Origin of the sequence: Peribacillus sp. NPDC094092 (assembly GCF_050279365.1) — a bacterium.
Classification (GTDB): Bacteria; Bacillota; Bacilli; order Bacillales; family DSM-1321; genus Peribacillus.
The window spans coordinates 57,672-102,760 of sequence record NZ_JBNNUC010000009.1 but is presented as its reverse complement, the minus strand read 5'-3'; the positions used below and the strand labels follow the sequence as shown (position 1 = coordinate 102,760).

Here is a 45,089-nt window from a genome sequence, read left to right as displayed (position 1 = left end):
GTCACACCCGTTCCCATTCCGAACACGGCAGTTAAGCTCTTCAGCGCCGATGGTAGTTGGGGGTTTCCCCCTGTGAGAGTAGGACGCCGCCAAGCTATAATCTTTGTATTCTTTTTGAGTGATTGGGAATACTATAATTATAAATGAAGCATTTATACCGTCGCGGGGTGGAGCAGTCCGGTAGCTCGTCGGGCTCATAACCCGAAGGTCGCAGGTTCAAATCCTGTCCCCGCAATCATGAAAAAAACGAAACCTAGGTTTCGTTTTTTTGTTTTATCCGAGATTTGAATAATTATGTCCCTAACTTATTTGTTTCTTCTTTTGAAACAAGGTAAACTACATATAGAATGGTTTATGTTCCATATATTGCGTTTATGGTTTTCAACATGAAATTTAGGACGTTTTCCTAATAATGATAAAGGTGATTGATATATGCAACAGGTTGAATGGATTTCTCAGAATGAGGAAGAAACAGCGCGATTTGCGCATGAATTGGCACAAAAGCTTTCAAGTGGCGATGTGCTGGCTTTAGAAGGCGACTTGGGCGCTGGGAAGACGGCATTCACAAAAGGGCTTGCTAAAGGATTAGGTGTAACCAGAATGGTGAATAGCCCTACCTTTACGATAATAAAGGAATACATGGGCCGATTGCCTTTATATCATATGGATGTATATCGGGTAAGTGAATCTGAAGAAGATTTAGGTTTTGAAGAATATTTTGATGGTGATGGAGTAACTGTCGTTGAATGGGCCCATTTAATAAAGGATCAACTTCCCGAGGAAATCTTGACCATTTATATTTATCGTCTGGGCGATACAAGCCGGCGTTTTGTTCTGAAAGCCAAAGGTGAAAGATATGTAAAGTTATGTAAGGAGATTATTTGATGAAGGTTTTAGCTATAGATACATCGAATTTCACATTAGGGGTTGCCCTGGTAAACGGGAGTCAAGTAATTGGTGAGTACACGACGAACCTAAAGAAAAACCATTCGGTGCGGGTTATGCCAGCAATTGAAACCCTGTTGAGGGATTGTGATACTAAACCGAAGGATTTGACTAAGATAGTGGTCGCTCAAGGCCCAGGATCCTATACAGGCGTCAGGATTGGAGTGACGATTGCAAAAAGCTTGGCATGGACACTTCAGATTCCGTTATCGGGTGTTTCCAGCTTAGAGGTATTAGCAGCTAATGGACGTTATTTTAACGGGTTGATCTCTCCGTTGTTCGATGCAAGAAGAGGGCAGATTTATACTGGATTATATGAAATGGAAAATAACTCTTTAAAGACAGTCATTGAAGATTGTAATATTCTATCCTCTGAGTGGGCGAATCAATTGAAGGAATTAAATCGTCCTGTTTTATTCGTTGGTCAAGACGTGGACATCCACCGGGACGCAATTACGGAAGCATTAGGCGAATTAGCGGTATTTGCTCCGGTTCAGTCATTTAACTCAAGACCAAGCGAACTGGCGTTCATTGGTCTCGATAAGACCGAAGTCGATGTTCACCAGTTTGTACCGAATTATATCCGCATGGCTGAAGCAGAAGCTAAGTGGCTTGAACAGCAGGGGAAATAAACAAGGAAAGCGACCGATAATTATGAGTAAAACATTGACGTTCCGAAAGATGAATACGAAAGATATCGACCAAGTGCTTAATGTGGAAAAGCAGTCCTTTACTTTGCCTTGGAGCCGGGAAGCTTTTTTTAATGAATTGAATCATAATCAATATGCTGTATACATGGTGATAGAGGATGAAGGGAAAATTGCCGGATATTGCGGTGCGTGGATCGTCATTGATGAATCCCACATTACCAATATAGCGATTTTGCCAGAATACCGGGGGCAAAAGCTTGGGGAAGCCTTGCTCAGGAAGATGATTGAAATCTCCATTTCGATGGGTGTTGTGAGGATGACGCTTGAGGTCCGTGTCAGTAATGCAGTAGCCATTTCACTTTATGAAAAACTTGGTTTCCAAAAGGGTGGAATCCGAAAAAATTATTATACAGACAATCAAGAAGATGCTTATGTTATGTGGGTGAATTTTTCATGAAAAAAGATCAATTTATATTAGGTATTGAAACGAGCTGCGATGAAACCGCTGCAGCTGTCATAAAAAATGGGACGGAGATACTGAGTAATGTCGTGGCTTCACAAATCGAAAGCCATAAACGTTTTGGCGGTGTCGTCCCGGAAATAGCTTCCCGTCATCATGTGGAACAAATTACGATCGTTCTTGAAGAAGCACTGCTGCAAGCCGGTGTGACATATGAAGACTTGGATGCCATTGCCGTTACAGAAGGCCCCGGTCTGGTAGGGGCACTATTAATAGGCGTGAATGCAGCGAAGGCTGTAGCTTTCGCACATGGAATACCGATTGTCGGTACGCATCATATCGCGGGCCATATCTATGCAAATCGTCTTATTCAGGAGATCGAATATCCTGCGCTTTCTTTAGTCGTTTCGGGAGGCCATACGGAATTGGTGCTTTTAGAAGAACCGGGCTCGTTCAAGGTGATAGGGGAGACGCGGGATGATGCTGCAGGTGAGGCGTATGATAAAGTGGCCCGAACCTTGGGGCTCCCTTATCCTGGCGGCCCGCATATCGATAGGCTGGCACAAGAAGGATCACCAACTTTGAAACTGCCTCGGGCATGGTTGGATGGCAGCTATGACTTTTCTTTCAGCGGGTTGAAATCAGCGGTAATCAACACTTTGCATAATGCTGAACAGCGCGGGGAACAAATCGAACCTAAAGATCTAGCGGCAAGTTTCCAAGCAAGCGTGATAGAAGTGCTTGTAATGAAAGCTGTAAAGGCTGCAAAGGAATATGATGTGAAGCAGGTATTGCTTGCTGGCGGAGTTGCGGCAAATAAAGGGCTTAGGGAAGCATTAGCTGAAGCTTTTAAGGATTTGCCTATGGATATATCCATTCCGCCCCTGTATCTTTGTACGGACAATGCAGCCATGATCGGTGCTGCTGGCAGTGTCATGTTTGAAAAGGGAAAACGATCCGGTTTGGATTTGAACGGAAATCCTGGATTGGATATCGAAGCATTTTAATGGACGAGAAGACAGGATCCCTCACTTGGGTATCCTGTCTTTTTTATCGTGTTTATAAAAAAATAGAATATTCTGTGGATAAAGTTTTTTTGATAATCTTACTGCATGTGTATAAAGCGGTGTTTTTGTGGATAAGTGGATATGTTTCTGTGGATAATGTGCATAACCTAAATTAATGGCTAGTGAGCGGTAAGTGGTTTGTTAACAATTTTGTGGATAACTTTCCAAGCGACGTTTTGATTGGAAAACAAAAAGACCGAGTCGATTGACTCGGTCTTTTATCATTCTTCCAGTTCAGTCCATTCTTCGAGAAGCTGATCCAACCTTTCCTGTGCATGATCAAGCTTCGTTTGGACCTCCATTACTTTTTCATGGTCCTGAAAAACACTCGGATCACAAAGGAGATCATTATATTCGTTTATTTCGATTTCAAGAAGCTCCATGGCTGCCTCGATTTCCTCAATGCGCCGTTTTCGCTGGCGTTCAGCTTTTTTTGCTTCTTTATCAATCTTGTAATTTGTTTTTTCTACAGCTGCATCTAAAGTTTTAGCCTGTTCCTGCCGTTCAAGTGCTTGGATTTCCGCCTGCTCCTGTTTCTTCTCCAGATAATAATCATAATCACCGAGGAATTCTTCGTTGCCGTCTGTGGAGAGCTCTATCACTTTCGTTGCTATCCGATTTATGAAATAACGGTCATGTGATACGAAAAGAATGGTTCCTGGATAATCGATCAAGGCGTTTTCAAGCACCAATTTACTATCGAGGTCCAAATGGTTCGTTGGTTCATCAAGAATTAAAAAATTCCCCTTTTGCATCATCATTTTGGCTAGAGCAAGCCGGGCCTTTTCGCCCCCGCTTAGTGTGGAAACGGTTTTTAAAACATCATCTCCGCTAAATAGGAAATTACCGAGTACGGTGCGAATGTCCTTTTCCGGTTTAAGGGGATAGTCGTCCCATAATTCATTGAGTACGCGTTTATTGGATACAAGGTTAGCCTGTTCTTGATCGTAGTAGCTGACTTCTACGTTCGTTCCAAAACGGAAACCACCAGAAAGTGCAGGCAACTTAGAAATGATCGTTTTCAATAAAGTGGATTTTCCAACTCCATTTGGGCCGACAAGCGCTATGCTCTCACCTTTAGTCATCCGGGAATTTATATTCTTTGATACCGTTTCCCCATCATATCCAATAGCCAAGTCCTGGAGGTGAAGTACTTCATTTCCGCTTTGCCTTTCAATCTGGAAAGAAAAATTCGCGGATTTTTCATCACCTTGCGGCTTGTCCAATACATCCATCTTTTCGAGCTGTTTTCGTCTGCTTTGTGCTCTTTTCGTGGTGGAAGCCCTGGTGATATTACGTTGGACAAAGTCGCGAAGCTTTTCAATTTCCCCTTGTTGTTTCTCGAACAGTTTCATGTCCCGCTCATAATCTGCCGCTTTTCCCTCTAGATAAGAACTATAATTACCATGGTATTTTTTCATGTTATTCCGGGAAATCTCATATACGAGGTTCACTACTTTATCTAAAAAATACCGGTCATGGGAAACAATAAGGACAGCTCCCTGGTAGCTTTGTAAATATTGTTCAAGCCAAGAGAGGGTTTCGATATCCAAATGGTTCGTCGGCTCATCCAGAATCAATATATCCGGTTTCCTCAAAAGCAGTTTCCCTAATGCGAGCCTTGTTTTTTGTCCACCGCTTAAAGTGGAAATTGGGGTAGAATAGTCAAAGTCAGCAAACTGAAGTCCATGCAATACGGAACGGATATCCGCTTCATACTGATAACCGCCCTTCTCCTTGAATGCCACCATCAAAGTGTCGTATTCATTCAGCACTTTTTGGTAAATTGTTTCGTTTTCAAACATGTCAGGTCTGGCCATATCAGCCTCAAGGCGACGCAGTTCCTTTTCCTGCTCTATAAGGTCCGTGAATACAGTCAGCATTTCATCCCAAATGGTCAGTTCGGATTCCAATCCCGTATCCTGGGCCATATAGCCGATTGTGACGCCTTTTGGTTTGATTATTTCACCGCCATCATGGGAAAGCTGCCCGGCTATTATTTTAAGCAGAGTGGATTTACCGGCGCCATTTCGGCCGACAAGCGCAATTCGATCTTTATTTTGAACTTCGAGCTTCATATTTGATAAAATAAGTTCAGCTCCATAATATTTCGATAGTTGATTGATTTGTAATAAAATCATAGATTTCACCTCAATTGATTACTGTAAGTGTAACGTATTTTAGTTATTATCGGCAACAGCTTGGTTCCAAGCTTAAACAAAAGCTGTTACATAAAGTGGAATAATAGTGTATGATTTAGGAGGGGTTACTTAAATGGGAGACTTAACGCATTTTAATGAACAGGGCAGGGCCAAAATGGTCGATGTGAGTGCTAAGCCTGAAACAACCCGGACGGCAGTAGCTCAATCGAGCATTTTATTGAATGATGAAATATATGAATTGGTCACGAACCATAAAATGAAAAAAGGCGATGTACTGGCTGTTGCGCAAGTTGCAGGAATAATGGCCAGCAAAAATACATCCAATATAATTCCGATGTGCCATCCCATTGCTCTGCAAGGGGTCAATATAGCCTTTGATTGGGAAAAAGAAGAACAAGGATATAGGCTTAGGATTGAAACGGAAGCTAAGACAAAAGGGAGTACAGGTGTGGAAATGGAAGCGTTAACAGCTGCATCCGTGACTGCCTTGACTGTTTATGACATGTGTAAGGCCATTGATAAAGGAATGGTGATCGGGCCTACATTCTTAGTGGAGAAAACGGGCGGAGTGTCCAGTAGCGATTATAAAAGGCAAGTAAATCAAACAGATAGAGATTAAGTTGAAAAGCATGTGTGAAAGCGGGGAAGAACAATGAACCATGACCCAAAGATACCGCAGGCGACAGCCAAAAGGTTGCCATTGTATTATCGATTTTTAAAGAACTTACATTCCTCAGGCAAACAAAGAGTTTCCTCGGCTGAGCTAAGTGAAGCAGTAAAAGTGGATTCCGCCACAATTCGCCGTGATTTTTCCTACTTTGGCGCGCTTGGGAAAAAAGGCTACGGCTACAATGTCAATTATTTATTATCCTTCTTCAGAAAAACACTAGATCAAGATGAATTGACCAAAGTCGCTTTAATCGGGGTAGGAAATTTAGGGACCGCTTTTTTAAATTATAATTTCATGAAAAATAATAATACAAAAATTGAAATGGCTTTCGAAGTTTCTGATGAAAAGGTCGGCAAGCGAATAGCTGATGTGCCCATCTATCATATGGATCAAATCGATACACTATTGCAGGAAAATAATATTACTGCGGCTATTTTGACAGTGCCTGCACAGGTAGCCCAGACGATAACCGATCGCCTAGTCAAGGCCGATATAAAAGGAATATTGAATTTCACACCTGCACGGCTGACAGTGCCACCATCCATAAGGGTTCACCACATTGACCTGGCCGTGGAGCTTCAGTCGCTCATCTACTTCCTGAAACATTATCCTGTAGTGGAAGAAGCCGCATTGGAGGAATGAAAAAAACGCTGCATCATTGCAGCGTTTTTTTATTTTTTCTTATTTTTTTGTGCAGCTTTAATCTTAAAGTGCAGCATGATCATGCGTAATCCCGATCCAAAATCAAGCGTTGCAATAAGGACAAGTATGTAGGCAAAGAGTCCCCACCCGGAAGAATTGACGGTTTGAATTGCGATAGCGGTAAAAAGAGCTCCTAAGCCTGCATAGATGATGCCCATGAATAATGGTGATTGACGTTTCATAATAAACCTCCGATGAAGGCCTGTGCAGTATCTAGCATCTTCTCAATATCCTCCCGATATACCACTTGAAGGATGATAACAAGCGTATTCATCGCAATATGAGCGCTCATGGAAACGAGAATGCGGCCTGTTTTCGCATAAAGGAAAGCAAAGGTGAAGCCCATTGCCGTATATAAAAGAAGATGTTCAAATTCACCGTGCGCCAAGCCGAAAATAACTGAGCTGATTAAAGCTGAAATAAAGAAGTTAAAGCGTTTATGAAGTGATCCGAAAATGATTTTCCGGAAAATTAATTCTTCCAATATAGGTCCAATTACTGAAGTGACGAAAATGACCATGGGGACTTTGTAAATGAGTGAAATAAGTTGCTGCGTATTTTCGGATTCAGACTCCACCCCAAGCATTTGTTCAATGCTGCCGGCAATGCTTTGTGCAAAAAGCGCCATGAACACTCCTGCAATTGCCCATAATATGGACATCGGGACGGAAGTTTGTTTTCTCGTGTCCAACTTTTCCCTCATATCTTTTCTCATTAAAAAAAGAATCAAGAATAAAGCAGCGAGAAAACTGAAAACTATCCAGTATGCTGCAGACTTCACTTCGAGTTCATCTGCCGGCATTCCGGTAGAAGACCCGATCAGCATGAAAATGGGTACACCAACAATACTGGATAATTGCATGGCAATATAAGTGATGATGACGAACCAATATTCTTTTTTCAAAAATGAAAACTCCTTTTATAGTCACCCATCCCGTTCGGAACGTTCCTGATATGGGGACAATCTATAAACGCATACTCCAAAATGGTATCAAATATTGAGGCAGAACACCACTTAAAGGTACCCCTAACACAACATTTCAATTACATTGTTTATGAAATCATTATGCTAAAGTAGTTTACCCGTAATTTATCAGAAATTAATAAAAAATTTTCAATAAGATACTTGCAAAAAAGGCTCGGTTTATTTAATATTATAAATGTGTTAGCACTCGATGATGAAGAGTGCTAATAATCATGAAACAAATTATCAAGAGAATATGAGGAGGTTGTTTCACTTGTTAAAACCATTAGGTGATCGCGTTATTATTGAACTAGTTCAAACTGAAGAAAAAACTGCAAGCGGTATTGTTCTTCCTGATACTGCTAAAGAAAAGCCACAAGAAGGTAAGGTAGTAGCAGTTGGTACTGGCCGTGTCCTTGAAAATGGCGAACGTGTTGCTTTAGAGGTTGCCCAAGGCGATCTAATTATCTTCTCAAAATATGCAGGTACTGAAGTTAAATTCGAAGACACTGAATACTTAATTTTACGTGAAAGCGACATTCTAGCTGTTATCGGCTAATTATACATCATACTTAACTGAACGAAAATTTTCTTAAAATTTTAGGGAGGTACTTATAAATGGCTAAAGAAATTAAATTTAGTGAAGAAGCTCGCCGTTCCATGCTTCGTGGTGTGGACGCACTTGCAGATGCAGTTAAAGTAACGCTTGGACCAAAAGGTCGTAACGTGGTCCTTGAGAAAAAATTCGGTTCACCGCTTATCACAAATGACGGTGTGACGATCGCTAAAGAAATCGAATTGGAAGATGCATTCGAAAACATGGGTGCGAAATTGGTTGCTGAAGTAGCAAGCAAAACAAACGATGTAGCTGGTGACGGTACTACCACTGCAACGGTTCTTGCACAAGCGATGATCCGTGAAGGTCTTAAAAACGTAACAGCTGGTGCTAACCCAATGGGTATCCGTAAAGGAATCGAGAAAGCCGTCAATTCAGCCATTGCAGAATTGAAAGCCATTTCCAAACCTGTTGAAAACAAAGAATCAATCGCACAAGTTGCTGCCATCTCTTCAGCTGATGAAGAAGTGGGCCAACTGATTGCAGAAGCGATGGAGCGCGTTGGTAACGACGGCGTCATCACAATCGAAGAGTCCAAAGGTTTCACAACTGAATTGGACGTAGTAGAAGGTATGCAGTTCGATCGCGGATATGCATCTCCATACATGGTTACTGATTCAGATAAAATGGAAGCTGTCCTTGAGAATCCATATATCTTGATCACAGATAAAAAAATCACGAATATCCAAGAAATCCTTCCTGTCCTTGAGCAAGTCGTTCAACAAGGGAAACCGCTATTATTGATTGCTGAAGATGTAGAAGGCGAAGCGCTTGCAACTCTTGTTGTGAACAAACTTCGTGGAACATTCAACGCTGTTGCGGTTAAAGCTCCTGGATTCGGTGACCGTCGTAAAGCAATGCTTGAAGACATCGCAGCTCTTACAGGCGGCGAAGTGATCACTGAAGAAATCGGACTTGACCTTAAATCTGCAACAATCGATTCATTAGGCCGTGCGTCTAAAGTGGTTGTTACAAAAGAAAATACAACGATCGTTGAAGGTTCTGGAGATACAGCTCAAATTCAAGCTCGTGTAAACCAAATCCGTGTTCAATTAGAAGAAACGACTTCTGAATTCGACCGTGAAAAATTACAAGAACGCCTTGCTAAATTAGCTGGTGGCGTAGCGGTAATCAAGGTTGGTGCAGCTACCGAAACAGAATTGAAAGAACGCAAACTTCGTATTGAAGATGCATTGAACTCCACTCGTGCCGCTGTTGAAGAAGGTATCGTAGCCGGTGGTGGTACAGCACTTCTAAACGTATACAATAAAATCGCTGAAATTCAAGCGGAAGGCGACGTAGCAACAGGCGTGAAAATCGTTCTTCGCGCAATCGAAGAGCCTGTTCGTCAAATCGCTCACAATGCCGGTCTTGAAGGCTCTGTAATCGTAGAGCGCCTTAAAGGCGAAGCAGTAGGCACTGGCTTCAATGCAGCTACTGGACAATGGGTGAACATGATCGAATCCGGTATCGTCGATCCTACTAAAGTAACTCGTTCAGCTCTACAAAACGCTGGTTCTGTAGCAGCTATGTTCTTAACTACAGAAGCTGTCGTTGCTGACAAACCAGAACCTGCAGGCGCTGGCGGCATGGGCATGCCTGACATGGGCGGCATGGGCGGCATGGGCGGCATGATGTAATCATTCGCTAAATCCCTTAGAGGGGGTTTAACGGGGATTCAGAATGAATGCTCACCTAACATGTGAATATCTTTAAAGTTGAAGGCCTCCCACAGTTAACTGTGGGAGGCCTTTTTCTTCTTTGTTGTCAGTCATATTAGCATAGATGTTCTTAGTTGTTTGAATATCTGTATGTCCTAATCGTTGCTGTATCTCCTTAATTCCTACAACTGCCTTTATAGAAGGGCTTTTTATTTTTATTATTCTGTTTAGCAAATGTCCGGTGGGATAAAGATTTTTTTACGGCACTTTAAGGCTAACCCCTTGCAAACCGTTATTTTATTGTAAGCGTTATAGAATTATAGTTTTTCCCATTACCAAGTGGATTGTAGTTTTTCTCAATGTTTCCTGCGGCGTCCACAGTGAAATAATTGATTGTTGTTGTCTTTTCAATTTTTAATGTTTCCGCAAATTCACGGGTGCCGCTTAATTTAATTTTAGCTGATTGGAAGGTAGGGCGGCTGCCGTCAAGCGTATAATAAATGGTGGCTGGCTCACTTGTTTCAATCTTAACATCAACCGGACCTGTGTATTTGCCGTTTCCAGGTGTAGCTTTTGAGGAAGGCGGCTGATGGTCCTTTGCACTGTTGTAGGCTACTTTAATTAAGCCAATCAATCCATTGGCAAATTCCATTGCTTCTTCATGACCTTCTACAAAGGCTGGCTGGAATCCAACTGCCTGCCATCTTTTTGTATCCTTATTCCATAAATCTGCCCCTACTTCGAAGTTCCAGGCATAAATCCCCTTTTCATACCATAGGTAGTCCGCAGAGTTACCTGCAGCAGAGTATAGTACGTCAGGAATTGGACCTGTACGGCTAGGTAGAATGACCGTTCCGCGGTGATCTTGAATATCATTTAAGATGTTATCAGAAGCTGCCCAGTAAAACGCTTCTTCACCAGCTGATGGACGTGGAAGTGTTGTACGTTTTGAATCGTAAGCACCAGGGGACCACATGAAGTAGCCGCCATAACTATGAATATTCATTGCAAACTTAATATTTGGGTTTTTGTCAGCAAGCCAGACAAGGTTTCTTCCTTCAGGCTCAGAGTTTTCAGCTGGTCCAGCGTAAGTTTCTCCCGTGCAACTTGTACCTCCGCCAATATAGCCATCAAATACGGAACCAACAGAATGGTTACGGTTAAGGTCAACTCCCCAATTATTACGGTACCCAGGGTCAGAGGCAGTGGGACCACAGTGATTGGTCATATTCTTACGCTGCATATTGTAATCATTGAAGCTGTAATTGGCACCATCAGGGTTTACTGAAGGTACAAGGAATATATCAAGATTATCGACAAGCTTTCTTGTCTCACTATCTTGACTATAGTTTCGCAGTAGTCTTTCCGCCGTTTCGATTGTTACGAGTGGGGTCACCCATTCACGGGCATGCTCCTGAGCATATCCAAGAACACCTGGTTTAGAACCGTCACGATGCTTGCCGATTCGGATCGCTTTTACTGTAAAAGGATCACGGGAAACGTCTGCCCCAGCTTTCAAGCCGTCAGTTAATAACGCAGCATTCGTAGTTGGTGCGACAACACCAGCACCAGTATTACCGCGGTATGTAGTCGCAGTGACAAGTTGGCTAGCATTCTCATTCAGTGCTTTAACCACTTGTGCGGCCGTACTTGTTGCCTTTCCGGACGAATCGGTAGCTAAATCTACTAAAATCTTGGTACCATCCACAGTCACTTTTAGTGGTGCATTATTGGTTCCTGGATTCTTGAATTCTATCGATACATCATTCCCGCCTTCATGCCCCCATGCTTTTGAGGAAACAACAACTGCGAGATTGGTCGTGCCGCCGATAGTTGCTTGGGCAAGCCGTCTGTAACCATTTGTTTTATTTGGCATATCAATGATTTCTACCAAGTTGGGAAATTCTTTTGCAAGTTTTTCGGCACGTTCATATAATTCATTCGGTGCCATATAGTGGTCAACAAAATCCGTAACATAATCTGTTTTTGGATGTTTCGGCTCTTTCCCTAACCATTCAGTAATGGTGCTCGTAGCTGTTCCTCCAAGATTACTTTCAATTTTAACAGATGAAGGAATGGAGCTAACTGGTAGAAGCAAATAGTGATATAAATATTCACCGTAATCTACCAATCTAGAAAGTGTAGCGGATTTTTCCTCACCGTTCTCGGTCCAAGTTGCTTTAAGTGCTGTGCTAGCAGTCGCACCGGCGCTTGATTTCACTTCGAGATATAGGAAGGTGCCTGATTGATTGGTAAAATGGTTTGCCCTAAGGACTTTAAGTGTATCTTCGGAAGCTGTCAGACTGGCCTGTAACTGGACAGTGGATTGCCGCTCTGCCACGCGTGTGTTCCATTGATTTTCGGTGATCACGGTCTCTTTTACATGGATGCCAAAAGTCTTTAACATGGCAATTTCTGTTGGTGTGACAACGGCATCCACTTCATAGACTCCGTCGTGTTCTTCGATTCTGTGGGTAAGGTCAATTCCAAGCTCAAGAAGCTTGTCCTTTGCCTTATCATTTGGTACTACAAGTTGAACGATTGAGACCGGTTCTTCCTTAGGAATCTGCTGGTCAGGCTGTTCGACCGCTGCAACCGGAATACTTAGGCCAGGATAAAATGTAGAGAACCCTAGTCCGGTTATGGCAGTCATCACCACTAAATTCCTTTTCCATTTCTGCTTTTTCTGTTTTGTCAAAAACTGCACCCCCAAAATTCTGGAAATTTTAATACAAGCTTATTGTAATTTGAATGTACTTAATATCTTGTCGTAAAATCAGGGGCAGTTAAAAATCCGCTCTACAAAAATTTTATTGTGAAATATAATACTTAATTTTAGAAGATTAAATTTTTGGGTTGTTTTTCCTGTTTAAAAAGTACTGTGCCATTTGAAAAATCTAGTAATTTTAGGAGCACAAAATTACTAGATTTTATTCCATTATAATTTCCATAAACTATATATTGATAATCAACTGTTTTTATTGTTTAATATTGTTGCTTTTTGTTTAATTTTGTAAAAGGAAAGTTGTAATATATTTCATGATAATTGTTGAAGTTTGCCTAGAATTGAATAAAGTGCGTGGAAAAAGAAAGTAAAAGGAATTATCTGTTGAAGACAAAAGCCCCACTCAATTGAGAAGGGCTTAATATATACATTAGTAGGCCTCTTTTGTCCTCCAATGTTTTATATCTCATTAAAAACATTCAGTCAAACTGCTTAAGAACACTGATTTAATGCCTTTTTTCAAACACTATTTTTTTCTATTATATATAAAAATGAATGGACGGCATGATGCAATCATTCCCTAAATCCGTTAGAGAGGGTTTATAGGAGGATTCTGAATGAATGCTCACCTAACATGTGAATATCTTTAAAGTTGAAGGCCTCCCACAGATTACTGTGGGGGCTTTTTTCTTTATTTTGTCAGTCTTATGAGCATAGTTATTCATCGTTGTTTGAATATCTGTATGCCCTAATCGTTGGTGAATTTCTTTCAACCACTCCTGCTCGATCAGTAACGATGTGTTCGTATCTATATATCACAATAGGGAATTGTATATAATCCCTGCTTACATTAAAGAGAGTTTAGGGGTAAAGCAAAACAAATTCAATCTGCCTTGTGTTCGGCTACATGGAAAAGAAAAGGTGAAGAACAAATCATCTTTTCTTTTTATGTAAAGTAAAATTTAATCAAAAAATTCGGAAAATATTAAGTTGTTCATCATATCTTGGGGTGATATACTAGGTTCACAAGTAATCATGATTATAAAATTACTGTGATTGTTATGTGATTTCGATTAAAAATTTTATAGAAACCGCTTAAAGTGAGTTAAAAAATAATGATATTGACCACTATTCGGCGGATGAAAAATGACAAAGAGGAGGATGGGAAATGTCAACAAAATATAAAGAAAAAGAAATTATCACTAATTTCCCTTATGCGTTTCAAACCATTGAAAACACTTGGATTGTTTTAAAGGATGGAACTAGACTTTCAAGTCGTATCTGGTTGCCTGAAGGTAGGGAAGGGCAAAAAGTACCTGCCATTTTAGAGTACATTCCTTACAGAAAAACAGACGGTACAAGGGCAAGAGATGAACCGATGCATGGTTATTTTGCCGGGAACGGTTATGCAGTTGTCAGAGTGGATATGAGAGGTTCGGGAGAATCAGATGGTCTGCTAAGGGATGAATACTTACAGCAAGAACAAGATGATGCTCTGGAAGTTATTGATTGGATCTCAAAGCAAAATTGGTGTGATGGAAATATCGGTATGATGGGTAAATCATGGGGGGGGTTTAATTCTCTTCAGGTTGCAGCCAGAAGACCCAAAAATTTAAAAGCATTTATAACACTCGGGTTTACCGATGACCGGTATAACAATGATATCCACTATAAAGGCGGTTGCCTCTTAAATGATAATTTCTGGTGGGGGGCCATTATGCTAGCCTATCAGGTGCGTCCACTTGACCCTCATATTGTTGGGGATAGCTGGCGTGAAAAATGGCTGGAAAGATTAGAGGAAATGCCTTTATGGATGGCGCAATGGATGGAGCACCAAACGAGAGATGCTTATTGGAAGCATGGTTCAGTTTGTGAAAATTATGATGACATTGAAGTTCCGGTTCTAGCCATCGATGGTTGGGAAGATTCTTATACGAATACCGTATTAAGTTTAATGAAAGGGCTTTCAGTTCCTAGGAAGGGGATTATTGGTCCTTGGGCACACGTATACCCTCATGATGGAGTTCCAGGACCGGCAATGGGCTTTTTGCAAGAAGCTGTTAAATGGTGGGACCATTGGCTAAAAGGAAAAGAGAACGATGCGATGGATGGACCGATGGTGAATGTATGGCTTGAGGAAAGTATGCCTCCTTCTTCCATTAAACCAGTAAGTAAAGGAGAGTGGGTTGGACTCGGTTCCTGGCCATCAAATGAAGTACTAACGCAAACTTATCAATTGACTCATGGTAAATTGCTAGAAGAAAGAGATGAAACAGAAGAGCGAGTGTTATTAAAAACACCTTTAAATCACGGCCTTTTATCAGGTGAATGGATGGGTGCCGGAGTACCGGGTGAAAGTCCGTCAGACCAACGATTGGATGATGGTATGGCGATGGTATTTGAAGGGGATGTCTTAGAAAGCCCATTAGAAATAGTTGGTTATCCAAGATTTGAAGTACAAATGACAAGTGACAAACCAAAGGCAATGCTTTTCGCACAACTATCAGATGTGGCACCAGATGGAGCCGTTACCCGTGTTTCTTATGGAGTAATGAATTTAACCCATTTAAATGGACATGATCAAGTAGACTTGTTAACCCCTGGTGAAAAGGTAAATGCATTTGTTAATTTAGACTGTTGCGGGCATAAATTTAAAGCCGGGCACCGGGTACGTTTATCTATTGCAACAACTTTTTGGCCAATGTTTTGGCCAATGCCTGAGGATGCAACACTTACTCTGAATCTTGAGACTGCAAAGTTTTCATTACCAATCTTTAAAGGAAGCCGGGTATCTGGACCGAATATGAGTCCTCAAAGCGCGCCATTAACTCCGACAACTATGCTTTCAGAGGGAAGAGTCGATCGTTCTATTACATACGATATTTTAACGGATACATGGACTTGCATAACCGATGGTGTTGGAGGGGTATTTGGTGAAGGGGTCTATCGCTTTGATGACATCGATGTTACGGTTGAACACAATTTGAGGCGAGAGCTGACATTAAATAATGCTAATCCTCTTTCCGCGAAATATACAATTTGTCAAAAAATGAGAATTGGCCGTGAGGGTTGGTGGATTGACGCTGACATTACCGTTACGCAAACTTCTGATGCAGAAAACTTTATGATTGTTGGGGAAATGGATGTTAAAGAAAACGACCGACCGGCATTTCATAAGAATTGGGATCAAAAGATTGAACGTTTAGGTCTTTAAAAAGCCAGAGATTGGGGAGAAAAGAGATGAAGGGTAAATTAAGGAAAAATATACCTACTCTAGTCATTTTAATCATTGCAGGTGAAATGATTTATACATTGCCTTATTTTCGAAACTATTATTATGATGTATTTTTAAATGCCTTTCACTTAACCAATACACAAATGGGTACGCTTGGCAGTGCATATGGAGTTTGCTGTTTGATTTCCTATATCTTTGGAGGGTATGTGGCTGATCGATGGAGAACGAAGCACTTGTTGTCACTATCCTTACTTGCGACAGGGATTCTAGGCTTTACTTTACTATTGTATCCCCCTTACCCTGTGTTGCTGCTAATCTATGCAGCTTGGGGTATAACATCCATCATGACCTTTTGGGTAGCGTTAATAAAAGCCGTCCGTTCGTTAGCATCTGAAAATGAACAAGGAAAAGCATTCGGCTTTTTTGAAGGCGGACGGGGTGCCGCCAAAGTTATCGAATCTGCTTTAGTATTAGGACTCTTCGCCTTTTTAGCAAAGCAACTGAGTGACAAGCTGGCATTGTCCTCTGTGATTATTTTCTATTCCGTGATGTGTATTCTTTTAGGAATCATGATTATGTTACTTTATAAGGAGCCTGAGGGTAACAACAGTAGTGATGAAATAAAAGAAAAGGCAAATAAAAAATTTGATTGGGCAATACTTTTGAGGATTCTCAAAATGCCAACAACCTGGTTGGCAGCCATTCTTATTTTAACGTCTTATGCGATGATAAATAGTTTCTATTATATTACGCCTTATGCAACGGCCGCCTTTGGTGCTTCAACAATAATAGCCGCTGCTTTGGGTTACTTTTCACAATATTGTCGCCCAATCGGAAGTTTTGGCTCTGGCATTATCGGGGATCGAATTGGTATTTCAAATATGGTCATAATTGGCTATTGTGTCCTGGCAATCGGTTTAGCTTCTCTCATCTTATTACCCGGAAAGCCTTCTTTCATCTTATTACTGTTAGTTTTCATAGCAATTATTTATATATCAATGTATGCATTACAGGCAACGCACTTCGCTATTTTGGTGGAAGGAGACTATCCTGTCGAAACAACAGGAACAGTTGCCATGCCCTTGATGATTATTGGATATAGCGGAGAGATCTTTATGCCGATTGTTGCAGGTGCTTGTTTGGACCACTGGAGTGGTACAGATGGTTATAAGGTATTATTTGCGATTTTATTAGGCTTGACGATTGTTGGGTTGATTACGGCTATAATTTGGCAAAGAGTAACGAAAGAAAAACGAAAAGAAATTGCGCTTCTGAAGAGAGAAATGAAAGCCAGTTAGCAAAAACAAGAGGATTAAAAGGTTGCCAAGTGATAGAATAATGAGATGGGGTTTTCTTAAGATCCCCAAAAATGTAAAGAAGCTGGCGATAAACGTTTTGTTTTTTGCCAGCTTTTTATTTTTATACGTTTCTATTGCACGCTAATGTTCTTTCTGCTTCCATGCCATAGTTTGGTATAATTTATCCATCGGCACTTTATTGATTAGCACGCCACGATAAAATATAGATAAGAAAACAGAAAGATTTGTTTTATAGGGTTCAGTGATTGAAATGGACCTATATCTTTTTAAAAATGTGAGGGGAATGGATATGAAAAAAAAAGAAATACAAATGGGCCGCATGTGGAAATACTTTGTGGACGCAACAGCTGAAATTATCGAAGAAGAAGGTTTAGAGAATGTAACAATAAGGAAAGTTGCGGATAAAGCGGGCTATAATAGCGCAACCATTTATAACTATTTTTCTGAGGTCTCCCATTTGATTTTTTTCGCTTCAATGAAATTCCTGAAATGCTACACTGATGAGGTAGCTGTTTATATTGAAAAAGGAAAAGATCCAATTGAAAAGTACTTATTAGCATGGGAATGTTTTTGTAATCACTCTTTTCAGCAACCACAAATTTTCCATGCGGTTTTTATCATGGACCTAGCTGATCAACCTGAAAAGCTGCTCGAAGACTATTATAAAATCTATCCTTCTGATTTGATTAACATTCCTGAAGAATTAAAGACTATCCTATTCGAACGTAATGTGTCAAAAAGAGGGCGATCCTTTTTAGAAATTGCACTAAGAGAGGGCTACATTAAAGAGGAAAACGTTGATGCGATTAATGAATTGACCATTTTAGTATGGCAGGGAATGTTTACAAATATTTTAAATAATCGCAAAAGTTACGATTTCCAAACGGCTGCAAAAATCACCATGAACTATATAACAGAGATTGTACAAAACGCAAATCTATTTCATTTCAATAAATGGGATCATGCCAATCAGCAGTAGCATTCTCTTGCCATCCTTCAGACACATACAAATTTACGATATATTTGTTTTCGCAGCGACATCGAAAAAAGCACAGAGATTTAGGATTATACAAGATGATTGACCTTTTTAAAAATATCATTTAGGAATCTCTTTAGAGGTTCTTTTTTTGTTCATAATTAAAAATTTTATAGGGCTGACCCTAAAAACGTTTTAGTTTAATAGAATATAATCCATTTGATTATGTAAGAATGGAAATTAAAATGTTAAATATAAAAATTTATATAGGCAAGGCAAAGAACAGGTGGAACAGTTTCACAGTAGGGATAATCGTTGCTACTCTTTTTTTATGAAGCAAAAGTCATGTTAGTTCAGCAATGCTGTTTGATCTTTGTTCAACAATTGGTGCAGCCTAATGATTTTTAGAGAAAAATACCCCATTTTTATTTAATACCTATATAAAATTCAGAATATTTAGTATAATATATTTAAATTGGTACGGACATCATGACGTTATGAAACTTTTTCAACAGCATTTAGGAGGGGGGCTCTTTCAGATTGTTTAAATGAAATATTTCTTAGAACATCATCGGTGTATATGGCATAAATCAAGAGGTGTTATGGATAGGATCTTAAAACAGAAAAGGGGTTTTTTCTTGAAAAGAAATTTTTTAAGTAAAAGAAATTTGTTTATCTTCTCCCTAGTTTTTGTGCTTGCATTAGTAGGCTTTTCTTCAGGTACACTTCCAGGCCACCTTGATTCTCTTGCAGCTGACACTGTTTACTTTAACGGAAAAGTTATCACCATGGACAAAGATGCTACCAATGCCGAAGCCGTAGCAGTCAAGGACGGAAAAATCATTGCCGTTGGTTCAAATAAGGAAATTGGTAAGTTAAAGGGACGGCACACAAAAGTCGTTGATTTAATGAATAAAGTGTTATTGCCGGGATTCTATGATGCCCACAGTCATTTTCCGAGCTCCGGAATGGATGGGACTGTTCAAGTTAATTTAAATAGTCCACCGGTAGGTCCTATTAAAAATATTGATGATCTGATCATTGCCTTGAAAGATCGAGCTATGGAAACCCACGAAGGTGAATGGATACTCGGGCGAGGGTACGATCAGACACTTTTAGCGGAAGGGCGTCACCCGACACGTGAAAATCTGGATAAGGTATCAACGGAGCATCCAATCTATATCGGACATACTTCCGGACATTTGGCAGTTGCTAATAGTGTTGCGCTTAAATTGGCAGGAATTACAAAAGATACTCCTGATCCATCTGGTGGGGTAATCGTAAGAGACCCAAAGACAGGAGAACCGACTGGGGTATTAGAGGAATCTGCTATAGGTCTTGTAAGCAAGCATATTCCTGTTGTTACAGAAGAGGAAAATCTTACAGCGTTTAAAAAGGCAGTCCAGGATTATATTTCAAAAGGTGTAACGACCTCGATTATAGCTGGGGCGAATAAACAGGGTCTTATTGATTTACAAAGATATCAGAAGCAAGGTTTGCTGCCGTTAAGGGTTACAGCCATGGGTGCCGGGTTTGGTGGAGCTATAACCCCTGGTGAATTAGGCGGTATTGTAACAGGTTTCGGCAGTGATATGCTGAAGCTTGGCCCAGTGAAGCTGTCCCATGATGGATCCATTCAAGGGTACACCGGCTATTTAAGTAAACCGTACCACGTGCCTCCGGGAGATGATCCGAATTATCGGGGATATCCGGCGACAAGTCGAGAGGAATTAACGAAGCGAGTAGTGGATTTGCATAGGGCTGGGTACCAAATTGCGATCCATGGTAACGGAGACGCAGCGATTGATGATATTCTTTACGCCTTCCGTACTGCCCAGGAGGAGTATCCGCGTAAGGATGCCCGTCATCGTATTGAGCATGCCCAAATGGCTAGAATAGATCAATTGGATGAAATGAAGAAACTGGGTGTTACACCATCATATTTTGTTTCCCATACCTTCTTTTGGGGCGATCAGCACAGGGATATATTCATGGGGCCTGAGCGGGCCGCTATGATGAGCCCTCTTAAATCTTCCATTGATCGTGGTATTAAATTTAGCATTCATCTTGATTCCCATATTACCCCAATGGACCCGCTGCAGGCAGTATGGTCTGCTGTTAACCGGACTTCAAGAAGCGGCAAGGTGATTGGTCCGGAGCAAAGAATCACGCCATTAGAGGCACTTCGCGCAGTAACAAGTGATGCAGCATGGCAAAACTTCGAAGAAAATGAAAAAGGCTCAATCGAAAAAGGGAAATTTGCGGACTTTGTTGTTCTGGAAGAAAATCCGTTAAAAATTGACCCTATAAAAATCAAAGAAATCAAAGTACTTAAGACAATAGTGAACGATAAGGTTATCTATGAAAATTAAATGAAGGATAGGATGCACGGGACGGTTCTGCTGCTTCATTCACTTGCTGGTGAAGCACAAGAAACCGTCTCTTTGCTTCCTGCTTGCCCAGCAAGCCGTTAATTTGCCAGTGGCGAAAGTACAACCCGAGTAAATGCCAAGACGCTCGCTCGATAATGACAGTCAACTGGTGGAGAAATCCTAAGGTTGAAGCCCTTTGACTGTTGTGTGCTTATTCAAGAAAAGGACGGGATTCTTTAATAGAATCGCTTATCCTAATGAACTTAACGGGTACTTTAGCATAGAATCAGAGCTGTCTTTAAGGCAGCTCTTTCTTTATGCAAATATCGGTGCGGTTTAGTGCAATAAGGACTTTAGATGGCTATATAAAACAAGTGAACCAGGTATTTTTCTAAAAAATCGTGGATTTAAAAGCAAACGATTTTTTTACATAGGCTGCACACCTTTTCCACGATAACCTTGGTTTCCTATCCCCGAATGTAAGGCGTTGTGAATGATAAAAATGAATAAATATATTCCCTTTTTTAAAAAGTGGTTTACAACCATTCGTTTTGTTGGTAAGATTTGTTTTAATAAATAATTTGAAAAATTCAGTTATTTATCGTTTTAAAACAGAAAATTTTAAAACTAAAAGGAGAGGTAAATAAAATGGAGGCAATTGATTACAATTTAAAGCCGAAAGTAAAAAAATTCCTGGAGGGATTTATCGGTCTTTATATTAATGGAGAATACGTACCAGCGGTTAGTGGAGAAACATTCGATGTCATTAACCCTGCTAATGAAGAAGTGATTGCACAAGTTAGCGAAGCACAAACTGAAGATATCGATATTGCCGTACGAGCTGCAAGAAAAGCATTCGATGAAGGTGAATGGTCAGAAATGAAAGCGGCTACACGATCGCATCTTCTTTATAAGTTCGCAGATCTTTTGGAAGAAAACCGTGAAGAGCTTGCGCAACTTGAGTCCCTTGATAACGGTAAGCCATATAAAGTTGCATTAACAGATGATGTTGATGGGTCAATCCAACACTTCAGGTATTACTCTGGTTTCGCAACGAAAATCCAAGGAAAAACGACACAAGTATCGCCGGAATATGTGAATTACACTGTGCATGAACCTGCTGGGGTTGTAGGCCAGATCATTCCTTGGAACTTTCCTCTTTTGATGGCTGCCTGGAAGCTGGGATCTGCTCTGGCAGTTGGCTGTACAGTGGTTATTAAACCAGCAAGTGAAACACCACTTTCTTTACTCTATATAGCAAAACTGTTCAAAGAAGCTGGTTTTCCGGACGGCGTAGTTAACATCACTCCTGGCTCTGGCAGAGTTGCTGGGGAAGCGATTATCACTCATAAAATGGTGGACAAATTGTCGTTCACTGGATCAACAGCCGTCGGAAAAGAAGTCATGAAGAAAGCTGCAGATCAAATCAAAGGAGTCACCCTCGAACTAGGTGGTAAATCACCGGCAATCATCCTGGAGGATGCCAACCTAGAAGAAGCGATTGAAGGGGCATTCAATGGCACGATGTACAACCATGGACAAAACTGTAGTGCTTGCACACGTATCTATGTTCATCGTAAACATTATGAACAGGTTGTGCAGGCATTGGCAGAACGTGTGAACACGTTGAAACTTGGCCCGGGAATGGCTCCGGAAACAGATATGGGTCCCCTCGTATCGGCAAAACAGCAACAAACTGTTCTTGACTACATCGAGCAAGGAAAAAGGGAAGGCGCACGGCTTGTTACGGGAGACAAAAAGGCATTTAATAAAGGCTATTTCGTTCAACCAGCGATTTTTGCGGATGTAGAAGATGACATGGCCATAGCCCGTGAAGAAATCTTTGGTCCAGTAATGTCGGTTTTGGTTTTTGATACTGTTGAAGAAGTTATTAAAAGAGCAAATGATAGTGATTATGGTTTAGCAGCTAGTATTTGGACAGAAAATATCAAAACCGGTCACTATATTTCCCGTAAACTACAAGCCGGTACAGTTTGGATTAATGATGTTGGTCTTGAATGGGAGTCAATGCCGTTCGGCGGTTACAAACAATCTGGCATTGGACGCGAAATGGGCGGAGAGTATGGCTTGGAGAACTACACGGAAGTGAAAAGTGTATATGTGAATATTAAGCAAAAGTAGACGGTGGATTTTTGAATCATGCAAATCCGTGATAGCTACACACCTATATAGATAGATGCAGTTTTTCCAAGTGTTTTATCAAGTATAAGAAATCAATTGATAGGTTTTCTGTTTAATTAACATTTATGAGGAGGATAATTATGTATAAACCTTTTGGAATGATTCCAGCTTTGCCAACACCTATGAATGAGGATAACAGTATTGATTATAAGGGGCTTGAAAAGCTAATAGAACATTTGATAGATGGAGGAATGAACTGTCTTTTAGTGGGAGGAAGTACTGGAGAATACTCACTAATGAGCATGGAAGAACGAAAAGAAGTAATTAAATTTGTGTGTGAAACATCAAACGGCAGATTACCTGTCATGGCGGGTACAGGATGCCATCGAACAGAAGATACAATTGAACTTACTAAATACGCAGCTGAAGTTGGTGCAGATTGTGCCTTGGTCATTAATCCTTATTATATGACAACTAGCAGACAAGGAATCATTGATCATTACAAGGCAGTAGCGGAAAACTCTAGCATTGGAATTGTAATCTATCATTATCCAGATGCTACAGGCGTTGAACTTGATCCGGAATTAATTAATGAAATAAGTCAAATAGATGGAATTGTGGGTATTAAAAATACTGCTGACGGACAGCATACCTCTAAGCTTATTGCATTGACAAAAGACAATCCGAACTTCGCGGTCCTAACTGGATTTGAGCATTTGATCTTACCTACATTGGCACTAGGGGGACATGGTGCTATTGGAGTAGTCCACAACTTGGCTCCGAAAAAAATAGCGAAACTATATGATTTGATCGTAAATGAAAACAATTTAAAAGAAGCGACTAAATTAAATCAGGAATTGCTAGTTTTATATAATGCTATTGAAGAAGAAACGATTCCAGGAACAGTAAAGGCAGGCTTGGAAGCACTAGGATTATCAGGAGGATCAAGCAGATTACCGTTAGTGCCAGCTTCCGAAAAGTTCAAATCAAAAATTGAATCAGTATTAAATGAATTAGGGGAACTAGGAGTGAAACAACATTAAATAAATTAGGAGAATATAAATCCACTAGGGATGGGAGGAAATCCAATGAAAGATGTAATTATAATAGGCGGTGGACTTGCTGGTTTGTCCGCTGCCTGGCGCCTTAAACACCATGATATTTTACTTTTAGAATCAGATGATCGTATTGGTGGGCGTGTACGATCTGAACGCCGGGGGGATTATTGGTTAAATTGGGGCGGACATCTATATGCCGGAGCTGGTTCGGCTACAGATGAATTATTTCAATCTGTAGGAATAACTGCATTACCTGTACCAGGAATTTTAACTGCAATGTCTTTGAATGGGAAATTGCTTTTAGATGGACCAGTTGAACTGTATCCATTTAGGGCCCCTATGGCATGGAAAGCTAGACTTGCCATGATACGTGCAGGTGCCAAAGTGCGTGCAGCTGTTATCAAGTATGGCAAAGTAGCAAAAAAACGTCCGGGAGAGGACTATAGGGTTCGGCAACAAAGAATTTTAGAATTTATGGGTGATCAAACCTTCGCCGAATTTACTGGTAAATTACCACCAGATGCAGATGCAATTTTTAGACCTACAGTTAGCCGTTCGACTGGCAGTCCCGAAACAATGACTGCAGGATCAGGTGTAGGATATTTCCACACTGTATGGAACAAAGATGATGGGTTAGGGAGAAATATTGTCGGGGGAGCATCAACGCTTACGAACACGATTGCAACAACATTAGATGAACGTGCTCAACTGAATGCAAAAGTTTCAGAAGTTCTTCAGAAAGAAGACTCTGTTGTCGTACACTATACTCAAAATGGCGTGAAGTATGTGGTGGAAGCACGTTATGCAGTCCTCGCGACTCCTGCCACAATTACAAAAAATATAGCGAAAAACATTGATCCGGAAATCGCAGACGCTCTTGGCAAGGTTAAATATGGTCCACATGTTAGTGCAGCATTTTTAACAAATGAAACAGGACCTCAAGTTTGGGATAATGTATATTCTTTTGCTACGCCTAAAAGGTCGTTTGACATTATTCTTCATCAATCTAATCTAGTCCGTTCAATAGAAACTGAGAGACAGCCAGGTAGTAGTCTTATGACATTTTCACCGGGGGAAAGTGGGCGGCGGCTAATGGATAAATCTAATGAGGAAATCATTCAAATATATTTGAATGATTTAAATGAAATATTTCCTGGTTTTAGTGATCATGTAGTGGAGGCTCAAGTGGAAAAATTTCCATTCGGATCAGCTTATATTTTTCCAGGTCGTGCAGAAATACAACCAGCTTTAACAAAATCTGCGGGTCGATTGTTCTTAGCAGGTGATTATTTAGGCTCCTATTATACGGAAACAGCTATTCAAACAGGATTCACTGCAGCCCAGAGTATTAATAGCTTCCTGGATTTCGAGCTTCTTGCATCCCAAAAAGAGAAGAAATTCAAGACTGTGGCTTCTAATTAATTACCAGTATTGATGAGAGAATCAATTAAATTACGGCTAAATCTTCGTCCGTTCATTCGCCGGAATTCCTTTTCTTGCTCTTGAGACAGAAAAGGAGTCTTTCCCGGTGCGTATTCCCGGTGAAGCCCCGTTCTGGTTACACTTCTTGGCACACTCGGAAATTGTCAATTGAAGGTATTATAAATATTTAACCATTTTAAATGCATCCACTTCTTTATCCATTCTTTCAGGAGCAGTATGGACTGAAAAAGGTCGTTGTTAAATCCAACGTGACTTCTATTAAATCCAGTCTTACGATATGTCGAAAGTGATGCGCAAAATGCAAGCGCTATCTTTTTGGCAAAGGTATATTTCGCTATTAGGAACAGATGAATCGAAATAAAAACTATTAGTAATAATTGGGAGGGAATTTATGAATAAAGTCCGGACTATGGAAGATCTTCCTTTAAGTGGATTCCATTTTAAAATGTTTGCCTACGCCAGTGGGAGTACTTTCATCGATGGGTATATTATCGGAATTATTGCGGTAGCACTTTCTGCCATGCAGTCCCAATTCGATATGTCTTTAACCATGATGGGGCTGATTGGGATGGCAACTCTTGCGGGGATGTTTGCTGGTGGTGTAATAGGGGGCTATCTAACTGACCTCATTGGCCGGAAGAAGATGTTTCTCATCGATATGCTTATCATGGCTATTGTATCAATCCTTCAGTTTTTTATCAACGATCCCATACAGTTAGTCATTTTACGATTTATTTTAGGTGTTGCAATCGGTGCGGATTACCCTATTGCAGGAGCCTTGATGGCGGAATTTTCTCCGAAAAAAAATCGTGGTTCCTTGCTTGGAGGGCTTAATGGACTTTGGTATGTCGGTTACGCCATTTCCTATTTGGTCGGTTTCTTATTGCTGTCCGTAGGTGACACGAGCTGGAGATGGATGCTTTTAAGCAGTGCTGTTCCAGTAATCCTCATGCTTATCGCACGTTTAAATATGCCAGAATCCCCTCTTTGGCTGGCTAGCAAAGGAAGACAAAAAGAAGCAAACGCTATTGTTCGGAAAATATTCGGGGATCATGTCGTCATGTCAAATGAGCCAGAGACCAAGGAGAAAACCACCTTTCTCGAAATGTTTCGAAATGGTTATGGAAAATGGATATTTTTCGTGTCAGCTTTTTGGTCGCTTCAAGTTATTCCGACATTTGGAATAGGGACCTATATCCCTGAGATCCTTGCACAATTTGGTTTTGCTAATGGAACGAGGGAATATCTGGGGTCGGCAGTCATTAATATCGTCTATCTTGTCGGCTTGATTCCTGCCCTTTATTTAATCGAAAAATTCGGAAGAAGACCTACACTCATTGTTCCGTTTTTTGTATCTGCCATCTCTTTATTCGTACTGGGAGCAACCTCTGGATTGAATACATCGTTTGTTTTTATCCTGGTTCTCTTTATCATATATGGAACGTTCAATACTGCGATGGGAGCTCATGATTGGATCTATCCGAACGAGCTTTTCCCAACCCATATCCGTGGTACGGCAATGGGCTTTATCACGGGAGTAACCCGTATCGCCTCTGCCATTGGTACGTTTTTCTTCCCCTTCATTTTAGAGAATTATGGGTTGGCAGCTACGTTGTATATTTGTGGGGCTTTGTTTTTCATTGGATTCTTAGTCTCCCTCTTCATGGCTCCGGAAACAAAAAATATGAGTTTAACGCAAACCAGCTCCATCAACAAATCGGGAAACAAAAGACAAGACGGCTACGCAACGAAAAAATACATTAATTAGAAAAGGGAAACTTTTTAGAACAGCGAAAACTAGAGTTAGTTTTAAATGATTCGGTTTGACCCGGCTAGTGGTAAAGTGACTGGCCGGACTCATACTATTTATGGGAAAAGATTTACAACTGGAATGTCAGCCAAGCATTGCGGGAAGCTCAGTACAGGGAGGCCTTCCTATTGGATGAATCGTTACGGGGGATACCTAGCTGATTCCTGCTAAATAAAACAAACGAAATCCTAGACTTGGGTTGGTCGGCCGTGAATAATTTTCGAAAAATTGCTATTATTATACTGAATAGTTTTGATTGCACTCAATATGGCACGTTTGATGCTTGTGCAGCGAATCATATCCACCTAATGGGAAAATGTGGGTTGTTGATTTAGCTGTAGCTTATAACATTCTAAATTGGTTTATTGAGTGGACAACATATCCATTATCATGAACAGAAGGAGGAGGGGGATCAGGACTCATCATGACATTTGGCTCTGCTTCCCGTTCAAAAAAATCTCTGCATCTATTAAAACCACCAGTCATCTTCCGCTTAGACGGATAGGTGGCTTTAAATTTGAAGTTCCATTTATGGTGCCGAACTCCAGAAGATGGAGATGTTGTCTTGCTTTAACCTGGTGCATTAATACAAAATGGAAGCTCAACATTATGATGAATAGGAGGTGAATGATATGAAAAAATTGTCGGGCCTGAGAGTTTACTTCATTACAATTGCTGGTGCGGTATGTTGGGGGCTTATTGGTTTATTTATTGCCCCATTGTATGCCCGCGGCTTCACGGCTTGGGACGTAGTAGCCATTCGGGGTGTTTTTACTTTTGTTATCTTAATTCTAATAACGGCAGTTTTTTATCGTGATCAGTTACGTACCAGATTAAAAGATCATATATTTTTCGCTGGTGCAGGAATCTTTAGTATCGCCTTATTTAATTTTTTTTACTTTGAAGTTTTTTCTCAATCGAGTTTATCCCTTGCCGTAACACTTTTATATACGGGTCCCTTGTTTGTAACCGTCCTTTCTCGGATCTTTTTTAAAGAGCCCTTGACCTTTCGTAAAGGCGTGGCACTTGCTCTTGCTATTACAGGTTGCGCATTTGTCGTAGGTCTAGTGCCGGCCGGCCAAGAAAGTATACCTATGAAAACCTTGTTAATGGGGATTCTATCTGGATTTTGTTATGCGTTGTACAGTATTTTCAGTAAACCTGTAACGAAACGGTATTCTGCATTGACAATTACAACGTACACATTTTTTTATACGAGCATTTTCATGTTATTGACAAGTGACATAATAAGAAAGACAGATCAATTTCAATATGCGGATGTTTGGATGTCAGCGTTGTTGTTAGCGTCAGTATCAACGGTTGCAGCTTTTGTTTTGTACACATCAGGACTAAAGTATTTGGAAGCCAGTAAGGCATCCATTTTAGCAACGATAGAACCGATCGTCGCAGTGGTAACCGGAGTACTCTTTCTGGGGGAACATCTGCGGGGATGGCAGGTGTTAGGGATTGCATTGGTTTTGTATTCAGCAATCCTTGTCGCAGGGGGACGGTCTAAAGTTAAGAAAAGCCTTTGATATACAATGAAGGGTTTCAATCTCAATCTTCTTTTAATGATTCTAGGATACATAAATCGTATTTAAAATCTCCATTCTTACATCTTATTTAATCAGGCAGCATTGAAGGCAAGAACCCGTTAATCCACCGGGCTCATGCTTTTTAATTTCTCTTTGATTCGTCTGTGAATTGCAGTTATGAATAGGATCATCGGAGGGTCATTCGATATTGTAAGAACCCAAATTAAAATAGGAGAAAACCAAGAAGAGAATGCATAAATAACAAACACATTTGGTTATTATACTAATCTAATAACCAAATGCCTCCTCGCCAAACTCCCGTAAGAACCACTTTAATTTTTCCATATACATATCCATTCCACTGACTGCCTCACCCTATAAAAAATAGGCTAATCAGGTGAACTGATTAACTTTATATTCGAACCGGCGCCATTCAGAAGTGTCCTTTTTGAATCCGGCCATTTTCTTGAATATAAGATATAATGGACCCAAGGTGGATCAATTTTGACGGATAATCTACATATTGAAGGTGAAAGGGGATTTAAATGAGCTTATACGATCAGACAACAATAATTAATAAAATAGTCGATATTAAAGATTCTTTACCAAAAAAACAAAGACAGTTATGCGATTATATTCTGAAAAATTACCAGTCAATAGGATTGATAACAATTAAAGAGCTTGCCAATAATGCCAATATTGGAATTTCAACTGTTGTGCGTACGATAGAAGCCTTGGGATATGAAAATTTTAATGACTTACGAAAAGATATCTATGATGAAGCGGTGCCTTCCGTCTCAAAGTGGACATTGAAGAAGTCCTTTACAGAAATAAAAAAAGAAGGGGGGAAGGTCCCGACTTTAGTGCAAGTTTGGAAAGAATCAGTTAATTTATTAGACAAATCATTAGATTCTACTTTAATGGAAAATTTCGAAAATGCAGTTGATTGCATTATGAAATCAAGTTATATCAATGTTTTGGGTACCCGGCCGTATAAAGCAACTGCATTATATTTCGAACTGTTGCTTGGGGAGTTCTATCCTAAGATAAGGCAGCTGGGCCATGATACGGAAGTGATTTATGACAGAATCTTGCAATTTGAAAAGGATGAAACTTTAGTGGTTTTTGCATTCGAACCCTACACTAATCGAATTATCGAAGCAGTTAAGCTGACCTATGAACTAGACAATAAAATTATATTGATAACAGATCATATCTCATGTCCAATTATTTCATATGCGTCTGTAACGTTGAAAGTAGAGGTTAGTGAAGAACAATTTTCAGTAATACCTATAATTGCCTTAATAGATGCATTGGTAATTGAAATTGGTAAGCGGTCATCAGAAGAATCGATTAAAAAGCTGAAAAGGCTTGAAAAAACACTTATAGAAAAGAATATAACGTTTACTTATTAAAACTAAGAAAACAATTATTTTATCCAATGTTAGAACGGACTCTCTAAAACGAAAGAATGGTTATCATTCTATTCTATAAGCGGATTAATTTATTAAAGGTGAAGTGATTATGATAGCTAGTCTTATGAAGTCTTGGACAATATGGGTGAAAATTGGAGTAATGTTATTCGGGGTATTTTTATTATCGTGGTTGGGTCCTGACGAAATTGGCCTGACTGATTTGCTTATTTCATTAAGAGAAGATGAAGAATCAGGAAATAAGTTAATGCTTGCCGTTTTTTTGTTAGTGTCGTTAAATACAGTTTTAGCTTTGTTTCATTATATAGGTGCACTGCTATTGGGAGACGAAATCGGTGATCGTTTAAACCGTCCATGGTTGAAAATCATCATTCCTCTTATTGTTATTCCTCTCGATTATATCGTGATAAATGCTTATTATTCATTAACATACTCATTTAGCGCATATGCTCTGTTATTGTTGTTAGCCATCTTATTATTGCAAGCTTTTGAAAAGGATAGGCTAAAGCCAATTATTAAAACGATTATTTGTTCTCAATTAATCTTTGGGATTGAATGGCTGAATGAGATTCCTTCTTTATCCCAATATGGATTTGGCCTAGGATCGCTTTCAAAGGAAATAAAAGATATAGCAGTTCAAATAGGATTTGAGCAATCTTTAACATTGTATAGTATAACGTTGTGTTTAATTTTTGTTATAAATGCTGTTATTTTAGCTGTGTATTTTTCATTGGCTGAACAAAAGTGGCGGATAAAGCAAGAGCTTCATTATGCGCAGTTGGAAGCAATGCAGTCAAGATCAGGACGGGAAGCACTATATCTGGTCCATGATTTAAAAACACCTCTCACAGCAATTGAGGGGCTAAATTCTTTAATTAGTTTGAAAGTGGACGATTCTAAAATTAAAGAATATTGTCAAAAGATTTCATCATCGATTCAATCCGTCAGCGACATGATTTCCGAGATTTTATATGATGATAAAAAACATTGGTGCCGTATAAAAGATTTAGTTGAATACGTCGAAGCAAGCAGACTGAGCGGGACAAATCTTGATCTGAAAGTAGATTTTCAAACAGATCCTGAAATTAAGATTTTCATTAATAAAATCCGAATGACAAGGGCATTGGTGAATTTAATTGACAATGCTTACGATGCAGTGAATGGAATAGAAGATGGCAAGATAATGCTTAAGGTAAAAAACTATGAAAATGAACTTTGGTTGGGCGTATCAGATAATGGGAAAGGGATTTCACCTAAAGAGCAGGAGAAAATATGGAAAGCTGGGTATAGTACTAAATCACATCCAGGGATGGGATTAGCTTTCGTACGACAAGTTGCTAAAGGACACGGTGCATCATTGGGAATTGACAGCAAGCTTGGACACGGGACAATAATTTGGATAAAACTAGCTGAGGGGAGTGTGTCAAGATGAACATTTTAGTTATTGATGATGATGCATCAATTCAATATATGCTAAGTGAAATATGTGAATTTGCCGGCTGGAATGTAGATACGGGTAACAACGGAAAAGAAGGGTTAAATGTGTTTGCAGAAAAAGGGGCAGATGTTGTTTTAGTTGATTATCATATGCCGGAAATGGACGGAATAAAAACAGTGGGTGAACTTCGTAAACTTAATGCTGATGTTCCGATTCTTGTATTAACAGTCGATGAACGACAGGAAATCGCTGATCGCTTTCTTGCAGCGGGCGCAACGGATTTTGCATTAAAGCCCGTAAAAGCGCCTGATCTGATTTCAAGAATTCAACTGCATGCCCGCCTTGCAAAATTAACTCAATCAACTACACAGCAAAAATCCAGTGAAGAAAAGGATGTATTTGTTACAAAGGGAATTAGTAAGAGAACACTAAGTCACGTTAGTGATTTTTTACATTCTAATCGTGAACCTTTTTCTGTTGATACAATTTCTAAAGAAGTCGGTTTGGCTTATCCGACCGTCTATCGCTATATTATGCATTTACTTGAAGAAGGAAAAGTGGAAATTATTGTGAGTTATCAAAAAGTAGGAAGACCGAAAAATTTATATCAATGGATTGTTGACTAAAAAACTGCCTGAATACAAGGCAGTTTTTTTTATTGTAATGGGCGTCTCCGTTGCTGAACAGACCGCTAATGCAACAAGACTTTTTTTCTTTTTTTTCTGTATTTTTATATTTTCTGATAATATAAAATTATTTTACAACACTAAAGATTCTTTAAAATTCAAATGCCTTCATTGAACGTCTTCGAATAAAATGAATGAATTTATAAGTTGATGTTCATTTAGATTTTGCTATCTGATTCTTATTGCATCAGAGCCAAAATAAAAAAATGTAAACGCTTACCGATAGTGGGTTGGATGGCATGCGTGGCCATCATCGTAGTAGACCTGATAAAAAAGGCTATTATTGTGTGAATGTAAACGATTGGTGGATGGTTTGATATTTTACCATATTTAGGAGGGTTTATTATGCAAGCAATGTTAAAAAATGATGTTCAGCAGCCAAACCAATCCAGGAAAAAGCATCCTCCTGGACTGTATATGCTGTTCGCGACTGAGGCATGGGAGCGCTTCAGTTATTACGGAATGAGAGCAATTCTTGTTCTTTACTTAACGGCAACTGCTGTAAACGGCGGTCTTGGCGTCGACAAATCTACGGCTATGGGCATATACGGATTCTTTACTGGTGCCGTTTATATTACGCCAATGATTGGCGGATACTTAACTGACCGTTTCATAGGAAGAAGATTGGCGATCACGATTGGTGGCATTTTAATGGCTCTTGGCAACTTTTCGCTATTCGCAAGTCAGAGTTTGACAGCGCTTTACATTGGTCTTGGTTTGTTGATTATCGGTAATGGTTTCTTCAAGCCAAACATCTCGACAATTGTTGGTGATCTTTATGAAGACAACGATCCGCGTCGTGATGGAGCTTTCACCATCTTTTATATGGGTATTAACGTTGGTGCTTTCTTCGCACCATTGGTAGTTGGACTTATGAGCTATAAATATGGATTCTTGACAGCAGCACTTGGTATGATTGTGGGACAGTTAGTTTTCAACTTATTAGGCAATCGCTATTTAGGTGATATCGGTAAAGAACCTACTGGAAAACCGGAAGTTACAGCTGGTCAAAAATCAGCTGCACCGTTAACGAAAAGGGAACAAAAACGTACAGCGGCTATCGTGATTTTGGCAGTCTTCGTTATTGCATTCTGGGCCGCTTTCGAACAGGCAGGAAGTTCATTGACATTGTATGCTAATGACCAAATTGACCGGAATGTGTTTGGTTTTGAGGTTCCAACTGCCTGGTTCCAATCATTGAACCCATTATTCATCGTGATTTTAGCGCCGATTATGTCTGCTTTATGGTACAAGCTTGGCAGTTCAAAACGCGGTGACTTAAAAACTCCAACGAAAATGGCTCTTGGTTTAGTCACTGTTGGTTTAGGTTTCTTAGTATTGCTTCCTGCTGTTATGTATACAGGAAACGATACAGCGCTGAAAGTAAACATCCTGTTCATGATTGTAACGTATTTCCTTCATACATTAGCCGAATTAATGATTTCACCAGTTGGATTATCAATGGTAAGTAAAATTGCTCCAATCAAGCTTGCCTCACTTCTAATGGGAGTATGGCTTGCAAGTTCCGCGGTGGCTAATATGGTAGCCGGCCAATTAGCTGCATATACGCAGTCTTTAGGCTACCTGGAAATCTTCAGTGTAATTGGTTTTGTAACAATTGGCTTAGGTATTGTATTATTGTTTCTTTCGAAGCCAGTAGCAAAACTGATGAAATAATGAGAAAAGGAGCTGACCCAAAAGGCGCATTATGTGCCTTTTGGGTCGAGCTTTTTTTATTTAGTATAAAAAAATAAAAGAATAGGTGTAAGAGGAATATCCACAACGACCCAAAACCAGAAAGGAATGACTCTTATGAAACATAATCATCTTTCTTTTAAGAGAATGCGATGGATAACCGGTTTCGGTGCAGGAAATCCATCCCCAATACGGACTATGGTAAGTTTCGAAAACAATAGAAGAAACTGAACAAAAAGAAGCCTTTGCTCAACACGAGCAAAGGCTTCTTTTTGCATCAATAAATGAGGGAGCTTTTGTAAAGTATTAGCTCTCTGCACATAATTGTGTGTATTTAAAATGGATGCTAAGGACTTCTATATTTTTTTCAAAAAATCATTTCACTGGCTTTATTTTCACCAGTTTTCACCAAACTCTACTAAACTACAAACATCAAGAACGAAAGGAGAAAAGAACGCGATGACTTCAAACGTGAAAAAAGGTATATTCTGGGCCGGAACTATTGCCTCCATGGTCCTGGTCATCAATGTATTCCACTATCTATTCGGAGGTTTAAATGCTCTTGCTGAAGGTAGGGATGGACATGGGCCAAAAAGGTATGGGACCACATCACATGATGGGCCACCACCATGATGGATTTACATGGCTCTGGTTAGTATTATTCCTTATTCTAGGCATGGCCGCTTTAATTCTGGCAGTCAAGTGGCTAAGAAAAAAATCAAAGACTTCTGCCTTGGAACAATTTATTGATACTTCCTTAGTGAGTTCATACAGACCCTCATCGAACCCAAATACAAATGTTTTAGATCAATGGGAAAAAAATATCGTTAATAAAAAGGAGACAACGTTTTTATCGGGCCGATAAAGCAAGGACAAGGCAAGCCGGCGGGCATGGACTTGGACTCGCCATTGCAAAGTGGATTGTGGAGAGCTATCAGGGAACTATTCTAGTTTCCAGCGAAATAGGTAAGGGAAGTATGTTTATTATTAGAATCCCCATAAAAGATAAATAGCACTCGTAGTTTATAGTTATAGAGCATTTCGCTGTAATGTGGAATGCTTTTTATTTTGTCTGAAATCAAAAGGGAAAAATGTATATTACGAATATGCAGATATGTAGATCAAGAATACATCTGTATCATTTTTTGCTCTGTTATTGTTTTATTATTGTCTTAAAACTATTTTATTTATTTTGAGTTAACACAATATTTTGTTCAAACTGAGAAAAAGGAAGCTCGTGCACCTTATCTTGCAACTGATGGGGAATCAATAGGTGAGATGTCTATTCCGCTGCTTTCACAAGTTTTACAGCGTGAGGTGACATCGGTATCCTTAACAACTTCTTGATAGGCTATACTCATCTAGACAGAAAATTTAAGGTCAGGTAGACTACAGATACAACCAGCTATAGAAAAGAGGTCCGATATGCGACGTGATATAAAACTGAATGAACGAGCTTTCTCATCCAAGGAAGTGGCAGAAGAAGTGGGGATTGCAACTCCCACTGTTCGAAAGTATGGTCAAATCTTAGAGCGGAATGGATATGAGTTTTTGAAAGATGGAGATCGACGTATCTTTGTTCAATCTGACATCGTAGCGCTTGTAGCGCTACGCGATACGGATAAGCCCTTAGACGATACAGCTAAAGACCTTGTATTTGAACAAAAAGAAAGATTAGAAGCATCCAATGAAACACAGATAGCGATACCCGATACATATGAAAATTTACCCCACGACCCCAATCAATTAAACGAGGCCCTAATGTTTTTAGTCAATGAACTCGCAGCCACACGTGAAATGAATGTCCAACTGACAAACGATATGTCAGAGCTTAAAACAAAGGTTTCCCGGCTCCAGCAGGATCATCATATTATAAGTTCTAGTATTGGAAATTCAGCGCAAAGAACTAATGCTAAAATTGAACAATTAACTGAACAACAAAAAACCCATTACGAAACATTGCTGGAACAAGAAAAACAAAAAAGTGAACTCTTACAAAAAGAAATACAAAATATGCGGGACGAACAGAAAAAAGAATGGAGTTCACAAAATGAATTTAATAAACGTTTAGAAGTGACGATACAAAAGCGTTCCGAAAAATGGCGGGTGCTTTTCTCCTTATTCAAAAAATAAGGTGACTGTTTTTTGCCTAGCTGTGTATTGTAGAAACATTTGATAAATATTTTTTAATTAAATAATGATGGATAAAAGCATTGAGATGCGAATCCACAAAACTATAAAAAATCATAGTGCCGTATATGATTCGCGTAGTTAAAACACAGAATTAAGAAAGAATATTTCAAATTCACAGGAATTGGTGCCTGCTATGTAAGAGTTCGGCGGTGCCAATGTATCGGACGTTCTGCCAAAGGGGATTGAAGGCTCAATTGAAATTCATTGGAGATTTGTTATAGCGATATGCATCTAAAACGAACTACACAATTTGTAGCAAGCAAAAAGGCAGTTTGAAAAAATTGGAGTTGAGGCGGCTAAGAACTTGCATTCAAAAACAAGAGTCATCCTTACTAGAGTTGCTCCAGACAGCTTTTTTTGTGTGTTTCGTATCGCTGGGTGATATAGCTTGCAAATAAATTCGAAACATTTAGGTTTAATAGAAATGCGCCGTTCGATATGCAAACATGATATACACCCTAATGAACGGGTATTCTTTTCCGAGGATTGGAAGAAATGGGGATGCAACACCCACTGTTCAACAGTAGGGTCAAAACTTAGTACCAAACGGATATGAGTTTTTAAGATGGCGGTAGCCTATCTTTATTCAATCTGACATCGAATCGCACATAGCGTTACGCGATACGGGCAAGTCTCTAGGGGATACAGCTAAAGACCGTGTGTAGATGAATCTAATAAAACAGAGATAGCGATACCCGATATATATGACAACTTAACCCTTAATTCCAAGCAAATAAAATAGATTTTAATTGTTTTAATCAATGAACTCCAGCTACGCGTAAAATGAACGTCCACAAACAAAGGTTATTTCTCAGCTTAAAACAACGCTTTGGAAGCTCCAGCAAGATCTATGTCCCTAATAGTGTTCCTCAAGAAAGAGGCTTATCGGTTCTTTTGTGTGTTTCGTATCGCTGGGCGATATAACATGAAAATAAATCCATAGGAACTTTATCTTAATAGAAAGGGAGGTCTGATATGCGACAAGATATACTCCGAATGAATGAGCGTTTTCTTCCAAGGAAGTGGCAGATGTAAAATCAATGTTCGAAAGTAAGTTAAATACTCTTAAAACGAAGTGGATATTTATTGTTAAAATATGGAAAAGTGTTCCCTTTCGTTCAATCCGATATTGAAACGCCTAAAGCGATACGCGATACGGGCAACCCCTAAACGATAAAGCAAGAGACACTTATATCAAGAAAAAGAAAGATTGGATGGAACCAATGAAACAGAGATAGCGGTACCCGATACAGTGAAAATTACCCCATGTTCTCATTTAATTAAGAGAGAGCTTAATTTTTTTAACCAATGAACTCGCAGCCGCGCGTGAAAGGAACATCTCACTGAAAAACAAATGTCATAGCTTAAAAATGAACAATAAAAACCCATTACGAAACCTTACTTCAATAAGAAAAAGGTTTCGTAATGGGTTTTTAGTCTCTTTTACGATATTGGGGTGTTAATAACTTTTTAAATCTAATGCAATCAAATCAAAAGTGTAAATTCTTTTGTTCCAACTATTCAGAATCACTATTTTCAAATTTCAACAATTTCCCGAGAAATATCTACAAATTCTGAGTGGATATCGACAAAGTTAGAAGCTTCTAAAAGATGTAGTATAAGTCTCTAGGGTATAGAAGTTTTATTTCCTGCTCCTTTGTTGTTTGAAGGTTTTCTACGCATTTATAATTAGCCCGATAACTTCTAACCATTCCGCAAATCAAATCAGCAAAATCCTGAACTCCTTCGATTTTACCAACCAAGAAAATGGCTGGCCGCAAAGGTTATACAAGCAATAAAGGTAAGTGCTGGAGCAAAATCACCGCAATCTGCCAGTAAGACAATCAAAATCGGTATAATAATTGATGCTGTACCACCAATGAAGGTACCTCCAGCAATCCCAATCAGCCTTTGGGGCAAGCAATGAAACAAACAGAAGTGAAATCGTTTCGAACAGCGAGTATTTTGAGGTATCGAAGCTATGCATTTGGTTGAAAAAACCAACCTCATTAACGTGTAAAGTCTGCCCAAAATGAGGTTGAATTCATTCATAAGTTATTTTTGCATCAGAACCTTGTTAAACCCCAACAAATTTTAACTATATTAACCAGTATCCGGTTACATTCAAAATGCTTGCATTATTCATTATCATTATTATAAAATACTTGTATACAAGTGTACTTGAACTCTATAAGAAGGTGAATATATGGCTGAATCAAAGGAGTTTTTATATCCTGTAAAATGGCTTTCAAAAGCTTCAGCCGGTGATCGCGTAACATCCGAGCTTAGAATGCGTATTATTTCGGGGATGATTGAAAGCGGTGCCATCCTTTCTGAAAATAAAATAGCTGCCGATTTCGGTGTAAGCCGCTCACCAGTTCGTGAAGCGTTAAAAATATTGGCCTCTGAAAATATCATCCGATTGGAAAGAATGGGTGCGGTTGTCATTGGTTTAACAGAAAAGAAATATGCAGAAATTTATGATGTGCGTATACTCATCGAAACGTTTGTATTCGAACGTCTGGTAAGGATGGAAACGAATGAATTAGTGATGGAACTTAGTAAAATATTGGAGATGATGAAAATTTCCATAAAATACAGAGATGCTGATGAGTTTTCCTATCAGGATGTCCTATTCCACGAAACGATCATTCGGTCCATCGATCATTCCTACATCCTGATGATCTGGGATAATTTAAAACCTGTGATGGAAAGTTTGATTCTTCTATCCATGCGCAGTCGTTTTAAAGAAAAGTATGAAGACTTTACACGGATCATTAATAATCATCAACTTTATATTGATGCGATCAGAACAAAAGATCGGGACCTCATGATTAAGTCGTTACATGAAAACTTTGATGATGTTCAAGAGAAAGTTGAAGACTTATGGATGGCCCAACAGATGCTTTCAAAAGGAGTCGAACAAGAAAATGACTAGCTATATGTTAGGTGTAGACATCGGTACAACAAGTACAAAAGCTGTATTATTCACGACAAAAGGCGATGTCATCCAGCAGGAGAATATTGGTTATCCTCTTTACACACCGGATATGACAACAGCGGAACAAGACCCTGAAGAGATTTTTCAGGCCGTTTTGAAAGCCTTTACAAATATAACGAAACAGCATTCAGATAAAAAGATATCATTTATTTCATTTAGCAGTGCGATGCATAGTGTTATAGCCATGGATGAAAATGACCAGCCGCTGACCCGCTGTATCACTTGGGCAGATAATCGCAGTGAAGCTTGGGCCCATAAAATAAAAGATGAATTAGATGGGCATGAAGTTTACAAACGAACCGGAACACCGATACATCCGATGTCACCATTATCCAAAATCGCCTGGATCGTGAATGACCGCCCAGAGATCGCAACCCATGTTAAAAAATATATCGGAATTAAAGAATATATCTTTAAAAAGTTCTTTGATCAATATGTTGTCGATTATTCCCTTGCTTCATCGATGGGCATGATGAATCTCAAAAACTTGGATTGGGATGAGGAAGCTTTAAGAATTGCCGGAATAACGCGTGGACAGTTATCTGAACTCGTACCAACAACTAAGGTATTTATCAACTGTGACCTGGATTTAGCCAAGCAGGTTGGGATTGATCCACAAACGCCCTTTGTCATTGGGGCAAGTGATGGTGTCCTTTCAAATCTAGGTGTAAACGCTATCCGGAAAGGTGAAATCGCTGTAACGATTGGGACAAGCGGTGCGATTCGGACGATTATAGACGAGCCGAAAACAGATGAAAAAGGAAGAATCTTTTGTTATGCCTTGACGGAAAAGCATTGGGTGATTGGCGGGCCCGTGAACAATGGCGGGATGGTCCTTCGCTGGATTCGCGATGAGTTTGCTTCTTCCGAGGTGGAAACGGCTAAAAGGCTCGGAATCGATGCTTATGAAGTCTTGACCAAGATTGCCGAACGTGTAAGACCAGGAGCAGATGGATTGTTATTCCATCCATATCTTGCAGGTGAACGTGCACCATTATGGAATCCGGACGTAAGGGGTTCATTTTTCGGATTAACACTCTCGCATAAGAAAGAACATATGATTCGAGCGGCTCTAGAAGGAGTCATTTACAATTTATATACAGTATTTTTAGCCTTAACCGAATGCATGGACGGTCCCGTGACCCGAATTCAAGCTACGGGAGGCTTTGCAAGGTCGGCTGTTTGGCGGCAAATGATGTCCGATATTTTTGAATCTGAAGTCGTGGTTCCGGAGAGCTACGAAAGTTCATGCCTGGGTGCTTGTATATTGGGGTTATATGCCACCGGGGAAATTGATTCCTTCGAAGTCGTTTCTGAAATGATAGGCAATACCCACAAGCACACACCGAAGGATGATTCTGTAAAAGAATATAGGCAACTACTGCCGATTTTCATTAACCTATCAAGGGGATTGGAATACGAATATAAACAGATTGCGAATTATCAAAGAAACTTAATAAATGCTGCAAAGTAAAGACATGGAGGAATTACAATGCCATTAGTTATTGTCGCTTTAGGAATTGTCGCTTTATTAATTTTAATAATGGGATTAAAATTAAACACCTTTATTTCCTTGATCATTGTATCGTTCGGAGTGGCTTTGGCACTTGGGATGCCACTTGATGGTATTGTCAAAACCATTGAAGCTGGATTAGGCGGAACACTTGGTCACTTAGCATTAATCTTTGGACTTGGAGCGATGTTGGGTAAGTTGATCGCAGATTCAGGCGGCGCGCAGCGCATTGCGATGACCCTTGTTAAAAAATTCGGTGAAAAGAATATTCAATGGGCTGTCGTGGCAGCATCATTTATCATCGGGGTCGCATTATTTTTTGAAGTGGGATTAGTATTATTGATTCCAATCGTATTTGCAATTTCAAGGGAATTGAAAGTTTCGATATTGTATCTTGGTATTCCAATGGTAGCGGCATTATCGGTAACACACGGTTTCTTACCGCCGCACCCAGGGCCAACCGTTATCGCTGGTGAATATGGTGCAGACATTGGTCAGGTTTTACTTTACGGCTTCATTATTGCGGTTCCAACCGTTATTTTAGCTGGTCCGGTATTTACGAAGATAGCTAAAAGATTAGTACCTGAATCATTTACGAAAACAGGCAGCATTGCCTCTTTAGGGGAACAAAAATCATTTAAACTTGAAGAAACACCTGGATTTGGGATCAGTGTATTTACTGCTTTACTTCCGGTTATATTAATGTCAATTGCTACGATTATCACTTTGATGCAAAAAACAATGGGTTTTGAAGATAATGGTCTACTGGCAGCTATCCGTTTTATTGGTGAAGCTGGTACTTCCATGTTGCTTTCCTTATTATTTGCGGTCTATTCGATGGGATTAGCAAGAAAGATTCCAATGAAAGATATTATGGAATCTTGTACATCAGCTATCTTGCATATCGGAATGATGCTTTTAATCATAGGGGGCGGAGGAGCCTTCAAGCAAGTATTGATCGACGGCGGTGTAGGTGACTATGTAGCTGAATTATTCAAAGGAACATCATTATCACCAATCTTGCTTGCCTGGATCATCGCGGCAATCCTGCGTATTTCATTGGGATCTGCTACCGTTGCTGCCTTAACGACAGCTGGTTTGGTAATTCCGATGTTAGGTCAGACGGACGTTAACCTTGCTCTGGTTGTGCTTGCTACAGGCGCGGGAAGTTTAATCGCTTCACACGTTAACGATGCTGGTTTCTGGATGTTTAAAGAGTATTTTGGATTAAGCATGAAAGAAACATTTGCAACGTGGACCTTGCTTGAGACGATCATTTCAGTAGCTGGATTAGGATTCATTCTATTACTAAGCTTATTTGTATAAACCTTTCCCGGCAGTAAATCCCCCACTATGGCAGGGATTTACTGCCTATTATTCTTACATAGAAGGAGCAGAAATAAATGTACAATACAATTGGTGTCATTGGTTTAGGGGTAATGGGCAGTAATATCGCTTTAAATATGGCTAGTAAAGGGGAACAAGTAGCTGTCTATAACTACACAAGAGATTTAACGGATCAGCTTGTTGCTGAATTGAACGGTCAGACGCTTCATCCGTATTACGAAATCCAAGACTTTGTTCAGTCTCTGGAAACTCCAAGAAGGATTTTCCTAATGGTGACTGCAGGTAAGCCGATCGACTCGGTGATCAATTCATTGCTTCCTCATCTTGACTCAGGCGATATTATCATGGATGGCGGTAACTCCCATTACGAAGATACTGAACGCAGATATGATGAATTGAAATCTAAAGGAATCAGGTATTTGGGAATCGGTATTTCTGGTGGGGAAGTCGGGGCATTAAAAGGACCTTCAATCATGCCGGGCGGAGATAAAGAAGCCTATGAAAAAGTAGCTCCGATTCTGACAAAAATCTCAGCACAAGTAAATGATGACCCTTGCTGTACCTATATCGGTCCAAAAGGAGCAGGTCATTTTGTAAAAATGGTACATAACGGGATTGAGTATGCAGATATGCAATTAATCGCCGAAGCCTATACATTTTTAAGAGAAAAGTTGCATTTGGAAGTTCATGAAGTTGCTGACATCTTCGAAACATGGAATCAAGGCGAACTGAAAAGTTATTTAATCGAAATCACTGCTGAAATTTTAAGGAAAAAAGATGAAGTAACGGGCTTGCCCTTGATCGATGTGATTCTTGATAAAGCAGGACAAAAAGGCACAGGCAAATGGACCAGCATGCAAGCTATTGATAACGGAATACCAGCATCGATTATTACAGAGTCTTTATTTGCTCGTTACATTTCCGCTTTAAAAGAAGAACGGGTTCATGCAGAAAATATTCTAACAGGCCCTGAAAACGATCAGCAAAAATTAGATAAAAATGAGTGGATTGACTATATTAGACAAGCATTGTATATGGGGAAAGTTTGTGCATACGCGCAAGGCTTTACTCAATATAAAATGACTTCCGAGCTTTACGGGTGGAATTTGCCTTTAAAGGATATTGCGCTGATTTTCCGCGGTGGCTGCATCATTCGTGCAGAATTTTTAAACGTCATTAGCGAAGCCTATCAAGAGCAGCCGAATCTGACTAATTTATTAATCTCACCATATTTTGCCGAAAAGGTTACGGATTACCAGGTAGGATTGAGAAAAGTTGTCTGTGAGGGAATAAATTCAGGTATCTCGTTTCCATGTTTAAGCGCTTCACTCACTTATTACGATAGTTATCGAAAAGGCATCTCAAATGCTAACCTTTTGCAGGCACAACGTGATTATTTTGGTGCACATACCTATGAACGACGTGATTTGGCAGGAGTCTTTCACACAAACTGGCAGTGATGGAAAGTGACAAAGGAACAGTCATTTTTCAATAACCTTTCATGAATTTGAAAAGATATTTTACTTCAATTGGAGAGTTGCTTCGGCAGCTCTTTTTCTTATGTAACAAAAGGGGGGAAGGATAAGCGATACTCCTGCGGGAAAAGCGTGTCCAGGGGAAAACCCGCAGGCTGTAATTATAGAGGCTGGAAATTTTAGTCATGGCATGTTGATTGGTGCATTTAGTTGATGAAAATCCCTGTATGATCGATAAGATACAATTTTCTTATCGTGATAATGTCCATCCAACTGCAAAATTTTAGATTTATTGGTTTCTAAATAATAATTATACCCTTTTGTTTCTAAACTATAGAAGGCATAGGAAATTCCAAGCATTTGTTTCTTGGTTACTTTAGTATCAGGATGATGCTGTATAAAATCAGCCAATTGTTGTACAGATGTTGATGGATTGTCTGCGGTATTAAATAAAGTTTCCTTAATATTAGTCTTTACTTTATTCAAAGTAGTTTTTGCTTTATGTTTGATTTTGTTGGAACGCCTTTTAATAACCATCACTCCCTACTCTGATTATAGTTAAAAGATTTATTATGTTATTTCCATTCAGCAAACGGAGTAAACACAAATTTGAACCCTGGGAGAATTTCTACTAAAAGGGAAAAAGTCTTGGTAGAAAAATTCATGTTATTGGGAGGTTTAATGTTCACTATAAGTGGTATATAAAGGATATGGTTTTTATAGCAGTTTATTCCCTTGCTACCTTCATTATGTTATGGGTTTTTTACGAAAGAGTATCGTTTCATAATATCGGCAAGTAGCACATATTCTTCTTTTGATTATTACTAACTATTTCTGCATAATAAAGGAGTGATAGATCATGAGGCAAATGTGTATTTACTGTTTTAAATGGGCGGACATAGATACGATGACACCAATTTTTGAACAAGGTAGGGTGTTCGTCAATTATTATTGCGAAGATTGTGTTACGGCTGTTATGGATGATTTGTTTAAGTTCCCATCCAAAGATGGTCTTCCCTATTCCGATGTCTGCGAACAATCAAGAATACACTAGCATCTTTTAAAAGTTATACGATTGCTCATAGGCCATCTCAAACGAGAAGGGCTTTTTTTGTTCGGATTAGTCATTTTCTTAATAATATGGCATGTACTTATTTTATTTGATATAAATGGGAAGCATGGTGTAATCATCAAATCCCTTGATAGAACGGGGACGGGGATTCAGGAATGAGTGCCCACCTAACATGTGAATATGTTTAAAGTTGAAGGCCTCCCACAGTTTATTGATGGGTGGCCTTTTGTTGGATTTCTTTCAATCCTACTCCTGCATTAAAGAACTGCCTGGGTGCAAAGAAATGTTACCGTCACTTTTAAAATCAATGTAACTGTAAGTAATTCCTCACGTAATTTATATTCTGTAATCGGGAGGTTTAACCCTGGTTATTTAACCCACTTAAATAATATGATCATACCGAATAATATTAAGTAGTACTTTATGAGGCAATATATCGGAGTGAGGAAAAATTAAATAGGATGTACATGATTTGGTCCTGCAAATTATTTAATTTGGATTGGATATTGAACAAAACATTCTTGCTTACAACAGATGGGTATCTAAATAAATCTTTAGCTATTTTTTGTAAGAATTTTATCCAAATAAACACAGTTAAGAAACTAAGCATTTAAGGGGAAGATTAACCTGTTAAAGGAATTCTATGTTTGTTATACTCTTGACGCTGATGTTAAGTGGGAGAAAATAAAAAAAGGATTGAGCAGTAAAAAAGAGGATGTTTTTC

At 39.5% G+C, this 45,089-nt stretch carries 33 protein-coding genes, 1 tRNA gene, 1 rRNA gene and 2 pseudogenes; 31 read left to right on the top strand and 6 right to left on the bottom strand.

The window, feature by feature from the left end; all coding sequences use genetic code 11:
- The 6 genes from rrf to tsaD all read left to right on the top strand — a co-directional run.
- Positions 1–95: ribosomal RNA gene (gene rrf, locus ACQKNS_RS25620) — 5S ribosomal RNA — on the top strand; the annotation flags it as partial.
- Between the two features lie 66 nt (positions 96–161).
- Positions 162–235, top strand: a tRNA-Met gene (locus tag ACQKNS_RS25615).
- 197 nt (positions 236–432) lie between these two features.
- On the top strand, positions 433–885 hold the full coding sequence (gene tsaE / locus ACQKNS_RS25610) for a tRNA (adenosine(37)-N6)-threonylcarbamoyltransferase complex ATPase subunit type 1 TsaE (RefSeq protein WP_427646036.1): 453 nt from the start codon (positions 433–435) through the stop codon (positions 883–885).
- Positions 885–1,577, top strand: coding sequence for a tRNA (adenosine(37)-N6)-threonylcarbamoyltransferase complex dimerization subunit type 1 TsaB (gene tsaB, locus ACQKNS_RS25605; protein WP_427646035.1), 693 nt, complete (start codon positions 885–887; stop codon positions 1,575–1,577). The genes tsaE and tsaB overlap by 1 nt, the downstream gene beginning before the upstream one ends.
- Before the next feature lie 22 nt (positions 1,578–1,599).
- Positions 1,600–2,052, top strand: coding sequence for a ribosomal protein S18-alanine N-acetyltransferase (gene rimI / locus ACQKNS_RS25600; RefSeq protein ID WP_427646034.1), 453 nt, complete (start codon positions 1,600–1,602; stop codon positions 2,050–2,052).
- On the top strand, positions 2,049–3,062 hold the full coding sequence (tsaD, locus tag ACQKNS_RS25595; RefSeq protein ID WP_427646033.1) for a tRNA (adenosine(37)-N6)-threonylcarbamoyltransferase complex transferase subunit TsaD: 1,014 nt from the start codon (positions 2,049–2,051) through the stop codon (positions 3,060–3,062). The genes rimI and tsaD overlap by 4 nt, the downstream gene beginning before the upstream one ends.
- Positions 3,063–3,343: 281 nt before the next feature.
- Here the strand turns inward: tsaD and ACQKNS_RS25590 are convergent, their stop codons facing one another.
- Positions 3,344–5,263, bottom strand: a complete 1,920-nt coding sequence (locus ACQKNS_RS25590; protein ID WP_427646032.1) for an ATP-binding cassette domain-containing protein — start codon at positions 5,261–5,263, stop codon at positions 3,344–3,346.
- Positions 5,264–5,396: 133 nt separating this feature from the next.
- On the opposite strand from ACQKNS_RS25590, the gene moaC reads away from it, so the two are divergent.
- Both moaC and ACQKNS_RS25580 read left to right on the top strand, forming a co-directional pair.
- Positions 5,397–5,903 (top strand): cyclic pyranopterin monophosphate synthase MoaC, encoded by a 507-nt coding sequence (moaC, locus tag ACQKNS_RS25585; RefSeq protein ID WP_427646031.1) that lies wholly within the window; start codon positions 5,397–5,399, stop codon positions 5,901–5,903.
- A gap of 33 nt (positions 5,904–5,936) precedes the next feature.
- Entirely contained in the window at positions 5,937–6,596 is a 660-nt protein-coding gene (locus ACQKNS_RS25580) for a redox-sensing transcriptional repressor Rex (RefSeq protein ID WP_283900233.1), read from the top strand.
- A gap of 29 nt (positions 6,597–6,625) precedes the next feature.
- Here ACQKNS_RS25580 and ACQKNS_RS25575 read toward each other — a convergent pair whose 3' ends face one another.
- Positions 6,626–6,838 (bottom strand): YdiK family protein, encoded by a 213-nt coding sequence (locus ACQKNS_RS25575; RefSeq protein WP_034306342.1) that lies wholly within the window; start codon positions 6,836–6,838, stop codon positions 6,626–6,628.
- Complete coding sequence (locus tag ACQKNS_RS25570; protein ID WP_427646030.1) at positions 6,835–7,560, bottom strand: CPBP family intramembrane glutamic endopeptidase; 726 nt, start codon at positions 7,558–7,560, stop codon at positions 6,835–6,837. The genes ACQKNS_RS25575 and ACQKNS_RS25570 overlap by 4 nt, the downstream gene beginning before the upstream one ends.
- A 334-nt stretch (positions 7,561–7,894) precedes the next feature.
- Between ACQKNS_RS25570 and groES the strand changes: the two genes are divergently transcribed.
- Complete coding sequence (gene groES, locus ACQKNS_RS25565) at positions 7,895–8,179, top strand: co-chaperone GroES (RefSeq protein WP_305161442.1); 285 nt, start codon at positions 7,895–7,897, stop codon at positions 8,177–8,179.
- Between the two features lie 59 nt (positions 8,180–8,238).
- On the top strand, positions 8,239–9,876 hold the full coding sequence (gene groL / locus ACQKNS_RS25560; protein ID WP_053533467.1) for a chaperonin GroEL: 1,638 nt from the start codon (positions 8,239–8,241) through the stop codon (positions 9,874–9,876).
- A gap of 72 nt (positions 9,877–9,948) precedes the next feature.
- Here the strand turns inward: groL and ACQKNS_RS25555 are convergent.
- Together ACQKNS_RS25555 and ACQKNS_RS25550 are read right to left on the bottom strand one after the other, a co-directional pair.
- Positions 9,949–10,095, bottom strand: a pseudogene (locus ACQKNS_RS25555) (site-specific integrase); the annotation flags it as partial.
- A gap of 94 nt (positions 10,096–10,189) precedes the next feature.
- Positions 10,190–12,595: a M14 family metallopeptidase gene (locus ACQKNS_RS25550; protein ID WP_427646029.1), complete on the bottom strand. Its 2,406-nt coding sequence runs from the start codon at positions 12,593–12,595 to the stop codon at positions 10,190–10,192.
- A gap of 1,195 nt (positions 12,596–13,790) precedes the next feature.
- Here ACQKNS_RS25550 and ACQKNS_RS25545 point away from each other — a divergent pair.
- The 20 genes and pseudogenes from ACQKNS_RS25545 (at position 13,791) to gnd (ending at position 43,278) form a co-directional block, all read left to right on the top strand.
- The gene (locus tag ACQKNS_RS25545) at positions 13,791–15,836 is read left to right on the top strand and encodes a CocE/NonD family hydrolase (protein ID WP_427646028.1); all 2,046 of its coding nucleotides are present in this window, start codon (positions 13,791–13,793) and stop codon (positions 15,834–15,836) included.
- A 26-nt stretch (positions 15,837–15,862) separates the two neighbouring features.
- Positions 15,863–17,155 carry an MFS transporter gene (locus ACQKNS_RS25540; protein ID WP_427646027.1) on the top strand — a complete coding sequence of 431 codons (1,293 nt, stop codon included), beginning with the start codon at positions 15,863–15,865 and terminating at the stop codon, positions 17,153–17,155.
- Positions 17,156–17,465: 310 nt separating this feature from the next.
- Entirely contained in the window at positions 17,466–18,155 is a 690-nt protein-coding gene (locus tag ACQKNS_RS25535) for a TetR family transcriptional regulator (protein ID WP_427646026.1), read from the top strand.
- 635 nt (positions 18,156–18,790) lie between these two features.
- Positions 18,791–20,524: an amidohydrolase gene (locus ACQKNS_RS25530; protein WP_427646025.1), complete on the top strand. Its 1,734-nt coding sequence runs from the start codon at positions 18,791–18,793 to the stop codon at positions 20,522–20,524.
- A gap of 648 nt (positions 20,525–21,172) precedes the next feature.
- Positions 21,173–22,666: an aldehyde dehydrogenase family protein gene (locus tag ACQKNS_RS25525; protein WP_427646024.1), complete on the top strand. Its 1,494-nt coding sequence runs from the start codon at positions 21,173–21,175 to the stop codon at positions 22,664–22,666.
- 140 nt (positions 22,667–22,806) lie between these two features.
- Positions 22,807–23,709 (top strand): 4-hydroxy-tetrahydrodipicolinate synthase, encoded by a 903-nt coding sequence (gene dapA / locus ACQKNS_RS25520; protein ID WP_427646023.1) that lies wholly within the window; start codon positions 22,807–22,809, stop codon positions 23,707–23,709.
- Positions 23,710–23,754: 45 nt separating this feature from the next.
- A complete protein-coding gene (locus ACQKNS_RS25515) occupies positions 23,755–25,146 on the top strand; it encodes a flavin monoamine oxidase family protein (RefSeq protein ID WP_427646022.1) in 1,392 nt (463 codons plus the stop codon).
- A gap of 412 nt (positions 25,147–25,558) precedes the next feature.
- The gene (locus ACQKNS_RS25510) at positions 25,559–26,935 is read left to right on the top strand and encodes an MFS transporter (protein ID WP_427646021.1); all 1,377 of its coding nucleotides are present in this window, start codon (positions 25,559–25,561) and stop codon (positions 26,933–26,935) included.
- Positions 26,936–27,609: 674 nt separating this feature from the next.
- Positions 27,610–28,512, top strand: coding sequence for a DMT family transporter (locus ACQKNS_RS25505; protein ID WP_427646020.1), 903 nt, complete (start codon positions 27,610–27,612; stop codon positions 28,510–28,512).
- 545 nt (positions 28,513–29,057) lie between these two features.
- Entirely contained in the window at positions 29,058–29,927 is an 870-nt protein-coding gene (locus tag ACQKNS_RS25500; protein ID WP_427646019.1) for a MurR/RpiR family transcriptional regulator, read from the top strand.
- A 109-nt stretch (positions 29,928–30,036) separates the two neighbouring features.
- Positions 30,037–31,377, top strand: coding sequence for a sensor histidine kinase (locus ACQKNS_RS25495; protein WP_427646018.1), 1,341 nt, complete (start codon positions 30,037–30,039; stop codon positions 31,375–31,377).
- The gene (locus tag ACQKNS_RS25490) at positions 31,374–32,009 is read left to right on the top strand and encodes a response regulator (protein ID WP_427646017.1); all 636 of its coding nucleotides are present in this window, start codon (positions 31,374–31,376) and stop codon (positions 32,007–32,009) included. The genes ACQKNS_RS25495 and ACQKNS_RS25490 overlap by 4 nt, the downstream gene beginning before the upstream one ends.
- Before the next feature lie 405 nt (positions 32,010–32,414).
- Positions 32,415–33,746, top strand: a complete 1,332-nt coding sequence (locus ACQKNS_RS25485) for a peptide MFS transporter (protein ID WP_427646016.1) — start codon at positions 32,415–32,417, stop codon at positions 33,744–33,746.
- Positions 33,747–34,320: 574 nt separating this feature from the next.
- Positions 34,321–34,629 carry a hypothetical protein gene (locus tag ACQKNS_RS25480; protein ID WP_427646015.1) on the top strand — a complete coding sequence of 103 codons (309 nt, stop codon included), beginning with the start codon at positions 34,321–34,323 and terminating at the stop codon, positions 34,627–34,629.
- A pseudogene (locus tag ACQKNS_RS25475) lies at positions 34,610–34,777 on the top strand (ATP-binding protein); the annotation flags it as partial. The gene ACQKNS_RS25480 and the pseudogene ACQKNS_RS25475, both read left to right, overlap by 20 nt.
- A gap of 412 nt (positions 34,778–35,189) precedes the next feature.
- Positions 35,190–35,897 carry a hypothetical protein gene (locus tag ACQKNS_RS25470; protein WP_427646014.1) on the top strand — a complete coding sequence of 236 codons (708 nt, stop codon included), beginning with the start codon at positions 35,190–35,192 and terminating at the stop codon, positions 35,895–35,897.
- A 2,266-nt stretch (positions 35,898–38,163) separates the two neighbouring features.
- Positions 38,164–38,895, top strand: a complete 732-nt coding sequence (locus ACQKNS_RS25465; protein ID WP_076372447.1) for a GntR family transcriptional regulator — start codon at positions 38,164–38,166, stop codon at positions 38,893–38,895.
- Positions 38,888–40,432 carry a gluconokinase gene (gene gntK, locus ACQKNS_RS25460; RefSeq protein ID WP_427646013.1) on the top strand — a complete coding sequence of 515 codons (1,545 nt, stop codon included), beginning with the start codon at positions 38,888–38,890 and terminating at the stop codon, positions 40,430–40,432. Before ACQKNS_RS25465 ends, gntK begins: the two co-directional genes overlap by 8 nt.
- Before the next feature lie 18 nt (positions 40,433–40,450).
- Entirely contained in the window at positions 40,451–41,797 is a 1,347-nt protein-coding gene (locus ACQKNS_RS25455) for a GntP family permease (RefSeq protein WP_076372451.1), read from the top strand.
- A 77-nt stretch (positions 41,798–41,874) separates the two neighbouring features.
- On the top strand, positions 41,875–43,278 hold the full coding sequence (gnd, locus tag ACQKNS_RS25450; RefSeq protein ID WP_427646012.1) for a decarboxylating NADP(+)-dependent phosphogluconate dehydrogenase: 1,404 nt from the start codon (positions 41,875–41,877) through the stop codon (positions 43,276–43,278).
- 198 nt (positions 43,279–43,476) lie between these two features.
- Here gnd and ACQKNS_RS25445 read toward each other — a convergent pair whose 3' ends face one another.
- Positions 43,477–43,830 (bottom strand): hypothetical protein, encoded by a 354-nt coding sequence (locus ACQKNS_RS25445; RefSeq protein ID WP_427646011.1) that lies wholly within the window; start codon positions 43,828–43,830, stop codon positions 43,477–43,479.
- 322 nt (positions 43,831–44,152) lie between these two features.
- Here ACQKNS_RS25445 and ACQKNS_RS25440 point away from each other — a divergent pair, with 322 nt between their 5' ends.
- On the top strand, positions 44,153–44,347 hold the full coding sequence (locus tag ACQKNS_RS25440; RefSeq protein WP_427646010.1) for a hypothetical protein: 195 nt from the start codon (positions 44,153–44,155) through the stop codon (positions 44,345–44,347).
- Positions 44,348–45,089 lie beyond the last annotated feature (742 nt).

Excerpts from the sequence above, each read along its gene's own strand:
- tsaE (WP_427646036.1), top strand. The coding sequence starts at position 433 with ATGCAACAGGTTGAATGGATTTCTCAGAATGAGGAAGAAACAGCGCGA.
- tsaB (WP_427646035.1), top strand. The coding sequence starts at position 885 with ATGAAGGTTTTAGCTATAGATACATCGAATTTCACATTAGGGGTTGCC.
- rimI (WP_427646034.1), top strand. The coding sequence starts at position 1,600 with ATGAGTAAAACATTGACGTTCCGAAAGATGAATACGAAAGATATCGAC.
- tsaD (WP_427646033.1), top strand. The coding sequence starts at position 2,049 with ATGAAAAAAGATCAATTTATATTAGGTATTGAAACGAGCTGCGATGAA.
- ACQKNS_RS25590 (WP_427646032.1), bottom strand. The coding sequence starts at position 5,263 with ATGATTTTATTACAAATCAATCAACTATCGAAATATTATGGAGCTGAA.
- moaC (WP_427646031.1), top strand. The coding sequence starts at position 5,397 with ATGGGAGACTTAACGCATTTTAATGAACAGGGCAGGGCCAAAATGGTC.
- ACQKNS_RS25580 (WP_283900233.1), top strand. The coding sequence starts at position 5,937 with ATGAACCATGACCCAAAGATACCGCAGGCGACAGCCAAAAGGTTGCCA.
- ACQKNS_RS25575 (WP_034306342.1), bottom strand. The coding sequence starts at position 6,838 with ATGAAACGTCAATCACCATTATTCATGGGCATCATCTATGCAGGCTTA.
- groL (WP_053533467.1), top strand. The coding sequence starts at position 8,239 with ATGGCTAAAGAAATTAAATTTAGTGAAGAAGCTCGCCGTTCCATGCTT.
- ACQKNS_RS25545 (WP_427646028.1), top strand. The coding sequence starts at position 13,791 with ATGTCAACAAAATATAAAGAAAAAGAAATTATCACTAATTTCCCTTAT.
- ACQKNS_RS25540 (WP_427646027.1), top strand. The coding sequence starts at position 15,863 with ATGAAGGGTAAATTAAGGAAAAATATACCTACTCTAGTCATTTTAATC.
- ACQKNS_RS25535 (WP_427646026.1), top strand. The coding sequence starts at position 17,466 with ATGAAAAAAAAAGAAATACAAATGGGCCGCATGTGGAAATACTTTGTG.
- ACQKNS_RS25525 (WP_427646024.1), top strand. The coding sequence starts at position 21,173 with ATGGAGGCAATTGATTACAATTTAAAGCCGAAAGTAAAAAAATTCCTG.
- dapA (WP_427646023.1), top strand. The coding sequence starts at position 22,807 with ATGTATAAACCTTTTGGAATGATTCCAGCTTTGCCAACACCTATGAAT.
- ACQKNS_RS25515 (WP_427646022.1), top strand. The coding sequence starts at position 23,755 with ATGAAAGATGTAATTATAATAGGCGGTGGACTTGCTGGTTTGTCCGCT.
- ACQKNS_RS25510 (WP_427646021.1), top strand. The coding sequence starts at position 25,559 with ATGAATAAAGTCCGGACTATGGAAGATCTTCCTTTAAGTGGATTCCAT.
- ACQKNS_RS25505 (WP_427646020.1), top strand. The coding sequence starts at position 27,610 with ATGAAAAAATTGTCGGGCCTGAGAGTTTACTTCATTACAATTGCTGGT.
- ACQKNS_RS25500 (WP_427646019.1), top strand. The coding sequence starts at position 29,058 with ATGAGCTTATACGATCAGACAACAATAATTAATAAAATAGTCGATATT.
- ACQKNS_RS25495 (WP_427646018.1), top strand. The coding sequence starts at position 30,037 with ATGATAGCTAGTCTTATGAAGTCTTGGACAATATGGGTGAAAATTGGA.
- ACQKNS_RS25490 (WP_427646017.1), top strand. The coding sequence starts at position 31,374 with ATGAACATTTTAGTTATTGATGATGATGCATCAATTCAATATATGCTA.
- ACQKNS_RS25485 (WP_427646016.1), top strand. The coding sequence starts at position 32,415 with ATGCAAGCAATGTTAAAAAATGATGTTCAGCAGCCAAACCAATCCAGG.
- ACQKNS_RS25480 (WP_427646015.1), top strand. The coding sequence starts at position 34,321 with ATGCTCTTGCTGAAGGTAGGGATGGACATGGGCCAAAAAGGTATGGGA.
- ACQKNS_RS25470 (WP_427646014.1), top strand. The coding sequence starts at position 35,190 with ATGCGACGTGATATAAAACTGAATGAACGAGCTTTCTCATCCAAGGAA.
- ACQKNS_RS25465 (WP_076372447.1), top strand. The coding sequence starts at position 38,164 with ATGGCTGAATCAAAGGAGTTTTTATATCCTGTAAAATGGCTTTCAAAA.
- gntK (WP_427646013.1), top strand. The coding sequence starts at position 38,888 with ATGACTAGCTATATGTTAGGTGTAGACATCGGTACAACAAGTACAAAA.
- ACQKNS_RS25455 (WP_076372451.1), top strand. The coding sequence starts at position 40,451 with ATGCCATTAGTTATTGTCGCTTTAGGAATTGTCGCTTTATTAATTTTA.
- gnd (WP_427646012.1), top strand. The coding sequence starts at position 41,875 with ATGTACAATACAATTGGTGTCATTGGTTTAGGGGTAATGGGCAGTAAT.
- ACQKNS_RS25445 (WP_427646011.1), bottom strand. The coding sequence starts at position 43,830 with ATGGTTATTAAAAGGCGTTCCAACAAAATCAAACATAAAGCAAAAACT.
- ACQKNS_RS25440 (WP_427646010.1), top strand. The coding sequence starts at position 44,153 with ATGAGGCAAATGTGTATTTACTGTTTTAAATGGGCGGACATAGATACG.